The following is a 56,816-nucleotide window of genomic DNA, read 5'->3' as shown; positions in this document are numbered from 1 at the left end:
TGCACTCGGCCTGAGTGTCGACTGGACGCAGACCTACCGCACCATCGGCCAGGAGGCACTGTTCACCTCGCAGCTCGCCTTTCTCGGCAATGTCGAACGCGGCGAGGCGTACCAGGCCATGGCGCCGACCCTCTGGGACGTCACTTTTCGCACCGCTGTAGCCCAGGCTGAACTTGAAGACAAGGACATGCCCGCCGCTTACCACCGGGTCTCCTTCCTGAAGCCCGACGGCAGCACGATCGAGATCGAGACGACCCGCCCCGAACTTCTCCCGGCCTGCGTTGCCCTCGTCGCGCATCCCGATGACGAACGCTACAAGCATCTGTTTGGCACCACCGTGACGACCCCCGTGTTTGGTGTCGAGGTTCCGGTGCTCGCGCACCACCTCGCCCAGAAGGATAAGGGTTCAGGAATCGCCATGATCTGTACTTTCGGCGATCTGACCGACGTCGTCTGGTGGCGCGAACTCGACCTGCCCAACCGCGCCATCATGGGTTTCGATGGTCGCATCACTGCCGAAGCACCGGAGGCGATCACCTCCCTCGTCGGCCGCGACGCGTATGCGCAGCTCGCCGGCAAGACCGTGTTCGGGGCGAAGGCCGCCGTGGTTGAACTTTTGAAAGCCAGTGGCGACCTCATCGGTGAGCCGAAGCCGATCGTGCACGCCGTCAAGTTCTTCGAAAAGGGCGACAAGCCACTCGAAATCGTTTCCACTCGCCAGTGGTACATCCGCAACGGTGCCCGCGACGAAAAGCTCCGCGCGCGACTGCTCGAGCACGGCACCGAGCTGGCCTGGCACCCTGAATTCATGAAAGTGCGCTACGAGAATTGGGTGAATGGACTCACCGGCGACTGGCTCATCTCCCGCCAGCGTTTCTTCGGCGTGCCTCTGCCGGTTTGGTACCCCCTCGACACCGAGGCCAAGCCGGTATTCGACCAGCCGATTGTCGCCACCCGCGACCTGCTACCGGTTGACCCGTCCTCGGATCCCGCGCCCGGCTACACCGAGAGCCAGCGCGGCGAGGCCGGCGGCTTCGTCGGCGAAGTCGACGTGATGGACACCTGGGCCACCTCCTCGCTTACTCCACAACTTGCCGGTGGCTGGGAGCGAGACCCGGAACTGTTCCAGCTAGTCTTCCCTTATTCGCTGCGCCCGCAGGGCCAGGACATCATTCGCACCTGGTTGTTCTCCACGGTGCTGCGCGCCGAGCAGCAGCACGGTGTGGCACCGTGGCAGCATGCCGCGCTCAGCGGCTTCATCGTCGACCCCGACCGCAAGAAGATGTCGAAGTCCAAGGGCAACGTCGTCACCCCGGCCGACATGCTCGAAAAACATGGATCCGACGCGGTGCGCTACTGGGCGGCTTCCTCGCGCCTCGGCACCGACGCGGCCTTCGACCCCCAAAACCCGACGCAGATCAAGATCGGCCGTCGCCTCGCCATCAAGATCCTCAACGCGAGCAAGTTCGTCTCCATGTCGCAGGGCAGCAGTACAGCCCCGATCACCGAACCCGTCGACCAGAGCATGCTCGCCGGCCTCACCGCGGTCGTCGCCCAGGCCACGACTGCGTTCGAGAACTACGACCACGCCCGGGCGCTGGAGACCACGGAAAGTTTCTTCTGGACCTTCTGCGACGACTACCTCGAGCTGGTCAAGGAACGCGCTTACGGCGAGCCCGGACCCGGCCAGGCTTCCGCCGTTGCCGCGCTGCGCACCGCACTGGCCACGCTACTGCGCCTGTTCGCGCCGTTCGTTCCGTTCGCGACCGAAGAAGCCTGGTCCTGGTCCAACGACGGCTCGGTGCACACCGCGCCGTGGCCGGTCGCGGCCGACCTGCTCGGCAGCGACGAGGTCGCCATCGGCAATATTGCCCTGCTCGATTTGGCCAGCCGCGCTTTGACTGGCATCCGTCGTGCCAAAACGGATGCGAAAGCGTCGCAGAAGTCTGAGGTGGATTCCGCAGTAATATGCGGTGCACCCGCCGAAATTGCCCTGTTGACCCTGGCCGCTGCTGATCTCAAAGCGGTCGGTCGCATTCACAATCTGACCTTTGTCGACGGCAGTGAACTCGCTGTGACCGACATCGTGTTCGCCACCGTGTTGGAAAGTTAGGAGACCAGATGTCAGTGACCGTGCGCCCATTGGGCGACAAGGACTTTTTCGCCTGGCTGGGCCTGTTCGAGGGCTACAGCGCGTTCTACGAGAGCGAACTTACCGATCAGAAAGCCCTGCAGGTGTGGAGCTGGATTATCGACACGAACAACGCCCTCTTTGGTGCCGTGGCGGTCAACGACGATGGTGACTTCGTCGGCCTCGCACACTACCGCAGCGTTCCGCGCACCCTTAGCGGCGACCTCGCGCTGTTCCTAGACGATCTCTATGTGGCCGAGGACGCGCGCGGAAAGGGCGTCGGCACCTTATTGATGGAATTCACTAAGGACTATGCCCGTGTGCACCAGCTGGCCCAGATTCAGCTGATGACCGCCGCCGACAATGCAACCGCGCAGGTGCTCTACGACCAGCTCGGAACGCGTACCGACTGGGTCACCTACGAGATTGACGTCTAGATCATGCAGTTGGGCACCCGATGGACCCTGGGCGGCACGCTGCCGGCGGGGCTGCCGCACGTTGTTGAAATCGCCGTGCAAGCGGTCGAAGAAGATCTCACGGCGCTGGACGTCGACACCAGTACCTGGCGCTGGACCCTGACCTGGCTGGAATCGAAACCGGTGATCGAGCTCGACGATGGCACCATCATCCGGTTCAATCCGGTCGACGACAGTGCCACCATCACGCAGCCATCGACCAACGTCGATGACGATGACGAGGAATGGATTTAGGGCGCACGTGTAGCTGCGCGTTGGTACACGTGCTAGCGTTTTGTGTGTCACCTCAGTGACACACAAAAGGGGCACGCATGTTGTTTCTCATTTACTTTCTGCTCGTTTTTCTCGTGGTCGGGATTGTTCGCGTGGCCAGCCGAAATGGCCTGGCCGTCCTCGCCGTGACGGTTCCCGAGATTGGCACGGTGGCCGCGCGCAGGTTCTCCCGTTCAATCATGCTGCGCAACATCGGCGCTCTCCTGGCCGGCGGAATGGTGCTCTGGTCGCTCGACCGGCTCAACCAGGCGCAACCTGGTTGGTATGGTTTGCCGCTGTTGCTGGCCCCTGGCGTCGCTGCAGCGATCGGGCTGTTGGTCTTCGCGCTCTGCCCCACTCGCATCGTGACCGACCGGCCCGCGCGCCGCTCGGCCGATTTAGTGCCGCGCCGAGTGTGGACATACGGGCCGGCCTGGGGATTTCTGCTTCCACTGGGCGCTGCAGTCGCCACGGTTGTCTTCGCGATCATTGCCGGCCTGGCGTCGAGCGCGCAGCCTGACGGCGCTTTTCGTTCGATCACCATCGGCCAAAGCACAGCGAGCCCCTACCCGGGCTGGTACTACGGTGTGCCGCTGATCGGCCTAACCGTGCTGCTCGCGGCGGTGACACTGTTTGCACTCGGTCGAATCGCCTCGGCAGCGCGCTCAGAACAATTCGAAGCGCTCGATCGTGCGGTGCGAATTCTCGCCACGCGTGTAGTCATGCAGCTCAGCTCCGGAGCGCTGTTTCTTTACTCCGGTGGTGTGCTGCTGGTCGCCGGCTGGGCCACGAGAAACGCTGCAACCACCTTCCTGCCCGGAGGGACGGCTGCCTCCGCTATGCAGCCAGCCGCCACCATCGGTCTTACCGAGCTGGTTGCGGGGTTGATCGTCACGCTGCTCGGCGGCGTTCTGGTCATCCTCTCAATCCTGGATGCCACCAGGCAGCCACTCGACCGCGTCTCTTCGGCAGGCGCCCCCACAGTGGATGCAGCATCCACCCGGCCGTCATGACCCTCCGCACATGATCACCATCGACGAAGACCAGGCCACGCCGCCGTTCGAGCAGATTCGGGCCCAGCTGGCCGACCAGATCCGAGCCGGATCGCTCGCCGCCGACCAGCGCCTGCCCTCGATGCGCCAGCTCGCGACCGATCTGCGGGTAGCGACGGGCACCGTCGCGCGTGCCTACGCCGCATTGGAGGCAGCGGGGCTCATCTCAACCAGTCGGGCCAGCGGCACCAGGGTGCGCGCCGATCAGGGCATCGACGACGAGTCTCGAGCGAGTGCGCGACGCTTCGCGCAGGCCCTACATCGGCGGGGAGTCAGCCTCGACGATGCGCTCAGCGTCGTGCGCGCCGAGTGGTCGCGCATCAGCAACTTCTAGTCCGGGCGGGTGGGCCGCTCGATGTCCAGTATCGCCATCGCGACTCCTGCGCAGCCGGCCCCGCACGGCCGGGTCGCTAGTGTGGACGCATGGCTCTCACCGCGAACAACCCCTTTTTCACCCGGAGCACGCTTCCCTACCAACTGCCGCCCTTTGCTTCCATTACCGACGAACACTATCGACCGGCCTTTCTGCAGGGCATGACCGCGCAGCTCGCCGAGGTCAGCGCCATCACCGGCACAGCGGATGCCCCCAGTTTCGACAATACGCTCGTCGCGCTCGAGCGCAGCGGACAGACACTCGCCCGGGTCTCCGAGGTCTTCTTCAACAAGAGTTCCTCCGACTCCAGCGACTTCACCAACGACCTCGAAGAAGAACTCGCGCCGCTGCTGGCCGCCCACGCCGACGCGATCCGCCTCGATCCCGCGCTCTACTCGCGCCTCGCCGCCGTGCACGAGCAGCGCGCCAGCCTCGGACTCGACGCCGAGTCGCTCTACCTCGTCGAGCGCTATTTCACCGAGTTCACGCTGGCCGGGGCCGGCCTGAGCGACGACAACAAGCAGTCTCTGCGTGATTTCAACTCGCGGCTGTCGACCCTCACCACCCGCTTCGAAAAGAACCTGCTGGCCGACACCAACGAGCTCGCCCTCATCATTGACGACGTGGCCGAGCTCGACGGGCTCACGGAGGGTGAGATCTCGGCGGCCGCCGAGGCCGCCCGGGAACGCCAGCTCGACGGCAAATACCTGATCAGCCTGGTACTGCCCACCTCGCACCCCTATCTCGCGAGCCTCACCGACCGGGGGGTGCGCGAACGATTGCTCGCGGCAAGCCGAGCCCGCGGTATCCGCTCGGATGCGGCGGGAGCGGCCAACGATAACCGGCCGCTCGTGATTGAGATCACCCACCTGCGCGCCCAACGCGCTCGACTGCTGGGGTTTGACAGCCACGCCGCCTATGTGACCGCCGACGAAACCGCCAAGACCCCCGGTGCAGTTTGGGATTTGCTCGGACGTCTCGCACCAGCCGCTGCCCGCAATGCCCGTGTGGAACAGGTCGATCTGCAGGCCGTGGTCGACGCCGAGGGCGGTGGATTCGAACTGGCTGCCTGGGACTGGGCGTTCTACACCGAGAAAGTGCGGCGCGCCAAGTACGACGTGGACACCGCGGCCATGCGCCCCTACTTCGAGCTCGAAAGCGTACTGACCAACGGGGTCTTCTACGCGGCCAACCAGCTCTACGGGCTGACCTTCACGGCGAGGCCCGAGCTGGTCGGCTGGCACCCCGAATCGCGCGTCTTCGAGGTCACGACAGAAGACGGCACTGCACTCGGTCTCTACATCGGCGACTTCTACACCCGCGATTCCAAGCGCGGCGGGGCTTGGATGAATGCCCTGGTCTCGCAGTCGGGCCTGCTCGGCACCAATACGACCGTGGTCTGCAATAATCTCAACGTGTCGAAGCCCGCTGCCGGCCAGCCGACTCTGCTCACGTACGACCAGGTCACCACCCTGTTCCACGAATTCGGACATGCCCTGCACGGTCTCCTGGCCCGCGCAACCTATCCCAAATTCTCCGGCACCAATGTCTACCGGGACTTCGTGGAATTCCCCAGCCAGGTCAACGAGATGTGGATGCTCTGGCCAGAAGTGCTCGCCAACTACGCCCGCCATTACCAGACCGGTGAGGCAATGCCGCAGAAGTTGGTGGACCGAATCCAGGCGTCGTCGGCTTTCAACGAGGGCTTCCTGACCAGCGAGTACCTCGCCGCAGCACTCCTCGACCAGGCCTGGCACCGCATTGACGCCGACACGGTCGTCACCGACGTTGCCCGGTTCGAAGCGGAGGCCCTCGCCTCCGTTTCGCTCGACAATGCGGCTGTTCCCACCCGCTACGCGAGCACCTACTTCGCCCACACCTTCTCGGGAGGGTACGACGCCGGGTACTACTCCTACATCTGGAGCGAGGTGCTCGACGCCGATACTGTCGAATGGTTTAGGGAGAATGGCGGCCTCACGCGCGACAACGGCGATCGTTTTCGCGACCGCCTGCTCGGAGTCGGCGGCACCAAAGACCCCCTGGAGGCCTACCGCCACTGGCGCGGCCGCGACGCCGAGCTGCAGCCGCTGCTCGACCGCCGCGGCCTCAACGCGTGACTTCGCACTAGACGCTGGACCTGCGCCAGTGCCGGCGAGTTTCACTCCTGCAAAGCGGCGCACCTCCCACTCACCGTGAAGTGCCCGCTCGTCATCAGCGATGCCATCACCCTCAGTATTGAGGATGCGCGGCGCCATCGCCCGTCATAGGCTGCTTGGCCATGGACATCCAGAGAGTTCCAATTCAGGGCACTGCTCGGCGATGGTTTCTCTGGATCGTCGCCCTAATTTTCGCCGTCATGCTGTTGGGTGGGATCGTCACCCACTACCTGCGCGAGAACCTCGACATCACAACCCCTGGCTGGCGCGCTCTTAGCGCCGCAGCGAGCCTGCTCTACGCCGACGGCGAAGCGAACCTGTGGGCTTGGGCATCCGGGCTGCTTCTGGCCGGTATCGGGCTGTCCCTGGGTGCGGTCGGGTTAACCGCTCGGAATGAGGGGGGCGTCGGTGCGCCGTACTTTGTGCTCGCGGCCGTCGCCGTTGAACTGTCAGCAGACGAAATAGCCCAACTGCACGAGAAATTGGCTAAATTCGATCTCGATACCCGCTTCACATTTGCCTGGCTCTCCGTCGGTGTGCCGCTGGCCATTCTCGCCGGCCTGCTTGTGCTCTGGGTGGCCCGCACGATCGGCCGACAGCTTCGCCGCCGGCTCATCGTTGCGGGAGCCATCTTCCTGCTCGGTGCCGTTGGCTTTGAAGCCATGGGCGGCATCGTTGTCGGCGGACGCCTTGACGATCTCTCGCGGGGCAGCTTGCCCTACCATCTGCTCGTCGGTATCGAGGAGGGCCTCGAGGTCACCGGCGCCCTCCTCGCCCTCAGCGCGGCACTGTCGGCGCTGTCCATTGAGCGCACGCTAGAAGGCGTCCTGGTGCGGACCCGACTCAGTCGAACGGGTGACACCTCGAATAGCCGTTCGTCAGGAGCGCAGCCCGCCGGAGGCTGAGCCCAACCTAGGCCGTTTTCGCCTGGTGGGCCTTCTGCAGCACCATCTCAGCGGGTGCGTTGTTTAACACCGTGTCGCGCGTGATGATAACGCGTTCCACGTCGGTACTCGACGGGACCTCGAACATGACCGGGCCCAGTACCTCCTCGAGAATGGCTCGCAGGCCCCGGGCCCCGGTCTTGCGAAGAACGGCGAGGTCGGCGATGGCTTCGAGCGCCGGCTGCTCAAACTCGAGTTCTACACCGTCGAGCTCGAACATGCGCTGGTACTGCCGCACGAGCGCGTTCTTGGGCACGGTCAGAATCTGCATGAGTGCCACCTGATCGAGCTGCGTCACCGTCGTGACGACGGGGAGGCGACCGATGAACTCGGGAATCAGCCCGAACTTGTGCAGGTCTTCGGGCAAGACCTCACTGAACAGGTTGATGTCGTCGCCCTTGATATGCAGGGGCGCCCCGAAACCGATTCCCTTCTTGCCGGCACGAGACGAAATAATGTCTTCGAGCCCGGCGAAAGCGCCGGCCACGATGAACAGCACGTTCGTCGTATCGATCTGAATGAATTCCTGGTGCGGATGCTTGCGCCCACCCTGCGGGGGAACGGAAGCAATCGTGCCCTCAAGAATCTTCAACAGCGCCTGCTGCACGCCCTCGCCCGAAACATCGCGGGTGATCGATGGGTTTTCGGCCTTTCGGGCGATCTTGTCGATCTCGTCGATGTAGATAATGCCGGTCTCGGCACGTTTGACGTCGTAGTCCGCGGCCTGGATGAGCTTGAGCAGAATGTTCTCGACGTCTTCGCCGACGTAACCGGCCTCGGTGAGGGCCGTCGCGTCTGCTACGGCGAAGGGAACGTTGAGGCGCTTGGCGAGGGTCTGGGCGAGATAGGTTTTGCCGCAGCCGGTCGGGCCAATGAGCAGAATGTTTGACTTGGCGATCTCGACGTCGTCGTGGATAGCCTCGGCAGCGGTGAGCGTAGCCCGTGCCCGGACGCGCTTGTAGTGGTTGTAGACGGCAACGGCGAGAGCACGCTTAGCGGGCTCCTGGCCAATGACGTATTCCTCGAGGAAGCCGAAGATTTCTTTGGGCTTGGGGAGGTCGAATTCGCCAGCGCTGGCTTCGGAGCCGGCCTCAGCAAGGCGCTCTTCAATGATCTCGTTGCACAACTCGACGCATTCGTCACAGATGTACACGCCGGGGCCGGCAATGAGTTGTTGTACCTGCTTCTGGCTCTTTCCGCAGAAGGAACACTTGAGCAGGTCGGCACTTTCACCGATTCGGGCCATGTCAGCCTCCTCCATTGGTCTCGCTGCAATTGAGCCTAGTCTGTGCGTCCGACACTTGCGTGCAGCGCGCCAGAAACCGAAACGGCGCGGCGCCGAAAGGCGACGCGCCGCACACGTGTTTCGGGTTCAGACTACTTAACCAGCATCGGAAGGTTCTTGCGGCTGGTCAAAACCTGGTCGATGAGGCCGTACTCGAGAGCCTCGGCGGCGCTCATGATCTTGTCACGGTCGATGTCCTTATTGACCTGCTCCACACTCCGGTTGGAGTGGTGAGCGAGGGTTTCTTCGAGCCAGACGCGCATGCGCAGAATCTCAGCCGCCTGAATCTCGATATCCGAGGCCTGCCCACCACCCTGGCCGCCAACCGACGGCTGGTGAATGAGGATGCGCGCGTTCGGCAGGGCGAGACGCTTGCCCGCCGTTCCGCCGGCCAGCAGCACGGCCGCAGCGGATGCCGCCTGGCCGAGGCAGACCGTCATCACGTGCGGACGGATGTACTGCATGGTGTCGTAAATCGCTGTCATGGCGGTGAAGGAACCACCGGGCGAATTGATGTACATGGTGATGTCGCGGTCCGGGTCCTGGCTCTCGAGCACAAGGAGCTGGGCCATCACGTCATCGGCCGAGGCATCGTCAACCTGCACACCGAGAAAGATGATGCGGTCTTCGAACAGCTTTGCGTACGGGTCTTGGCGCTTGTACCCGTAGGCGGTGCGTTCTTCAAAGGTGGGCAGGATATAGCGCGATTCGGGCGCACCGTTGTTAGTCAACTGCTTGGTCGAGCCGCCCATCGAGCTGTAGGCCGTTCCACCGAATGTGGGGATAGTCATGTTTTCTTCCTGTTCAGTTTCGGCGGACTACTTGGTGGCGTCGGCGTCGGGATCGGTGCCGCCGCCGCCGATGACATCCGAAGCGGATGCGCGGAGGTGGTCGACAAAACCATATTCGAGGGCTTCCTCGGCACTGAACCAGTTGTCGCGGTCACCGTCAGCGTTGATCTGCTCCGGGGTCTTGCCGGTCTGCGCGGCCGTGATCTCCGACAGTCTCTGCTTCATGTCGAGGATGAGGCGGGCCTGGGTCTGGATGTCGGCGGCCGTGCCACCGAATCCACCCGACGGCTGGTGCAGGAGCACGCGAGCGTTCGGGGTGATGTAGCGCTTGCCCTTGGTGCCCGAGGTAAGCAGGAACTGGCCCATCGAGGCCGCCATGCCGATGCCGACGGTGACGATGTCGTTGGGTACGAACTGCATCGTGTCGTAGATCGCCATTCCCGCGGTGATCGAACCGCCAGGAGAGTTGATGTAGAGGTAGATGTCGCGCTTCGAGTCTTCCGCTGCCAGCAAGAGGATCTTCGCGCAGATCTCGTTCGCGTTTTCATCACGGACCTCTGAGCCGAGCCAGATGATGCGGTCCTTCAGCAGTCGGTCAAATACACCGTTGGTGGGTGTCGGGTCGGCCATGTCGTGCTCCGTTTCAGTTGTCGCTTCTCAATGAATCTATCGGAGTGCGCGGGGGGAAAAGGCTGTGTTCGCCCTCGGCAGATTACCGGGCCCGCGCCCCGGCGCTTGCAGCATGCAAAAGGCCGACTGGAGTGAATCCGGCCGGCCCATGCACGCGATTATGCAGTACTGCTTTACAAGCTACTTCTTGGCAGCGGCTTTCTTCTTCTTCGGCTTCTCGTCGACTTCAGCCTCGACCTCTGCGTCGGCGACGGGAGCAGCGTCAACGGCGGCGTCAGCGGCATCCACTTCACCCTCGTCGTCGACCGGGCCGGTGAACTCGCTCAGATCGACCGGCTTGCCGTTGGAGTCAACGACCTCCGCCTTGCCCAGGGCGATAGCGAGGGCCTTGTTGCGGGCAACCTCGGCGACCATCGACGGAATCTGACCGTTGGTGTTGAGCGTCTGCACGAACTCGCTCGGGTCCATGCCGTACTGGCTGGCACCCTGGATGAGGTACTGGGTGAGCTCGTCCTGGCTGACCTTGACCTGCTCAGCTTCGGCGATCGTGTCGAGCAGGATCTGCTGACGGAACGTCTTCTCGCTGGCTTCGGTGACCTCGGCGCGGTGGGTGTCATCTTCGAGGCGGCTTTCGCCCTCGAGGTGGCGGTTTACCTCGTCGAGGATGATCGCGGCGGGGATCGGAACTTCGACCGAGCCGAGGAGCGTCTCGATAAGACGCTCTCGGGCCTGGCTGCCCTGGCCGAAGGCCTTGGACTTCTCAACCTGCACCTTGAGGCTCTCGGTGAGCTGCGCGATCGTGTCGAACTCGCTCGAAATCTGAGCGAAGTCGTCATCGGCGGCGGGAAGCTCGCGCTCCTTCACTGCGATGACGGTGATGGTGATTTCGGCCGTTTCGCCCTCGTGGTCGCCGCCCATGAGGTCGGAGTTGAAGGTCGTGGTCTCGCCGGCGCTGAGCGAGTCGAGCGCTTCGTCGATACCGTCGATGAGGTCGCCGGAGCCAACCTCGTAGGAGATGCCGCTGGCGGTGTCGACCTCTTCGCCGTCGATCGCGGCGTTCAGGTCGATCTGGGCGAAGTCACCGGTCTTGGCGGGACGATCGACGGTGATGAGCGTACCGAACCGGCTGCGCAGCTTGTCGAGTTCTTCGGCAACTTCTTCGTCGGATACCGCGACGGCATCGACGGTGAGCTTGAGACCGTCATAGCTGGGCAGGTCGATCTCGGGGCGCACGTCGACCTCGATGGCGAGGAGCAGATCACCGGAGAAGTCGGTGTTGCTCGGCCATTCGACGATGTCGGCCTCTGGGCGGCCCAGGGGGCGCAGCTTGTTCTCTTCGACGGCCGCACGGTAGAAACCGTCGAGACCCTCGTTGACGGCGTGTTCCAGAACGGCGGCCTTGCCGACGCGCTGGTCGATGATGGCCGGCGGGACCTTTCCCTTACGAAAACCGGGGATGTTGATGTCCTCGGCGATGTGGCCGTAGGCGTGGGTGATGGCTGGCTTCAGCTCGTCGGGGCTCACCGTGATGGTGAGTTTGGCGCGCGTGGGGCTCAGTTTTTCGACCGTGGACTTCACTCGAGACTCTCCTGTGTATTGAAACGGTGTGCTGCGGATAATGTCGGGGCGACAGGAATTGAACCTGCGACTTCTCGCCCCCAAAACGAGCGCTCTACCAAGCTGAGCTACGCCCCGGATCTGCTTCGACCCATCGGTACTTCTTTGTTGGGGAATCAATCTGTTGGCGCAGCGTTAGCTCACGACAGGCGGATTGACCTCGACCAGTCTAATGCACGCCTTTCGAGCGGATGCGCCCCTACTGGCAAACGACCCCCGGTTTCCTGTACTACGATATTCGAGTGCCCAGTTGCCTGGGCCTGGGGTCGTAGCTCAATGGTAGAGCCTGAGTTTTCCAAACTTATGACGCGGGTTCGATTCCCGTCGACCCCTCTGTTTAGGGGAAATAAGAAAGCCGCCAGCCCAAGCTGGCGGCTTTCTTTGCATTAAACGGATGACATCAGCTAGTGACTGTGGGGCGGCGCGAGCACGCGCGGCCCACTACCGACGGCCAGATTCGACTGGCCCACGCTGGCATCGTGTGCGGTCGGTGGCGTGCCGGCCTGTTCGCCGGGCTTCACGACGACGAATTGGCCCATCATTCCGGCGTCCTCGTGGGCCAGCATGTGGCAGTGGAACATGTACGGAAAGTTTGGATCGGTGTAGTTCGAGAACTGCATGATGAGTTCATAACGCACACCCGGCTCGAGGTAGATCGTATCTTTCCAGCCGGAGAGTTCGGCTGGCGGCGATTTCGTCCCCACCCGCAGAACCTGAAACTGCACGGCGTGCACGTGAAAATTGTGCGGCAACGGCATGGCATTATCGACGGTCCAGACTTCGGTGGCGCCGGCCTCGACGGTCTCGTCGATGCGCGTCATATCCATGAGCCGGTTGTTGATCGTGTAGCCGTTGAGGGTAAACGAGCGATCGACGGAGGCATCCGCTTTCTCGAGTGGCTCGATGTTCGCCAAAGTCGTCGACAGTGCGCCGATGCTGCCGAGACTGTCAGCCGCGCGCAACTCCAGCACATCGAGCGTGTCGTCACCGGCGTTACGGGTCGCGGCTCCGGCCGAGGTACCGAGGTTCGGTGGCGTGGACTGCAATTTCACGGTCTCGCCCGGCTTGAGCGGCACGAGTATTTCGGCCCGCTCCCCCGGTGACAAGCGGATGTCGTCCATCGATGCCGCCTCAGTGAGCAGTCCCCCGTCGGTTCCGATCAGGTCAAAGGACCGCCCGTCGCTGAGCCCGAAGTCATAGACGCGTGCCGTCGATCCATTGACCAGGCGCAGTCGCACCACCTCGGTCGTCACATCGACGTACGGCGCGAGCGTGCCGTTGACCAAGAGCTGATCGCCGATCGGACCGATATAACCCCGCACGTCGCTGGTGAATTGGCCCTTCGCGTTGAAGCGGCGGTCCTGCACCACCACGGGAATGTCATCGACCCCGTAGCTACGGGGCAGGTTGAGCGCGGCCTCCTCGTCGTCCTGTATCAGGAAGAGGCCAGCCAGGCCCATTTCCACCTGGTGTTCGGTTGCGCCGTCTGGATGCGGGTGGTACCAGAGGGTCGCTGCGGGCTGGTCGATCGTGAAGTTCGGGCTCCACTTCGCGCCGGGCTCGACCATCTGGTGCGGGCCACCGTCCATTTTCGCGGGCAGACTCATGCCGTGCCAGTGCACGCTCGTAGCTTCCTGAAGGTTGTTGGCGACGTTGATGCGCACGTTTTCGCCGCGCTCAGCGACGAGGGTGGGGCCGAGGTAGCTGCCGTTATAGCCCCAAGTGTCGGTGGTGACACCCGGCACGAACTCGCTCGTTCCCCGCTGGGCGGTCAGGTCGAAGACTCGCTCACCTGCGGCATTCAGGGTCGATTCGGCCAGCGGCGGGATCGCGAGTGGATTTACGAAGTCAGTGGTGCCGACGGTGTCGATGACGCCGGCGCCGTTGTCGCTCGAACAGGCGGTCAGTCCGACGGTGAGTACGACCGCGCCGACGACGGCACCGCTGACGATGGTTGCAACACGACGGCGCGGCCGGGCAAATCGACGGTGGATCATGAACTTATTTTCGCAGCTTGCTCGACACCCCAACACCACAGGCACTCTCCGCACGCTATGCGGCGGGGGCGGTCATGCCTGACACTGCGGGCACCAGTACAGTTTTCGGGCTGCCATTTCTTCGAGCACGATGTGCGTACCGCAGACTCGGCAAGGCAGGCCTTCGCGTTTGTAGACCCAGTGGCGATCGGCCCGATTCCTCATGGCGCGCCGGTATCCCGCGCCCTCGAGCTTGTCCATGGTCATCATTTGGCCGGTCGCAACACCTATGTGCAAGAGGTGTGCCCAGTCCTGCCACAGCGCGCGCGCGGTGTCGTCACTGAGCAACTTGCCGGGGGTGTGCGGATTGAGACCGGCACGAAAGAGAATTTCGGCACGATAGACGTTGCCGATGCCGCTGACCACGCTCTGGTCCATCAGTAGCCGGCCGATCGGCGTGGGTTTTTTGCGCACGACAGTGACGAAGCGTTCCTCGGCTTCGGGGGTGTTGTCCTGTTCCGGGTCGGGTCCGAGCCTGGCGATCGCGACGTCAACCTGAGCCGGGTCGAGGACCTCACACGCGGTCGGTCCGCGCAGGTCGGCGCACACCGTGTCGGTCAGCAGCCGCACCCGCACCTGGCCGACCGGTTCGGGGGGGAAGCTGTCGGCGAGGTCGATCTCTTTTTCCTGCTCCGACATGCGCACGCGGGTGCGCCGCGGTGCCCCGATACTGAAGATCGAGTTTTCACCGTCCACGTCAAAGGTCGGGGCCTCGAGCCCCGGTGCGAGCACCGTACCGTGCTGGTTGGTCTGGCCCATCCGGCCGTTGGCCGAGGCCATCGTGGCATCCATGAGAATCTCACCGTTGAAATCCCAGGCACCGTACAGTCCTAGATGGATCCGCAGCCACAGGCCGTGGTCGAACTCCAGAAACATCTGCTTGCCGACGGCGCGGGCATCCGTCACCGCGTGTCCGCTGAGTTGGGCGGCACCGGCCACGAACCGGCCCTGCGGCGAGCTGACCGTGACGCGGCGTCCGATGAAGTTGCGCTGAAACTGGCGGGTGATGCGATGAACGGAGTGACCCTCTGGCATCTTAGTTCACCGGCCGTCGACGTCTTTCCCGGCGATGGTTTTGGTTCGCTCATACTCGCCGAGCTGACGGATGCGCCGCGTGTGCCGTTCCTCGTCACTGAACGGCTCGGCAATAAAGGCATCGATGAAGCTCGTGGCCTCCGCGATCGTGTGCTCTCTGGCCCCGATCGAAATGACATTGGCGTCGTTGTGTTCCCGGGCGAGCCGGGCCGTGCTGAGATTCCAGACCAGGGCGGCTCGGGCTCCGGAAACCTTGTTGGCGGCCATCTGCTCGCCGTTGCCCGAGCCGCCGAACACGACACCGAGCGCTTCGACGCCGGACTCCCGGTCGTCGACGGTCGCCTGCGCGGCGTTGATGCAGAACGCCGGGTAGTCGTCGAGGGCGGCGTAGGTCTGGGGGCCGTGGTCGATGACCTCGTGACCGGCCGCACGAAGGTGCGTGATCAGGTGGTGGCTGAGATCGAGACCGGCATGGTCCGTGGCGATATGGATGCGCATAGCACCAGTCTATTTATTGCTGCCCGCTTGGGTGAAAATTGGTTCACGGGTACGGCTGCGCTTGAGCTCGAAGAACCCGTCGTAACTCGCGAGCGCCACGACGCCGTCCCACAGGTGCAGGGCGGCGTCACCCATGGGCGCCGGGGAGATGACCGGGCCGAAGAACGCCACACCGTTGACCGCAATCACCGGGGTTCCGACGTCCTGGCCGACCCGATTGATGCCATCGAAGTGGCTGGCGCGCATTTGGAGGTCGTACTCGTCGCTGTCGGCGAAGGCCGCGAAGCTGGCGGGCAGGCCCACCTCGGCGAGCGCTGCGGCAATGACCTCGTCGGGATTGGTGTTGCCGCCCGGGTGAATCTGTGTGCCGAGCGCGTCGTACAGCGCCTTGACCATGGGCTGGCCGTGCAGTTCGGCCGCGGCGGCCACGAGCCGGGTGTACTTCAGCGCCCGCGGAAAGAACGCCGCGTAGTCCTCGCTCACGTTCTGGTCTTCGTTGAGTACGGCGAGGCTCATCACGTGCCAGGTCACGTCAAGATTGCGCAGGCGAGCGACCTCATCCACCCAGCGCGAAGTCATCCAGGCCCAGGGGCACGAGGGGTCAAACCAGAAATCTACGGCATTAGTCATGCCCCCAGCCTAGGCAGAACTCACTGAATCCTCCCCGAAACCGAGGCTGGCTATTTAGGGAATGCCCCCCATCAAGGGGTATCCTTGACGAATTGAAAAACTGTCACATGTAGTACAGCCCTAACTTCGCAGCACATTATCTCCACGGGAGAAATTTTATGCCCACTGACCGAAGTGCATCCAACCTGCATTTTGACGCCACAAACGCCTCGGCCGGGAGGAAGAAACATTCGAAAGCCTTGCGCCGTCGACGCATTGCCGTGTCCGATGTGAATGTCGTCGACAAACCCATCATGAAGCGTGCCCTCGGCGGCACCATCGTGGGAAACACCATGGAGTGGTACGACGTCGGTATCTTCGGTTACCTCATCACCACAATGGGTCCGGTCTTTCTGCCGGAGGCTGACGCATCCGTTCAAACCCTGTTCCTGCTCGGAACTTTCGCCGCTACCTTTTTCGCCCGCCCACTCGGCGGCGTGTTCTTCGGCTGGCTGGGTGACCGCATCGGCCGGCAGAAGGTGCTCGCCACCACGCTGATGCTGATGGCTGCCTCGACCTTTGCCGTCGGTATCCTTCCCGGTTACGCGCAGATCGGCGTGTGGGCAGCGGTTCTGCTGGTATTCGTCAAGCTCGTACAGGGGTTCTCGACCGGTGGCGAGTACGCGGGGGCGACAACCTTCGTTAGTGAGCACGCGCCCGACACCCAGCGCGGTTACTTCGCGAGTTTCCTCGATATGGGCAGTTACCTCGGTTTTGCCGTCGGTGCTTCACTCGTCTCGGTACTCCAGCTCACGCTCGGGCAGTCGGTCATGGAGGAGTGGGGCTGGCGGGTTCCGTTTCTCGTCGCCGGGCCGCTCGGGCTGGTCGCAATCTACTTCCGATTGAAAATCGACGAGTCGCCTGCTTTCCAGGCCACTCTCGACGCGCAGGAGGAAGCGCAGAAGAATCCCATCGGCGCCACGGCGGACACCCCCAAAAGCCCGATCGCCATTTTCAAGGCATACTGGCGCAACATCATCATCGCGATGATCCTCGTCGCCGCCGCGAATACGGTCGGCTATGCCCTCACCTCGTATATGCCCACTTATCTCACCGAGAACAAGGGCTACGACGAATTGCACGGCACTGCGCTGACAATTCCCATTCTCGTGATCATGGCCCTGTGCATCCCGCTGGCCGGCCGGCTGTCCGACCGCATCGGGCGCAGGCCGGTGCTGTGGATCGGAGCGATCAGCACGGTCGTACTGTCGTACCCGGCGTTCCTTTTGATCGATGTCGGCGAAGTCTGGTCAACGCTGCTCGGCCTGGCGCTCATCGCGTTCCCGGTCACGTTCTACGTCTCCAACCTTGCCTCCGCGCTGCCTGCCCTGTTCCCGACGGCGAGCCGGTACGGTGCCATGGGTATTTCGTACAACTTCGCCGTGGCCATATTCGGCGGGACCACACCATTCATCATCGCGGCGCTCATTGTGGGTACCGGCAATGACCTGATGCCGGCGTTTTACCTGATGGGTACCTCGCTCATCGGTGCGATCGCCATCTTCTTCCTGCGGGAATCGGCCAACCGCCACCTCCCTGGCTCCATGCCGAGCGTGAACAGCGAAGAGGAAGCGCATGAACTCGTCAAGACGCAGGATGACAATCCCCTGCTCGACACGGACCAGATGCCGTTTGACCACACCTTCGAGCCGCCGACCAGTGCCATTCCGACTCAGGAATCGACGAAGGTGTAGTGCTTCTCGGTATCTATTTGCCCAGCCCAGTCGATGATCAGGCGGAGGCCCTGCGTAAAAGCCGGCTCCTGCGGACGATTAAGGAAGGCGTGCAACGTTTCGGGCAGTACGTGGTAGTCCACTGCGGTCCCGGTCGCTGAAAGTTCCTCTGCGAACTGTGCGGCGGAGGAACGCATTGAGTCCCGGTCGGCGTCAACCATGAGCGTCGGCGGGAAGCCGCCAAGGGGGTGGCCACCGGGAAAAGCGTGAGCGTTCGACAGCGCGGTTCGCGTGCCTGCGTAGTGCAAATTCGTCAGATTGAGAAGCATCGGCGTGTGCACGAAGCGGCGCGGGCCGCGAAGTCGGCTGCGCAACTGGCGCGATCTCTTCGGTAGCGCGGCATGGAAAAATCCGTAGGCGAAGAAAACGCCTGCGAGACCATCAGCCCCCGCGTCGGCCAGGCGAAGCACGGCGCCGGCTGATAAACACGCGCCGGCGCTGGCACCGCCCAGAATCACTTTGCCAACTGCTTCGCGCTGAACCTCTCGCACGACGGCAACGACATCATCAACCGGTACCGGAAAATGCACGGCCGGGCTCCACACAGACCCACTCCCCGATCTGCGCGGCTTCGACAGCGTCGCCAGTCGGTAGGCTACGGTGACGACGCGGAATCCCGCTGCGGCCAGGGTACGTGCAACGTCATGCGATTCCGGCTGATCGAGGCCACCTTTGAAAAAGCCGCCCCCGTGAATCCAAACGATTGTTGCGCACCGGCGAGGAGATACGTTGTCGGGCGGCGCATACCAGCGCACGGGGATGGACCCGTGCGGACCTTGGATCGTACTGTCGACCGACTTGACCCGCAGCGAAAGACGATTCCCCATTCCTGCACCCTAGCGCGAGACCGTGCCAGGTCGGCGTTCATCCGAGCGTCCGGTCTGGACGCCGTTTTCGCTGAAACGGATGCTCCCAGTCGGTCCGCGTAAGATTCTCTAATGACTTCTGCGCCCACTCCCACCGCCGAGTTGGCAGCACCGGCCACCGAGTTCGCCGGAATCGATCCGCACGATCTCGCCGTCACCCTCCGCGTGCTCGCCTCCCTGGCCGACATCGACCCGGACAGCCCCGACTTCGTCACCGTGCGCCAGGCCACCGCAAAGATGTTCAAGTCGGTCAAGATGGTGCGCCGCATCGAGAAACGCGCGGTCATCGCCGACGCCGATCGCAGCGTCATCGCCGCCACCGCCACCGGCGCACCCACCCGCATCGACGACGAGACTCGCGGTGCCCAGCTCTCTCTCGGTACCAGCGCGGCGACCGCCGGTGAACTGCTCGTTCCGCGCGCCTGTTATATCTGTAAGCAGAAGTACACCGTGGTCGACGCGTTCTACCACCAGCTCTGCCCGAGCTGCGCCCTCTCCAGTCACGCCAAGCGTGACGCTCGCACCAACCTCACCGGCAAGCGCGCACTGCTCACCGGCGGCCGCGCCAAGATCGGGATGTACATCGCACTACGCTTGCTGCGCGACGGTGCCCACACCACCATCACGACTCGGTTTCCGCGCGATGCCGTTCGCCGCTTCGCCGCTATGGACGACTCGAAGGATTGGCTGCACCGCCTGCGCATCGTCGGCATCGACCTGCGCGACCCGGCCCAGGTGATCGCACTGGCTGACTCCGTCGCCGCCCAGGGTCCGCTCGACATTCTCATCAACAATGCAGCGCAGACCGTGCGGCGGTCGCGCGGCTCGTACTCCCCCCTCGTCGAGGCGGAGGACGCTCCGCTGCCCGACGGCCCCCTTCCCGAGATCGTGTCGTTCGGACACACCAATGATGCGCATCCGCTTGCCCTGGCTGCTTCGGTCTCCGGGCATCCGCTGCTCGCGGCCGCGTCCGGTGCCGGTGCCCTCACGGCGGATGACCTCACCCGGCTGGCACTCGCCGCCGGGTCGTCGTCGCTGGAGCGTCTCGCTGCCGGCACCGCCATTGACGCCGGCGGGCTTGTTCCCGACCTGCACGACGTGAACAGTTGGACGGCCAACGTCGAAGACGTGGATCCGCTCGAGATGCTCGAAGTTCAGCTGTGCAACACGACCGCACCATTTCTGCTGGTGAGCCGCCTGCGGGCCTCGCTGACCGCATCCACTGCCCGGCGTACCTACATCGTGAATGTGTCGGCGATGGAGGGCGTGTTCGGTCGGGGCTACAAGGGTCCCGGGCACCCGCATACCAATATGGCCAAGGCTGCTCTGAACATGCTCACCCGCACGAGCGCGAAGGAGATGCTGGAAGACGGCATTCTCATGACCAGCGTCGATACCGGCTGGATCACGGACGAACGCCCGCACCCCACCAAGGTGCGCCTGGCCGAAGAGGGCTTTCACGCGCCGCTCGACCTGGTCGATGGTGCCGCCCGAGTCTACGACCCGATCGTGCGCGGCGAGGATGGCGAAGACCTCTACGGCGTCTTTTTGAAGGACTACAAGCCCGGCGCCTGGTAGTACTGGGCCGTCGGCTACTGGAGTGTGCCCCAGGGGGCCACGTAGCTGAACCAATCCTTCCCTGACCGGATCGCGCACATGGCGAGTACTCGAAGATGTCGAGTAAACCACAGGTCATGCGGCAAAAATTGCTCCTGTTAGGCTGACCGCATGCTACGCCGCAGTCTGATCACGCCGACCGTTTTTCTCGCCATCGTCGCTCTCAGCGGATGCGCGGCCGAGCCCGTCGCAGGGCCGCCAACGCCAGCCAGCGCGGCGCCGACAGAGCCTGCCGCTGTCACAGGTGTTTACACCTGTGACGATGTTGCCACCCTCGATACCCTGGCCGGCGCGTTGGCCCCTGCCGACGGAAGTAGGCCGACCCCGGTAGCCGCGACGCAGCCGGGGATGGCCCTCACCGAGTATGCCGTGCCCGCCCTCGGCGGTCTGTCGTGCTCTTGGCGGGTCGGCACCGCGGCGGGCAGCCCGCTGGAGTACCCGGCCGATAGCGACTGGGCGTACCTCAGCGTCAAGATCGTACCGGGCGGCGCCGATTCCTGGGCGCCGTACGCCCTCGGCGACGGTCCGGCCGACACCCTCATCGATATCGGCGGCATCGAGTCCGCTTCGGGGTGCGGCGACCCTGGCTGCTTCATCTCTGCCCCGGTGGGCGACGCCTGGGTCGAAATCGAGATGACCACTATCTTCTTCGGCATCGGCGAAGGACATTTCGGCGGCATGACCAGCGACGCGATTTTGGCGCAAATGGAGCCACTCGCGGCATCCGTTTTCACCGCTCCGACGGATGCCGAACCCAGCCAGCTGGTCTGGCCGTCGGTAGACCTCGTCGAACGTGAACCCGCCTGCACCGGCGCGCTCAAGTCGCAGGGCATTGCCATGGCGCTCGGAGTCGACTCGATCGAGTACGAAGTTTTCGACTCATCGAGCACCGGCCCGATCTGGTTTGGCGGGTTCGTCGCAAAGCGCGCTGGGCTGTTCACCTGCTCCGCGGACGCCGGTGGCGGTGCGGGAGCGTCGATCATTGTCGGCTACGACCTGGCCGGGATCGTCGACACCATGGTGTCCGAGCCGGATACGTCGACTGCGCTCCAACAGATCGTGCTGGAGGGCGCCGTCGACGGCGAACGCGCCGTGCAGATCTGCACCGACACAGCCTCGTACTGCACCGTGATCTTCTCGCTCGGCCAGTCGGCGTACCAGGTCGACTCGCAAACCGACGCGGTGGCCGTCGCCGAGGCCATCATCGCGCAGGCTCGCTAGGTTTGACAAGGCTGCTACGAGAACAGGAGAACTACATGACCGAGGACACTTTCGACCGAGACGTCGTGCGCGCCTTCAAACACTTCATGGAACGGGTCGTATCTGCGGCGGATCACCGGGCCGGTTCGGGCCTGACACCACTTGGCGACCGCATCAGCGCCTTCCTCGGCACCAACGCGTCAAGGTTGCCGGTCGTGTCGGAGACCTTGGCCGATCATCGCCTCGTCGACGCGGACATCGCCCTCAGCACGTTGACCGGCTCGGATCCGGCCGCGCTTCTCGGCGTTTCGGGTGGGCAGCAGCGGTTTCACTCGACGCTGTCCGAGCTCCTGGCCAGCCCGTTTCAGGGCTTCGGCCCCGGACCGGTCGACTACTCGGCCCGGGCGACCGGACCGACGTCGACCCGCCAGGTCGTCTCGTTCGGCTTGCGGCTCATACGCTTTGACGGGCACCCGATCGCCGTGCTGCAACGCGCAGCGAACCCGCAATTCGGGCGCAACACGGCCGAACTCGAAATCATGGCCGAGTCGCCGCATACGGTCACCGGTTTTCTCGAGCACCTGCGCGCACTCATGATCGAGCACAGCGTGCTGCGCGGACAGGTGCTGTCGTTCGTGCACACCGAATACGGATCCGGAGCTGGAATCACCTTTCTGGAACGGCCCGTGGTACCGACGTCCGCCATCGTGCTGCCGGAGGGCATCCTCGGCACGATTACCGACCACGTCATCGGAATCGGCGAGCAGCGCCAGGTCTTGCTCGCCGCCGGGCAACATTTGAAGCGCGGCGTGCTGCTCTACGGTCCTCCCGGCACCGGCAAAACCCTCACGGTGCGTCACCTGCTCAGCGAAACACCGGGCATCACCGCCGTGCTGCTCACCGGTACCAGCATCGTGCACATTGCCGCGGCTGCCGAGATCGCGCGCACCTTTGCGCCGTCGATCGTCGTGCTGGAAGACATCGATCTGGTCGCGATGCAGCGCAACGCCACTCCGCAACCCTTGCTGTTCGAGGTGCTCGACGCCCTTGACGGACTCGACGGCGACGCCGATGTGGCCTTCGTCATGACCACCAATCGGGTCGAGGTGCTCGAGCGCGCCCTTGCCGAACGGCCAGGGCGGGTCGACCTCGCCGTCGAAGTGCCATTACCCGCCCTTGCCGAACGCGAGCGGCTGTTCCGGCGCTATGCGGGAGGGCTGCCGTTCAGCCCGGCCGCCCTCGACGCCGCTGCCCGCCGTGCAGAGGGCGTGACGGGATCCTTCGCAAAGGAACTAATTCGTCGGGCGGTGCTTCGCGCTGCCCTCCGCGCCGACACCGTCGACGACAACGACCTGCAGATCGCCGTCGACGATCTGTTGTCGGCGGGCGAATCCCTCACCCGACGGCTCCTGGGCACCCGCACTGGCGGCACCGAACGTTGGCAGCCCGAGGAGGAGCCAAGCGATGGGTCACACGCCGGCGGCTACGTTTCGATGCATGATGCGGCAACCGTGATGACGCGAGTTGCCTCCTTCGGCTGGAGCGGGCCGACTGGGCTTGTTGCACCAGCGGACGACGACCAGGCCGAAGCCGAGCACACCGACGAGCCCCAGTGAGGTCATCTTTCGCATTCAACCGTGAATCCACGGCTCCCACCCCCCTGCCGACGGCCTGAGGTAGTCACGTGTTCTAGGACGTAGTGGCATGGCATGTCGTCAGTTTGCGATACGGTTTCGAATGGAACTACTGAGATGGTTCTTAGCTTCGCCCCAGAATACTATTCGAGAGCAGACCCAATGACCGATTCCACGACCCCTTCTCTGGCTGGCGAAAGCGTTGCTCCGGAGCAGACACCCGTGCCTCAGTCCGTCCCTGCTCCGCCTTTCGCAGGGCAGCAGATACCGCAGCAGCAGTATGCGCCCGTGCAGCAGATTCCGGTATTCATACCCCCAGCTCAGAATGTCTTTATCGTGAAGCCGGCTCCCTCGAAGAAGGGTTTCGGCGTCACGTCCATGATCCTCGGGATCAGCGCGGTGATTTTCTCATGGACTGCAATCTTTGCGTTCATTCTGCTTGTCTGCGCGCTCGTGTTCGGAGCGATCTCCCTCAAGAAAGGCGAGACCCCGCGCGGGTTCGCGATTACCGGAATCGTCCTCGGGTCCATAGCTGTATTGCTCGTCTTGGTCATCATTGCGATCATTGCGATGTTTGTTGGAGCAGTTGCTACCGTGGGCACTGTCGGCTACTGACCTTTAAGTACCGGTAATAGGCGGGGCGGGCGCCTCCCCACAAGAGCCGCCCATCCTCACAGCGTCGCACGGCGGCCTTACCTCGAACAGGTGGTCGCCTGCGCGGTCGCCTCATCCTGGCGAGTGCGACGTGCACGCGGATCACGCAGCCATCAGTGATTGAGGCTGCGCGTGTCGCCGCGAGCCAGACCGTTCTCGACTACCGCCTCAACGCGCCCGCTTGAGTCACCCGAGCCAGTGCACCGAGCGGCCGTGCGGCTGGGTCAGGGCAATTGGTTCGCCGTCGAGTGCCAGAATAAAAGCGGATGCCTCCGCCGGCGCTTCCGCAAGTCGCTCCAATACCCCGGGCACCACGCTCTGCCCCTCGTTCGACAGCCAGCGCACCGGCAGCCGGATCATCTGCTCGGCGAACCGATTGCGGTCTTGCTCGCTCAGGTAAGCGAGCACCGCGGTGTGGAACACGACAACGGTGGCCCCGGCCGGAGCCCGCGACACGAGCGCCTCGATCTGGTCGACCAGGTCACCCGACACGATCTCCACCGGCTCCTGGCGGGCTACGGCTACCGCGGCGCGCAGCCGGGATCGACGGTCGTCATGTTCCGGCCAGATCAGCGCGTCGAGCCAGGCCACATCCGCGTCGCTGTGCACGTCGAGAGGGTGGAGGTCGATGCCGGCGCGCCAGACTATGTCAGGCATCCGCTCCGGCAGCGGCACCGGGCCGGTGACGGCGCAGTCCAGAACGACCGGGCTCGGACCGTCTGCCGGGTGCACCATCCGCTCGTCACCGGCGCTCTCTGAATCGCCCGCTAACCGATACCGGTAGCTGTACCGGTCGGGGTGCAGGCAGAGACCGGCGGATGCCCCCACCTCGATGATCGCGAGCGGCCCGGCGTGCGCCGCCAGGACCGGCAACAACACGGCGCACCGACCGGGCTCGTTCGTCTGGGTGGCGTGGGTCAGGCAGGTCGCGACCACGAGCGACCAGTGCTCGCGCAGCCAGGCCGCGAACTCCGGGTACTCCCTTACCGCTGCCCCGTTCAGCCGGGCCGCGCTGAACACCAGGTTCGGTTGGCGTTTGACCGCGGGCAACTGGTCGATCAAGGCAACGGTAGCGGGATCGGCCGCAACCCCAGCGGCCCAGCGTTCGTAAGAGGCGCTCATTCCGCGGGCTTCGACCCGGGCGAAGGCCCGGTAGCGTTCAGCGGTCGGGACGCTCGGATCGGTGCTTGCTCTCATGCCCACATCGTAATCATGGTTAGGCTTGCGGGGTGCGATGGCGCCACGAGTGCCATAGCTTCACCGTCCCGATTGGAATCCGTCGCGAATCGAATCGTGAATCGAATTGGAGAACTAAGTTGCCCGGAGAAAATCTCACCCGCATTGAAGCGACGGAGCGCGCTGCGCTCGTCACGGTAGCGAGCTACAACGTTGTGCTCGACCTCACCACCGGCCCCACCACGTTCGGCAGCACCACTACGGTGCGCTTTGCCGCCACCCCCGGCGCCGCGACATTCATCGACGCCATCACGGCGCAGGTGCATGCGGTGACCCTCAACGGCGTCGCGCTCGACCCCGCCGTCGTCAGTGACGGCATCCGAATTCAGCTTGACGGCCTGCAGGCCGAGAACGAGCTCGTCGTCATCGCTGACGCGGTCTATACCAACACCGGTGAGGGCCTGCATCGCTTCGTCGACCCGGTCGACAACGAGGTGTACCTGTACAGTCAGTTCGAGGTCCCCGACTCCCGCCGTGTCTTCGCGGTGTTCGAGCAGCCCAACCTGAAGGCTAAATTCTCTTTCACCGTCACCGCACCGAGCCAGTGGCAGGTCGTCTCCAACTCCACCACGCCCGAACCGACCGATGCCGGCAACGGCAACAGCACGTGGGCATTTGCGCCCACCCACACCATCTCGAGCTACATCACCGCGCTCATCGCTGGACCCTACGCCGTCGTGCGCAGCGAGCTCACGTCGAGTGACGGGCGCACCATCCCGCTCGGTGTGTTCAGCCGCAAGAGCCTCAGCGAGTACCTCGACGCCGATTATATCCTCGAGAAGACCCGCCAGGGCTTCGCTTACTACGAGGAGAAGTTCGGCTACGCCTACCCCTTCGACAAGTACGACCAGCTGTTCGTACCGGAGTTCAACGCCGGTGCCATGGAGAACGCCGGCGCGGTCACCTTCACCGAGACATACATTTTTCGCTCCAAGGTGACCGACGCCGTCAAGGAACGCCGCGTCGTCACCATTTTGCATGAACTCGCCCACATGTGGTTCGGCGACCTCGTCACGATGACCTGGTGGAATGACCTCTGGCTTAACGAGAGCTACGCCGAGTGGGCATCGACCATCGCCACCGCCGAAGCGACCGAGTGGCACGAAGCCTGGACCACCTTCGCCGTGATGGAGAAGAGCTGGGCGTACAAGCAAGATCAACTGCCGTCGACCCACCCGGTCGTCGCCACCATCCGCGACCTTGACGATGTGCTCGTCAACTTCGACGGCATCACCTACGCCAAAGGCGGCTCCGTGCTCAAGCAGCTCGCCGCCTGGGTGGGAATCGACGCGTTCTTCACCGGCGTCGGCTCCTACTTTCAAAAACACCAGTGGGGCAACACCGAGCTTTCCGACCTACTCGTCGAGCTCGAGGCCGCCAGTGGGCGCGACCTCAGCCAGTGGGCCGCCCTGTGGCTCGAGACCGCGGGCGTCAACACCTTGCGTCCCGAGATCGCCACAGACGAAACGGGCGTCATTACCGGTTTCACCGTGCTGCAGAGCGCCGCAGCAGACTACCCCACCATTCGACCGCACCGCCTCGCGATCGGCTTCTACACCTTCAGCGATGCCCACAAGCTCGTGCGCACGCACCGGGTCGAGCTTGATGTCGACGGTTCCACAACGGACGTCCCTGCTCTCGTCGGCCAGAAACGTCCCGACCTGATCCTGCTCAACGACGACGACCTCACGTATGCCAAGGTGCGCCTCGACCCGGCCTCTGAGGTCTGTGCCCTCGAGCACCTCGCCGCTATCGAGAGCCCGCTCGCCCGCGCCCTGGTCTGGGGCTCGATCTGGGACGCCACCCGCGATGCCGAAACCACGGCGCGCGACTTCGTGCGACTGGTGCTGAACAACGTGGCCACCGAAACCGAGTCGACGACGCTGCGCACGGTGCTCGGACAGGTCGTACTCACCGCGAACTACTACGTGGCCGAGCCGCACCGCACCATTGTCACCACCGAGGTCGCCGACGCACTGTGGAGCCTCGCCCAGGGCGCTGCGGCCGGCAGCGATGCCCAGTTCCAGTTCGTGAAGTTCTTCGCCGCTGTTGCGGCCACCCCCGCCCAACTCGAGAACGTGGCCGCCCTTCGTTCGGGCGACACCGTGCTGGACGGTCTCACCGTCGACACCGACTTGGCCTGGGAGCTGGTCACCGCTCTCGTCGCCGGGGGCCGCGCAGACGCCACCGAGATCGACGCGGCACTCGCGCGCGACAATACGGCCACTGGAGCCCAGTCCGCGGCTTTGGCCCGGGCCGCGCTCCCCACGGCCGAGGGCAAGCTCGCTGCCTGGTCGTCGCTCATCGACGTCGACACGGCCGCGACAACCATCGTGCGCACGACGGCCGCCGGGTTCCTGCGAGTGAACGACGAGGCGCTCCTCGAACCGTTCGTCGCAACCTACTTCGACATGCTGCAGTCCGTGTGGGAGTCGCGCAGCTTCTCGATCGGCGAGAAGCTCGTGATCGGTCTCTACCCGGCGCCGCTGAACAACCGGGCCCTCGCCGACGCGACGCAGGCCTGGCTCGACGCGAACCCGGAGCCGGCCGCGCTGCGTCGCCTCGTGGTCGAGAACCTGGCCGGAGTCGAACGGTCGCTCAGGGTACAGGCGCGCGACGCCGAGTAGCCAGCGATAGACAGCACCGCGAGCCCGCGGCCAGCCGACGGCAGGTCGCTGGCTTCTCGCGTACCGTCAGGTTCACAGCAAACTCCACGATTACCGAGAGGATGCCGCTGCCTGCGCTGCAGAGACCGGCCGGCTTCGGCTGCGTGTTGCTGGCGCCAATACAGCGACCGTGGTCTCTTCCCGGGTTCCGCGGACGGGCCCTCGGTAGACTGGCTTGGATATGAACTGGGAAATTTTTTGGGCCGACCTCGGTACCTACTTCGAGAAAATTACGTGGACCGTCTACCTGGAGAATACCTTCGCCGTCGCAATGATCATCGTGGTCGCTTTCGCCCTACGCTGGGTGCTGCAATTCGTCATTCGGCGCGTGGTGCAGCAGATCGTCTCCGGAGTCAAGAAGAATCAGAAGGTCGATGACACCCAGGCGCTGAATGTGTCACCGCTCGCCGCGGTGCGGGTCGTTCAGCGCTCGCGCACCCTCGGCGCGGTGCTGGCGAACGTCGTAAACGTGTTCATCCTGATTACCGCACTGCTGCTCATCGTCACGACCCTGAACAAGGACATTCTCGGCTCATTCGCGCTACTCACCGCCGCGCTCGGTGCCGGCCTCGGTTTCGGCGCACAGAACATCGTCAAGGACATTCTCAACGGACTGTTCATGGTCGTGGAAGACCAGATCGGTGTTGGCGACATCGTCGACGTGGGATTCGCATCCGGTGTCGTTGAAACGGTCGGAATTCGTATCACGCAGGTGCGCGATATCGACGGCACCCTCTGGTTCGTGCGCAATGGTGAGATTCTGCGGGTCGGCAACATGTCGCAGGGCTGGGCACGCGTCATCATCGACCTTGCCATTCCCTACAGTTCCGACGTTGAGGCTGTGCAAGACGAGTTGCTGCGCGTGGCTAGCGCCCTGGCCTCAAGCCGCAAGTGGCGCGCGTTCATCCTCGAAAAGCCGGAGATCTGGGGCCTTGAGTCGATCAGTGCCGAGGCCCTCGTCACCCGTCTCGTGGTCAAGACCCGGGTCTCGGCCAAGTGGGACTTTGCCCGCGACCTGCGCCTGCATATGAAGAAGGCCCTCGACGGCATGGGAGTGCCGCTGACGCCGCTCAACAGCGTGGTCATGACTACGGGCGATGGCACCATTGACGGCTCAGCCCTTGAACCGGCCGAGGGCGACGCGGCCGAAGACGCCGCCGCCGCCGTGCCCGACGTCGTCGACGGCGTGCGCACCGGCCCGGTCCCGGTGCGAAAGCCCCGCGGGCCGCGTAAGGCCAAGAGCGTCCCGGCCCCCTTGCACACACCCGACCCCGAAGTTCGTGGGGACGGCATTGACTGACAGCGAACTAACCCAACAAAAGAAAGCCGCCCCACGTGACCACTGAACGACACCCCACCGATCAGCCTGCAGCGCTCGCCGCCGTGTACCTGCGCGAGGGTGAGAACGGTCCCGCCGCAGGGCCCACATTCTTCGAGGAGGTCGGCGGAACCCCGTTCTTCGAAAAACTCGTACACGACTTCTACGTGGGAGTAGCTACCGATCCGGTGCTGAAGCCGATGTATCCCGAAGACGATCTCGGTCCAGCCGAACACCGCCTGGTCATGTTCCTTGAGCAGTTCTGGGGCGGTCCAGGTACCTACAGCGAGCAGCGCGGTCACCCCCGTCTGCGACAGCGGCACATTCCCTTCAAGGTCAACCCGGATGCCCGCGACCGGTGGCTGGGCCACATGAAAGTCGCCGTGGACGCGGCCAATCTGCCGCCGTTGCAGCGGGGAATCCTCTGGGACTATATGGAACGCGCCGCCTTCGCGATGGTGAACAGCTTCGAGGAGTAGGCGTTCCGGACTCGCACCAGGCAGCGTTTCCGAGCCGGAGATTCCGGCCCGCTTTTCGACCCGCGGTTCTGCCGACCTCCGAGCTGCTGATCACGTTGGGCTCCAGGCCGGCTAGGTGCGCCAGGGTGGATCAGTGCTGGGGGTGTTGGCACGATGGGTGCGGGCGGGCCGCCAGGTTTGGGTGGGGTCCCAGAGCAGTGGCCCCCGTACCTGGGGTCGGCCGTTGACCATGCGGATTTTCCATCCGGCGGTGTCGATGGTGTGGTGGTGGTACCAGCACAAAAGTGTTCCGTTGTCGATGTTGGTGGGCCCGTTCTGCTGCCACGGGATGACATGGTGTACCTCGCACCAGCGGGCGGGGATGGTGCAGCCGGGGATGATGCAGCCCTCGTCGCGAGCGGCGATCGCGGCGCGTTGCTTCGGGTTGAAGCAGCGGAGTGTGTTGCCGAGGTAGAGCACGTCACCGTTCTCGCCAAGCAGTACCTGCTGGTAGCCGCCGGCGCAGATGAGTTCCTGCACGCGGCGAAAGCTGATGGGGGCTTCGACGCCGTCGATCCAGCCGACGCCGCGGCCCTGGTCGAGGTCGACCGCATTGATGTGGACCGTGACGGTCGGGGCGGCGCCGCCCAAACTCGGTGTCTGTGGGTCGCGGGCAGCAGATTCGAAGATGGAGCGGAGGATGTCGGCGCGTTTCTCCCCGCCGGTGCGGCGGTCGCCGTCGAAGCGGGTGTCACCGCTGAATGGTTCGTCACTGAACGACTCGATGTCGGTGCCAGTGCCGGCCCTGCCGTCCAGCAGTTCGGTCGGCACGAACCTGGGCGTCGTCGACCGGGCCGACAAGTACGTGTCGAAGAGAGTGTCCATGATGCCGCGGAGCTCAGGTGTGACGTCGGCGCGTAGCGGGTAGAGCCCGTTGCGGAGCAGCCCGAACGTGAGGGTGCTTTTGCCTTCAATAACATCGTCGTTGGGGGCGGTGCCGTCGGGGTCGAGCCGGCCCTGCCATTCCAGTGCCTGCGCCCGCAGCAGATCGGGCGCGAAGCGAATGCCTGCGCCGGGCAGCCCGGCAGTCTCCGGGGTGATCGCTCCGGTCGCGGTGGCGACGAGGGCACGTTCGACATGGTCGAGGTCGTCCTGCAGGACTTTCCCGTGCAGCGCTGTGAGGGTGGCCGCTATAATTTCGGCCGACTCCAGGCCAAGGTCGCCACTGCGGAGTCCTTCGGCGATGATCGAGTAGCGGGCCGACACAGGCAGTCCGAGGGGGGTGCGTTCCACGGCGGTCTCGCCGAGCTTCAGCCGGCGTTTGGCTTCGCGGGCGGAGATGCCAGCGAGTTGGGTGATGAAATCGACGCGGTTGCGGCATCCGTTCTTGTAAGCCAGCGACCCACTGCCGAGGTCGGTTTCGGCGCGGGCACCGATGTCGGTGGTGGCTCGTAGTCTTGCGCCATCAACCTTGCGACCGAGACCCTCAAGGGCCGCCAGCACCGCGACGGCTTCGGTGTCGTCAAGCTGACCAAACCGAACCCCGTCCAACGCCGCAGCCAGAATTGCACCGGCCTGGGCAATCGCCGCCACCCGGAAACTGTCGGGTTCCGGCAGAGAGTCGGATGCGGCGGGCGGGGCGGTGAGGGTCATGGCGGCGGCGCCTCCTTCACCAACAATTCTACCCAGAATCGCCCTCAAAAGCGAGGAAAACTCATAATTAAACCGAGGTTCTATAGGAAATGTCTGCGATCCGTGAGAATCGACAAACGAGGCGTGAACCGCGACGGACAGCGCTGGAACGTGCGCTGGATCCTCCTCCATCTCATCGAGGAGACGACCAGGTACAACGGCCATGCCGACCTGCTCCGAGAGGCCATCGACGATACGGTCGGCGAAAAGCGGTAGACCGTAAAACCATCAACACGACACGGTGGAAGCTTTCCTGGCGCTACGGGAATGCCCTGTCGGTAGGGGCGAAGGCGTCCCAGGTCTGTCACCGGCGTGGTGATCGACCGTGCGCTTCGGAGCCTGGTGTTGACCAGTATTGTTTTGTTCTGCGGGGCCGGAGGAATCTTCCTTCCCATCGCGCTCGCGCTCTGGGGCATCGCCTTCGGCGGCGCGGCGACGCAACTCCAAACCGCCATGGGTGAGGCGAGCGGGGCGAATGGCGACGTCGCGAACGCCCTATTGACCGTGTCGTTTAATCTCGCCATTTTTGCCGGAGGCGTGATCGGTGCCGTATTGATCGACAGCCACGACGGTTTAGTCTTGCCTGGCGTCATGATTGCCCTCGCGCTTGCAGCCTTGGTCATCGTGCTCACCTCGCGGCGTTCCGCATTTCCGGTCGGACGATAAAACGAGCTCCCGAACGCCGCCCAAACATCCCGCACACAATGGAGAACACCATGGAAATCGGCGCTTACAGCTTCGGCGACACCCAACTCAACCTCGACGGCAGCTCGCGCTCGACCGCGGAAGCGGTCAAGAACCTGTTTGATGCCATCGTGCTCGCCGACCAAGTGGGTCTCGACTATTTCGGCGTGGGTGAACACCACACCGCGTCGATGCCGGCGTCCTCGCCCGGTGCCCTGATCGCCGCCGCCGCGGCCGCCACGACTCAGATCACGCTCGGAAGCGCGGCCAGCATCATTGGAACGGATGACCCGGTGCGGGTCTTCCAGCAGTTCGCCACCGCCGACGCGATCTCTGGCGGCGGTCGTATCGAGATCACAGCCGGTCGGGGCTCGTCGGTCGAGACGTTTCCGCTGTTCGGGTTCGATCTGAACGACTACGACGAGTTGTACGCCCAGAAGCTTGACCTGTTGTTGACGCTCAACAACAGTCGGACCGAAAACGTGACCTGGTCTGGCACCGTGCGGCCGCCGATCCCGAACCTGGCCGTGGTGCCGCGGCCTGTCAGCGGTTCACTTCCCATCTGGATTGCCACCGGCGGCAGTGCGCCATCATCGGCTCGCGCCGGACGCCTCGGCCTCCCCATCTCCTACGGAATTATCGGCGGCCAGCCACACCGTTTTGCGCCGCTGGCCAACCTGTACCGGCAGTCAGCTCAGCAGGCCGGCCACACCGGCAACAACATCAAGGTCTCGGTCGCGACCTTTGGCCTGGTAGCGCCCACCAAGCAGGAAGCGATCGACCGGCTTTACCCCGGATGGGTCAACCTCAACCTCGAGATGGGCAAGCTGCGCGGCTGGCCGGCCCCGCAGCGTCGCGACTTTCTGGCCCAGGTCGACGCCCCGAACGCCTATTTCGTCGGCGACCCGGACGACGTCGCCGAGCGCATTGTCGAACTCCACCGCCACCTCGGTCACATGCGGCATTTTCTCCAGGGCGACCACGGCGGGCTCCCCCAGGAGCACCTGCTCGAGTCCATCAGCCTGCTCGCCACCGAGGTCAAGCCTCGTGTTGCGCGCCTGCTCGCCGCCAAGTAAGCGCGCCTGCAGGGCGGATTTCACGCCCCATTTCGTGTCGTAAAACGTTCGTCACAGGACGGCGTGCGATTTACTGGGGTGATGACCACAACGGATGCCGCAGCGCGCGCCAGAGACACCGGCGCGCAGCGCCCGCCACGACCAAGCCTCGAAAGCCAGGTCCGATGAGCGCGGTCGAAATCGCCCTGACGATTGCGGCAGCGCTCGGAGCTGGCCTGGCCGCAGGCGTCTACCTCGCTTTCTCCTTTTTGGTCCTGCCCGCCTTCCGCACGCTTCCCGCTGCGGCCGCAGTGTCCGCCATGCAACGCATCAATGTGAGCGCGGTTCGGGCACCGTTCATGACGGTCTTTTTTGGCGGCGCCGCAGCATCCGTCGCTGTGATCGTGCTGCATCTCACGTCAGACGCGCCTGCCGGACCCACGCGTATTCTTGGAGCGGTTCTCGCGCTGGCCGCCGTCGTGATCACCGTGGTGCGTAATGTTCCGTTGAACAACGCCCTCGTGCGTATCGATGCCAATGCACCCGGCCTGATGGCTACGTGGCAGTCCTTCGACCGGAGCTGGTCTCGGGCCAACTATGCACGTGCGACCGTGTCCGTCGCGGCCCTGATCGCTCTGATCTTCTCGCTCACCTGACCGGCCAGTTCAGATTACGAACGGCCTATCAACCAGGACCGACTGCCCGGGTGCCGTGGCGTACGTGCGGTCATCGGTGGGCAGGGGGCTGGCACGATAGCGTGGAGTTAGGTGAAGCGGTTTTGTTCACCTCGACCGTTCTGGGGGCTCGTATCCGTAAAACATTCGCTGTGATCGCTCTGATCGTTCTGGCCGGCGCTTTGTCGGCCTGCACGGCCACACCGCCGGCCACTCCCCCGACCGTCGACCCGGTCCCGTCCGAAACGGCGACGGCAGCAGCAGAGCCCGACCGCATCCTCATTGGCGCCGAGTCGACCGATGTCGTTGACGCGAACGGGAACGTATTGCTCTCGCTCCGCTACTCCGAGAACGGCGACGAAGCCGTCGTTGCCGCCGTCAAAATTCTCGGCGAGCCTCAAGGAACGCATCATCAGGACGGCTCGAATCACTACCCGGAGATGGATGGGACGTCGTGGGGCGGTTTCGACATCGTCGTGAACCGCTATTCGAGCGAGGCAATGCCGACCGGGGAAGAACGCTGGTACAAGCCGGCATTTAGTGTCCAGGCCACGGCGGCAAGCACAAACGGCGGTATCGCCATCGCCTCGGTGGACGAAATCCGCGTTGGAGACACATTTGACGTTGCTGCTGAAGGCCAGGACACGAACCGCGTGCACGTCGACGATGCGTTCGGCGTGCGCTCGGTAGCGCTCGACCTGCCAACGTCATTCCCGGGCATCATCGCCGATGCCGGGCTGGAATTGCCCTACGGCGCCATTGCCCAATCCGATCAAGGGTCGATTGACATCACCCGAATCGTCGCGCCGAGTTATCTCTTCTCGCTCGCCTAGGTCGTTCACACACATCAGGAGCGGATGTGTGTTCCGCCGCCATTCCGCTGCTGCGGCACCGTCCACCGGTGTAGCACCATCTCCCACTAAGAGAGCGTGCGCTGCAGACGCTCCTCAAATTCGGCCGGGCGCGTGAGGAGCCAGCTGCCGACCGCGATGATCACAGGTAGCCCAAGAACGAGCAGCGCAACCTGCGGCCACGGCGGTGCGAAGGGCAGCAGGCCGACCAGCCCGAGCATGGTGGGCCCCAGCAGGCCGAGGATTCCGCCCAGCACCGCGCCGGTGCCGGCCAGCAGCACGGCCTGCCAGAAAGCGACGGTGCGGCGCAGCCCTGGATGCGCGCCGACCGCGCTCAGCGTCACGTCGTCGCGGCGTCCATCAGCCCCAACGCGACCGCAGCCGCGCCGAAGGCGACGAGTGCTGCCACCGCAACCAGGGCTCAGCCGGAAGTTTCGATCGTGCTGCCCGGCCCTGCCTCGTAGCGGGCCAGGAGGTCTGTGCCACCCGTGAGAGAGCGGAGGGATCCCCACAGCTGGTCGTAATCGGCGTCATCTAACGGTGCGGGCAAGGAGGCGAGCACTCGAAGGGTGACTGGCGCCAGGCCGTGCGATCTGGCGGTCGATTCCAGCATGAAGACACCGAAATGAATCGGATGCGCCGGCTGCTGCACCACAGCATCAATCGTCTTGGTCGATAGGGGCGCCACCTTCTGGTTCTGGTCGTCGCCAACCATAGTGGATGCCGGCATCCAGTCGATCTGGATAGTCCCGTCATCCTGCACATACTGGGGGTACAGGGAGACCGCTCCCCCAGCGCGCAGTGCACGCTGGGCGTCTCTGGAGACTTCCTCGTCGAGAATCAGGGCGAGGTCGTCGATTGTTCCTGTCCAGATTTGGGGTGCAGATCCGTTCGAGAACAACCAGAACGGCGCGTCGCACGCACCGGCCGGGTTCGAACCGCTCACGAGCTCACACCGAACCTCGGGGCGCAATACGACCAGGGGCTTGGGCGAGTTATCCGTAGCTTCGGGTGACGCCGGCTGCACACCGGACAGCACGCTGACTTTATCCGCCCCGAACTGCTCACGAAGCATCGTCGACACTTCGGGTGCAATCGGATAGATGATCTGCGAAGTGCCATCGGTCCAGCCGTTCAGGTCCACCATCATCTGGCCCTCGGCGTTCCACCGTTCGTAGGATTCCCGGCTGGCCTGGTCTGATCCGCCGAAGAACGCCAGCAGCATAGTGCCGACAAACACCGTCGTCATGATCGCCGCAAGCACGGGAAGCGAGCGGGACCGGTTGCGCACAACATCGCGAGCGGCCAGCCGCGCGCCAGTGCCGAGCCGGGTAACGAGGGCAGCCAGAGCAGACAGGATGACCGGTGCAACGAGCAAAGCTCCGACCTGCGCCAGCACCGGTCCAGCGAGCACGAGCATGATGGACAGCTGGTAGAGCGAGCTGTTATCGATGACGCCGGGGGTGGAGAAACTCGCGGTCCCCGCAAGCGCGCCGCCGGCCGTCATGGCGACCCCGGCCACGATGATCGAGATTCCAATCCAGCGGCGGCCGGTGCGGTGCACGACCTGGGGGCTCCGTGCACCGCGCAGGGCGGCCAGTACGTCGAGGCGAGACGCCGTCCACGCCGGGAGGAGGGCGGCGATCCAGCCGATGAGCATGGCGAACAGGGCGATACCAATGAGAATGGGTATCGACAGGTGGTAGCCCCAGTACTGCACGGCGCTGCCGTCACCCGTGATCGCCATGAACAGCGAGCCAGAGAGAACGCCGATCGCGACACCGACAATGCCGCCGGCAAGTCCCAGCACCAGACCGCTCGCGGTCACGATCTGAAACAGGGTGCGCCGGTGCCCGCCGACGCTCGCGACGGTCGCCAGTGTGCGCTGCTGGTGCCTCACACCGACGGTGAACGCTGCGCCGGCCAGAAGGGCGACCTCCAGAACGGCGAAGGCAACCCCCGCTGCCGTCAGCGTCACGACCGTCGTCGCCGCGCCCTGCAGCTCAGCGGATGCCTGCAGCTGGTAGCTGCCAACGGGTGGCGGATCCAGCAGCACCGACTTCGAAAGAACGACGGCCCCCGACTCGTTCAGCTGCTGCACGGCCGTCCAGTTGAGGGCGTGGTCGAACAGGTAGAAATCGTCCTGATCGACGCTGGGCTGGGTGTCGCCGGTGAACGCACCGAGGCGCCCGAACACGGCGATCTTGGAGTCGGGATATTCCGCGACATCCAGCACTCCGACCACGGTGACCGAACGCTCGGGGTCGAGCAGAGTTGCCCTGTCACCGAGCCCCACGCCCAGCCGGTCAAGTCCGGCTGCGGTGACCAGGATTTCATCGTTGGTCTGGGGAGCGCGCCCGTCTACCAGCGCGTATTTGGGATCGAACTCGGCGTTCCAGGTCTCGCCCTCGACCGCGGGTATCCCGGCGATGCCGGTGGCGGTTTCAATGGTCACGTCCGTCGAACGCAGGGCGAGGAGAGTCGAATCGGCGGGAACGAGGGTGGCCGGATCAACCAGGTGGGCATCCGCTTGGGTGTTGACGGGAACACCAGCGGAATCCATCTCGACCTGATGCCACCCGGGCCGAGCGGGGCGCTGAATCAACGACGGATCGGGGCTGCTGATCATATTGATGCGGGCTTCGGCCTGGCCCAGCTCGACGGCGATCGTCTCGTCGACGGTGGGCACCATGCTCAGCCCGACCAGGGCAACGCCACTGAGCCCGGCCACCGGGATGGCGACCATGGCCTGCCCGGTCCATCAGGCCGACCGACGCGAGGGCGTCAAGGCCGGCGCGGCGCGAGTCGCGGCTGCGCCAACTGTCAAGTTCCAGGGGCAGCGTGACGTTTTCAAGGGCGGTCAGGGCGGGAATCAAATTGAAATCCTGGAACACGAAGCCGAGGGTGCGGCGGCGAAGAACCGCAAGCTGTTTGGCGGTCATCGAACTGATCCATTGGCCATCGATGACGACCTCGCCCGAGGTCGGCGTGGTCAGGCCGCCCGCAATGGTGAGCAGGGTCGACTTGCCTGAGCCCGATGCGCCCATCACCGCGACCATCTCGCCCGCCATGATCGTCAAATCGATTCCGGCCAGGGCAGTACGAGCAGTTTCGCCGTGTCCGTACTGACGCGAGACACCGTCGAGACGCAGCAACTCGGCGCTCATCGAACAACCGTCCCATCAGTCGAAGGCGTGTCGGTTCGCGCTGGTCGACCGCGTCGGCGCGGCTCGGCCAGCGGTTCGCTCGCGGCCAATCCCCGGGCTTTCGCTCGAGCCAGCCGAGAGCTGGAATGATCCAGCCAGCGAATTTCGGCCTCAGCTTGAAAGATCAACGAGTCGATCACGAGCAGCCAGGCGAGCTCATCGGTGGATTCGGGGTCATCCCCGGTGTTCTTCGCCCGGGTGAGCTGCTGCAGCGTCGTCATGGTCGACATCCGCTGCACCCGCACAATTTCCGCAATATCAACACCGGGCAGTGTCACGGCAACAGCCAGCTTGATGGCCAGTTCGTCTCGCGTCGTCTCCGGTCGCTGCACCGGGGAACGCAACCATGTGGTCACCTCGACGTGACCCGCAGCGGTAATCGAGTAGAACACGTGGCCGTCGGTGTCGGTGTCACCCTTCACGATCAAACCGTCGCGTTCCAACCGCTCCAGCGTGTTGTAGATCTGACCGACGTTGATTGGCCAGGTCGAGCCGGTGCGTCGCTCAAACTCAGCGCGCAGCCGATACCCGTAACTGGACCCCTGATCGAGAATGGCAAGAATGCTCTGGCGTACCGACACGACGACTCCCCAAGGATTTCATACACGATGCTTACATGCCGAGTATATACACACTCGACATGCATCCATCGACTTGCATCAGGTTCTATGGACGCAATTGATATATATGCCGGCCGGGAAGGTGTCCTTTCACGTCCGGCGCGAGCATCCGTTGCACTAGACAATCACGCCAGCTCTCAGCCATGATCAAACACATGGGGACTGTGTCAGGAACTACGAGAGGAACCGCGTCACAGCGGGCGACCAGGTCGGGTCGGCCCGGGCGAGAGCGGTTCTGGCCGACGGGTTACGCAACAAAACGGCGACGCGGGCATCAGGGAGCGAGCCTGGCGGCAGTGCTACTACTCACGCTAACGGCCTGTGCGCAGGCCCCACGTGGCCAGGTTGGTCCGACTTCGGATCCACCGCTCCCGGCCAGCCCTCCTGCCGGCGCGGAATCTGTCGCGATCGGATTGGTCAATATCTGGCGCGTCTCGGGCGCAGCAGACGAGAAACCCGATACCTGGTTGCGGTTGGAGGCGCCGGCGTTCCAACTCTGGCGAGACTGCGGAATGATCGACGGTTCGTGGCGGGCGACCGAAAGCCTTTTTCTTGCTTCGACGTACGGCGCTAGCGGTGATTGCGCTACGGGAGCGACCCTGCCGCGAGTGTCCTGGCTCGAATCCGTCACCGGTTATCGGGCTGCAGCCGCGGGTTGGGAACTCACCGATGCGAGCGGCGCGGTGGTCGCCACCCTCACCATCGACGGCAATCCCGACGCGATCCCGACTGCAGCCGAGTTCTACACCCAACCGCCCGTCATCACCGCGGCGATGCGCGAGACGTTGCGACAACCAGCCTCCGTGCCACCAGAATTCACCCCGGCAACGTCCGACGTCCTGGTTGGACGTTGGGTCCCGGTTTTTCCCAGCGGCACATCCGATCCGCACGTATTTTTCGCGGCGGACGGTTCTTGGGCGGGCTCCGATGGCTGCAATGGAGGCCAGGGCCGCTGGGCCGCCGACGGCCACGGAGCGCTCTTGGCCACGGCCGGCGCCTCGACCTTGATAGCGTGCGAAGGCGCCCCGGTGCCGTCTTGGGTGGCGCAGGCCAGATTGACCAGCGTCGATGATGGAGTGCTGCGGCTGCTTGATGCGGCCGGAGCAGAGCTGGGGCAGCTCAAACGTGGCTAACCCTCGTGCACGTTTCGATCACGATTGAAACAAACCGCGAACGGGCGTCTATCGACTGGTGCGAGGCCCCGTTTCGAGTTGAGACTGCACTGACCGATCACCAACGCCGTCGTCGTCACTCGCTATCTGCCGCGCGATTTCATCCAAAAGACGGTTTTCTTCTTTGCGAGTGAGGCCTGATCGGCGCTCGCGGTCGAGTCCGCGTTTTCGTTCGTCAGCAAGAACGTCCTCGAGGACTTCCTTCAGGTTCCGCTCGGTTCCGCCGGCGGCGACGAATCGGCTGCGGCTACGCCTCGCAAATGCGTAGTCACTACGGGGAAGCCATAAGGGCAGCGAGCGGGGTCCGGCCCAATAGTTGACGTTGTGTTCGATCAGCCAGTCATCGTCAACCGGGATGAGGTTGCCAGTATGACTGGCCACCTGTGCTGCGGCCCGCACAACCGTGGAGAGATTGTGTTCACTTCCGACAGCGTTGTACGTGCCGGTGAGGCGTCGATGCCCGGCACTGATTATCCACGCGGCCAGGTCCCGAACATCGATGTACTGTACGGAACGATCACGAACGTTCGGCAGGAGAACGGATTCGTGCGCAGCCAGGGCTAGCCGCGCGACCCAATAACCAAATCGGTCGCTCGGATCACCTGGCCCGGCAATAAGACCCGGTCTCGCGATGAGCAGGCGGTCGCCAACCGCCTCGGTTGTGACTCTCTCAGCGGCGACTTTAGCCTGTGCGTAGTCATCAAGGTCGAATGTCTCGACGAGGGAGGCGTCTTCTTCGGCTCCTGGTTCAGCGTTACTGGCATACACGGAGACCGAGGAGACCAGGGTCCAGTGCTGCGCGCTGCCGGCCAGAGCCACGAGTGCCCCAGTGACCAGGTCGGGCTCGTAGGCGAGCTCGATGATTTCATCCCAGGCGACGCCTGCGACCAGGTCGTAGGCTCCCGGTGTTTTCCGGTCAGATCTAATAAACGCCACACCGCCGGGGGCCGATCCAGACTCGCCTCGAGCAAGGCACGTTACGTCCTCGCCCAGAGAAACCAACTGCTCAGCTATCTCGCGACCGAGCCAGCCCGTCCCGCCAAGAATGAGTGTGCGCGTCATAGCACCCAGTCAATCGCACCAGCCGCTGAACTCGCGCTGGTTTCGCCCTAGGCGCAGTGACCTTCACCAAGATCATGCCGTCACGCTGTTCCCGAGTCTCAGACCCCTTGATGCGGCCGGAACCGAGTTGGGATTGCTGGCCGCTGATTGGCGGCACGTCCGCACGTGTTGGTACGTTGCCAGCATGGGGAAAATAAGCGTCGTTCCGATTATCGTCTCGGGTGTTGCCATAATTCTGGCGCTGGCGGGGTGTTCGAGCCCGGCTGCGCCGGCTTCGTCCGGCCCGTCGGCATCACCAGCGGCTGAGTTGTCGTCAGCGCCGGCTTCGCGGTTCGATGTAACCTGCGCCGACTTGGTGTTGAACGCCGAACTCGACGCTCTGTTCGGTGCGAACAGCTACGAGCCGCGATCGGACTGGGCGCCATCCGTGTCCCCGGTCACGTATGCCGTGCAAAACACCGGCGGATTAAGTTGCACCTGGGGCAATGACGACGCGCCCGTCGGTGGCATTCCCAATCCGGCATATGACGAATTGACCGTACAGGTACTGCCCGATGCCACGGCCGCGCAGATCGAATTGCATGTCGGCGATCATCCGCTCGATGACGCCCAGCCGTTCGGAGACTCGTCCGGCACGACCTGTTTCGCGAACGCCCGCCTGTGCACATCGAACATCGTCGTCGGCGAGGCCTGGATCGACGTGTTTCTGCAGGGGGTGAACGTTGCCGACCCGGCATCCGACGCCGACGTTCTGGCGCTCACTTCGCCGCTATTGAGCGCGGTTGCCGCACGGATCTCCGCCGCCGCGGCCTCGAACACCACGCCAGCCGTTGCCCCCGTCGCTGCGCGCACCGACTGCCAAACAATCTTGCCCGCTGCGACCGTGCAGTCCGTCTTCCAAACGGCCGAGCTGCCCGTGCACTCCACCTATCACAGCGGTGGTTGGGGCGTCATGACCGGAGCGGCAACACTCGCTGGCGTGACGCGCTGCATCGTAGGGCCGGCCGGTTCGGACGCCGCCCTCGCTAACCTGGAGTTGCTGCCGCACGGTGCGTGGGCCTTCGAACCTGCCCAGGTGCAGAGCGCCGTATGGAAGAACCATGAGACCGTGAGCGTCGCGGGAGTCACCGAACCGGCCTACCTTCTATGCCCGATTGGCACGGTCTCAGCCTGCGCGGTCGACTTCGTCGTCGGCGATGACTGGGTGCGACTGGGCACGTTCATCAACGGCCAACGGCCGGTTGCCGACGCCGATCGCGGCCAGGTACTGGAGCTGGCCGGTCTCGTCGCATCCGCTCTGGAGTGAGGTCGCGGTCGAGGACCGCCAGCGGAACACCCCTCAGCGCACATGCACTCGACGCGGCGCCGGTCAGCCTAATCGGCGAGCGGCCTCGGCAGCGGACTCGTGGGCGGCCGCCAGCTCGTGGTGTTGCTTGGCGACCTCGTCGGCGGGCGCGCCGAACCGTTCGCAGAGCGTGCGGGTGGCCACGATTGTTTCGAGCATCATTCCGAGGGCGCTCGCCAAAATCAGGCGGAGAGCGGGAATCGCGTGGTCGTCAAACTCGGTGGAAGTTCCCGTGTCATAGACCCCACCGCGGGTCGACACGAGCACGGCCGGGCGCCCGGCCAGCGGCTGCTGGGTGGTGGGATCGTCCAACGGAGCCGTCACCGACGGGAGGTGGATGTAGTCGATCCACGCCTTCAAGGTCGACGGCATCGAGTAGTTGTACAGCGGAACGCCGATCAATAGCACGTCCGCCGCGACCAGTTCCGCGATGAGTTGTAGCTGCAGCGCCTCCTGCTCCGGGCTCGGGCTGGCACCCTTCGGGCGCAGCCGGGGCGGAAAGTGCAGCGCGGCGTCCGTCAGGTGGGGCAGCGGCTCACGGTGCAGGTCACGGTGAACGACGATGTGATCGGCGCCAAGACTACGCCAGGTATCAGCGAAGGTCGCGGTAATCGCGCGTGAACGTGATGTGCTGAGATCTGCGGACGAGTCGAGATGCAAAAGTGTGGGCATGGCCCAAAGCCTAGAGGCAACGATCCCATCGGCGCCAAACCGTGGGCGGAGCGCACACGAGGCTGCGGCATCCGCTCTCGGCAAGCGGATGCCGCAGCACGGCTACTCCTCGTGCTCGCCGTAGCGCGGCGCGGCCAGGCTGAGCGTCTCGCCGCGGAAGAATGCGGGGCGCACCCGGGCCTGCACGATCATGATGACGACGCCGATCAGGAGAATCGCCATGCCGAGCACGAAGACCAAGCCGAGTCCGAAGATCTCGGAGCCGCTGCCGTAATTCGGGTCCATGCTATCGACCAGGGTCGTGCAGAACAGCACCGCCAGAATAATGCCGCCGATCAGCGGAAACACGAAGGTGAAGAAGGCGTTCCTCACAGTGGCAAACCACTGCCGGCGAAAGTACCAGACGCAGGCGAACGCGGTGAGGCTGTAGTAGAAGCAGATCATCATGCCGAGCGTCGTGATGGTGTCCCCGAGCACGTCTTCGCTGACGAAACGCATGATCGTGTAGAAACCGGCGGCCACGACAGCGGAGGCGATGGTGGCATACCCGGGGGTGAAGAATCGCGGGCTCACCCTGGCGTAGGCCGGCGGCAGGGCACCGTAGTGGCCCATCGCGAGCAGGGTGCGTGCTGGCGATACGAAGGTGGACTGCAACGAAGCGGCCGAGCTCGAAAGCACAGCGATGGACATGAGTATGGCGAACGGTCCGAGTGCCGGTCCGGCGAGGGCGAAGAACACGTTGCCCTGAATCTCCGGGTTGCCAAGCCCAACGCCGTCGCCGCCGACGCCGGCGAAGGAGAGGGCGGCTATGGCGACGAACAGGTAGAGCACCATGACGATGATCACGGTCAGGGTCGCGGCCCGGCCGGGCGTCGAGCGGGAGCCCTTGGTCTCTTCTGACATGGTCAGAGTGACGTCCCAGCCCCAGAAGATGAAGATCGACAGGCTCAGACCGGCAGCGAAGGCCGAGAATGAAGTAACGGCAAAGGGGTTGAACCACGAGAGCGAGACCGGTGTCGGGTCGAACGCTGATCCGTTGGCAATGTGCACGACGGCCATGAGGCCAAAGCCGACCAGCACGATCAGCTGAAAGCCGACCAGCCAGTACTGCACCTTCTGCGTGGTCTGCATGTCCCGGTAGCTGATCCAGGTGGCGATCAGAATGAACAACAGACAGGTGCCGACGTTGATGAAGGGATTACCGGCCAGGCCCGCGATCTCGGCGCTGTTGCCGAAGATCTGCGAGAGCATCAGGTAGAAGAAGTCGACCGCGATACCGGCAAGGTTGCTGAGCACCACGACGGTCGCGGCTATGAGGCCCCACCCTGCCATCCAGCCAATCCACGGCCCGAAGGCCCCGGTCGCCCAGGTGAAGCTCGTGCCGCTGTCGGGAATTGCCTTGTTTAACTCGCGGTAGCCGAGGGCAACGAGCAACATTGGGATGAACCCGGCTACGAAGATCGCCGGCAGCTGCAAACCGACCTCGGCCACCGTGGGGCCGAGCGCGCCGGTCAGGGTGTAAGCGGGGGCGATGCAGGAAATGCCGATGATGACGGCCCCGACGAGACCGACAGAGCCGGCACTGAGGCCCTTCTTGGAGATGCCTCCGGATGTCTGGTCAACGGCTGCGCTGGCGTTGAGCTCTTGAGTCATGGTCGCTTATTCCTCCACTGTCTCGGTGAAATCTGTCTCGGTGAAATCCGGCAACACATTGAAATCTCGCGGCACCACAATGAGTGGCACCGGCAATTCGCGCAGCATCTTCGCCGCGATCGAACCCAGAAAAAGGCGATGGGGCTGGGCGAGCCGGCTGGAGCCGACCAGGCAGACCTCGGCGGGGTCCCAATACAGGCCGCGCACGGCGTGCTCGATCGTGGTACCGGAGGCGACACTGGCCGTCACCTTGACTCCGTCCACTAGGTGGTCAGTGGCATAGTCGAGCACGCCCTTGGCATGGTCGGTGGCCAGCTGAATGGTCTGCGCGTCGGTGCCGGGGCGGTCGATCGCGACGAGGGAGACCAGCCGAAGCGGGGCATCCACTGTGCGCGCCAAGCGGATGCCGGCCGCCAGTAGTCCGTCGGCCCCCGGTTTAGTGCCGACCGCGCAGGTCACCCGGCCGATCGGTTCGTCGGTACCCATGACCCTGGACCCTTCCGGAGCGAGCGCCACTGGCACGTGCGCAGAATGCAGGAGCCCGCCGGCAACACTGCCGATCGCGAAGCGCCCGAGCAGTCCGTGAGTGGCCGCGCCCACCACGATCAGGTTCGCCTGCAGTCGGGCGGCAGCGGCGAGCAGCCCCCGGGTGAAGGAATCGGCGTGTTCGAGGTGGGTGTGCACCGAGATGCCGGCGGGCACAAGGGTGAGCGCTTCGGCCAGCCAGGCCTCGGCCGTCTCCAGCAACAGCCGGTCGTAGCCGGGATCGGCGGGGGTGAGTGTGGCCCGGTCCCCCGCGTTGAGCACGAGCACAACGTCGAGCTCGGCGCCCGGCGCGCGGGCGAGGCGCACACCGAGGGCGAGGGCATCCGCTCCCGCCGGGGTGGGGGTTAGCCGACCAAAAACCTCACGCTCTCACCCTGAGAGCGATGATCGCCGCTGCAGTGTCTTGCCCGACCCGGATGGCGCCGTCCACGTGCTGGTAGCCCTTTCCGGCCATGTCGCTGCACGAGAAGGAGATCGGGCCGACGGGGCTGCGGAGTTCGGAACCGTACCTGGCGAGCCCACCCATGTCGAAGCTCGCCGCGTAGGCGCCGCGGGTCCACTCTTCGGAGCCCCAGTCGCTTTCGTAGTAGACGACCGGGTGCAGCGCTTGCTCGCCGTAGTAGTGCGAGAGCGACTCGAGGATGCGGGCCTTGCGCTCGTCGGCGCTCAGCGCGAAGACGGCATCCGCTTCTTCATCGGAGACGAACCCGACGAGGGTGCCGCGTGGGTCCGCAAAGTTGGTGTTGTCGTACGCCTCGTGCACAAGCTCGTACGGGCTGAACGCCGTGCCGGAGAGGTCGTCGGCGCGCCAGAACGGCGTCTCGTAGACCGCATGCACCTTGATCACAAAGCCCATGGAGAGGTGCTGGTGCAGTTGCTGTTGGCGACGCGGCAGGGGCGGCACGAAGCTGATCCGGCTGATCAGGGGCGGCGGAACCGCCACGATGGCGTGCCGGGCAGTCACCGTCATACCGTCGGCGACGATGGTGACACCCGCATCGTTCCAGGTCACGCTGCGCACCGGCTGCCCGAGGTAGACGTCGCCGCCGAGCTTCTCGGCCAAAAGCAGCGGCACCTGCTGCAGCCCGCCGATGACGCGCTCGTCGAGAATGAAATCGGAGTCGACGAGGTTGCTGAACGACCCGGCGCTCGCTGCCATGAGCAAGGCCTGCAACGCGGAGAACGCGTGCGCCGGCTTGGTGAGCATCGCCCCGGCGATGAACATACCGATGTTGTCGCGGGCTTCCTGGTCGTCGGTCTGCGTCTCCAGCCAGTGGCTGAACGACACCTCGTCGAGTTCCTTGGCGAGCGGATGCTCCCACGGGCTGTCGGGGTCGATCTCGGCCACAAGGGCGTCGAGTTTCTCGATCAGACCCACGATTTGCGCCTCGGTACCTTCCGGAACCGGAAAGATCTCGCCGTCAAACCGACTGACCACGCCGGCACCGTTGATGTAGACGTTTTGGCCGGAACGATAGCGCGGGTAGGTGGCAAGGCCCAGCTCGGCCAGCGTGTCCTTGAGGGCGTGCTGGTCGGGCGAGACCCACTGGCCGCCGATCTCGAGCATGGCGCCCTCGATCTCGTCGGTCCACAGGCGCCCGCCGACGCGGTCGCGCGCTTCAAGTACGGCCACAGTGAGGCCGGCTTTGTGCAATGCTGTGGCGGCGGTGAGACCGGATGCCCCGGCACCGATGATAACGACGTCACGATCAATCGTGGTCATGGTTGCTCCTGTATTGCTGGTCGGACTACGACGAGGGAATGAGGGTGTATTTGGTCGAGAGGTCGTGGATGCCTTCGGGGCCACCCTCCCGACCGAGGCCGGACCGTTTGACACCGCCGAAAGGCGCTGCTGCGTTGGAAACAAGGCCGGTATTCAGCCCCATCTTTCCGGTGTCGATCCTGTCGATCATACGGTGCGCACGTGCGATATCGGTGGTGAAAACATATCCCGTCAGACCATATTCGGTGTTATTTGCTAATTTGATAGCCTCTTCGTCTGTTTCGAAGGTTCTAATGCCGACGACCGGGCCAAAGATCTCTTCCCGCACGAGGCGACTGTCGACCCCGTGAAGCTCAGCTTGCGCAGCCGAAGGTCGGCGTGATCCGGTAGCGAGGGCCCACCGGTCGGTGGGTGACGACCATCGTGCCTGTACCCTCCGGATTGGCACCGTAGCGACCGCTGATGCGCACGGCCTCTTCGCTGAACCAGCGCAGAAGCTCGCCGCCGTGGCTGACGTCGCCGTTGGCTTCGGCGATCGACTTGCCCATCTCAAGCAGGATCCGCTCTCCGGTTCCGGCTACCCACTGTCCGTTGATGTAGAGCTGGTCGGGTACGCGGGCCAAAAGTGCCGCGCTTCGCTCGGCGGTGGACGGGGGCAGTACACCCTCGATCACGGTGCTCATACTGCCGCCGAATCGGCGGCCAGCGCCTCGGCGAGAACCTGCAGGCCCTCGAGCAGCAAAGCGTCGGGAATGCTGAGCGGCGGCAGAAAGCGGATGACGTTGCCATACGTTCCGCAGCCGAGCAGGATGACGCCCGCTGCGTGGGCGGCGGCGATGACGCGGCCGGTGAGCGCGGCATCCGGCTCCCCCGTCGTCGGATCGACGAGCTCGATGGCCATCATGGCGCCGCGGCCGCGCACTTCCCCGATGCGCGGGTCGGCCGCAGCGAGAGAGCCGAGGCGCTCGCCCATGATCGTTCCGATTTCTGCGGCGCGCTCGACCAGGTGGTCGCTCTCGTAGGTATCGATCGTGGCGAGCGCGGCGGCGCAGGCGAGCGGGTTGCCGCCGTAGGTACCACCGAGGCCGCCGGCCTGGGGAGAATCCATGATGTCGGCCCGGCCGGTGACGGCCGATAGCGGCAGTCCCCCGGCGATGCCCTTGGCGGTGCAGATCAGGTCGGGCACGATGCCCTCGTGCTCGCAGGCGAACATGTGGCCGGTGCGGGCAAAGCCGGTCTGAATTTCATCGGCGATAAACACGACCTGGTTGGCACGGCACCAGGCCAGCAGAGTGCCGAGGAAGCCCGGCGCTGGGACGATGAAGCCGCCCTCGCCCTGAATGGGTTCGATAATGACCGCTGCGAGGTTGCTCGCGCCGATCTGCTTCTCGATCTGCGAGATGGCGCGGTTCGCCGCTGCCACACCGTCGAGTCCTCCGTCGCGCAGGGGATACGACATCGGCGCCCGGTACACCTCAGGAGCGAAGGGACCGAACCCGTTTTTGTACGGCTGGTTCTTGGCGGTCAGCCCCATGGTGAGGTTGGTGCGGCCGTGGTAGGCGTGGTCGAAGGCTACGACGGCCTGCTTGCCGGTGAAATGCCGGGCAATCTTGACGGCGTTCTCCACCGCTTCGGCGCCGGAGTTGAACAGTACGCTGCGTTTCTCGTGATCCCCGGGAGTGAGGCGGTTCAGGGCTTCGGCTACTGCGATGTAGGAGTCATAGGGCGCCACGGTGAAGCAGGTGTGGGTGAACTGGGCCAGCTGGGCGGCCACGGCTGCAACCACCCGCGGGGCACTGTTGCCGACACCGGTCACGGCGATGCCCGACCCGAGGTCGATCAGGGAGTTGCCGTCGACGTCGACGAGCACGCCTCCGCCGGCGGCGACCACGTAGACGGGCAGCGAGATTCCGACGCCGGCCGACACCGCTTGGGCCTTGCGTTCGCTCAGGCGTCGTGATTTCGGCCCGGGGATGCTCGTGACCAGCTTGCGTTCCTGGGCCAGCGTGGGGCCGCCGAGCGGGGTGTTGGTGCGGCGCGCAGTGTCTACGACTGTCATGAGAGTTTCCGATCCGAAGCGACGGGCTGCACCGCGGCCACGGTACCAATGCGGTAATGCTAGGCAGAACCCGGGCGCCACACTCTATTCAGACTGTATAATTCGTCATAATTAACTCGCCCACCTGTATAAGGCACTCATGCTCCCCAATTTGCGCCTGCTGCTCGCCGATACGAACCTCGGGCTCACCCTCTTCAACGATTCTGGCGAGACCGCGCCCGCACGACCGGCAATACTCGACCGCACCGTCGAGTGGGTGCACAGCTCCGACCTGGCCGATCCGACACCGTTTCTTTCCGCTAACCAGGTACTACTGACGACCGGTACCCAGTTCGGCAGCGATCCGGCAGCGGATGCCGACTACATCCTTTACGTGCAACGCCTGAGTGAATGCGGTATCACTGCCCTCGGTTTCGGCACCGAAGTGGTTCGGGACGGCACGCCGGACGGGCTGATCGCCGCCTGCGGCGCGTTCGGGCTGCCACTGTTCGAGGTTCCGTATCGCACCCCGTTCATTGCAGTGGCGCGGGCGGCCGGCGACCTCGTGGCGGAGGATCGGTATGCGCGGGCCACCTGGGCCCTCAAGGCACAGCGTGCCATCGCGCTCGCCGCGCTACGCCCCGACGGCTTGAGCGCGACGCTCGCTGAACTCTCAAGGCAGCTCGGTCACTGGGTGGCCCTGTTCGATGCGAGCGGAGCCCTCGACCGGGTCTTTCCGCACGCCACCTTCGCAGCAGCACCCGACGCACTCGCCACCGTGCAGTTCGAGGCTCGGCGCCTGCTGACCCGCGGAGCGCGTTCCAGCAGCACCGTTGAAGCCGGTGGTGAGACCCTGACTCTGCAGACCCTCGGCGGCCATGACCACCTGCGCGGCGTGCTCGCCCTCGGCGGCCCCCTCGCCCTCGACCAGGCCAGCACTGAAGTCGTCACGAGCGTCATCGCCCTGGCCGGCCTCGCCCTCGAGCAGAACAACGCTCTTGGTCGTGCTCAGGGATTGTTGCGCTCCGGGCTGTTGAACACCCTGCTCGTCGGCGATCACACTCTGGTCGACCAGATCTCTCGACAGATGTGGGGTGCCCTGCCCGCGGCCCCGGTGCTCGTCGCCGTCGTCGATGCGCCCGCTCCGCGCCGTGACGCCATCACCGACTACCTGGAACTGCGCGTCGAGGACTCCCCCGGGCAGCTGTTCTTCGCCCGCCAGGACGACACCATCGTGGCGTGTGTCGACCGTGCAGCCCACGGCATCCTCTCTGATCTGTGCGCACTCTTCGAGCTGCACGCCGGCCTGTCTGAACCGAGCAGCTACCGCCAACTTCCCCGCGCCCTCGATCAAGCCCAGCAGGCGCTCGCCCGGGCTCGGGAGCGCGCGCCGGGCCTGACCGAGTTCAGTCTCGTCGCCCGGCAGGGTGTGCTGGCGCTGCTGGCCAGAACGGATGCCCGTGAGGTTGGCCTGGCCACCCTCGCACCCGTGATGGCGCACGATCGGGCGCACTCCACCGAGTTGCTGGGCACCCTTCGCATCTGGCTGCTCTGCAACGGGCACTTCAGCGAGGCCGCCGCCCAACTCGGCGTGCACCGGCACACGGTGCGCACGCGCATTCAGCAGGCGGAGCGGCTGCTCGCCCGCGACTTGGGCTCCTTCCCGGCGCGCGCCGACGTCTGGGCGGCCCTACTCGCGACCGACAGCGCTACCGCGTAGCGAGTCAGTTCTTGAGGGTCCACGGCTTGCGTCGCACGAGAACGTGGCCGCGACTCGTGCTGAGGCGGGTCCACAGTCCCGACTCGAACAGGTGCACCGGTTCGTCGTCGGCGAGAAAGCCGAGGCTGAAGGCTGCGAAACCAGCCCCGGTCGGTACGAATTCGAGCCCCTCGACCGGACGGCCCCAGACCTCGGAGCGCACGCGTTCGACGATCAACTCTCTGGTGCCCTCCGGCACGGCGGCGGCAACCTCGTCGATGCCCTCGCGGGCAGCCGCTTCGAGGTGCGACGCCGGCGTCTGGCCGTGTGGTTCCCAGCCGCCTTTTGGCGGGGAGATGCCGGTCCAGGTCACGGTATTCACCTCCAGCGGAACGGTCACGATGACCGACACGGTGAGGTCCTGCGCGGTGGATTCGAGGCGTTTGAGGCGTTCCAGCAGCGACCGCACCGGTACAACCGTGTCGAGGTCGACCGGCTCCGTCAAGGCGAAGGTGCGCAGCCCCAGCACGGTCGGGCTCGCGTCGAGCAGACCGCGAGGATAGAAAATGGCGGTGTACACGGCGAGAACGCCCTCGGACGCCATGAGGCGCACGGAACCATCGAGGACGCGGCCGGAGCGTGAAAGAAACACGATCAAATCGCTGAGGGACTGGGAATCGGTAAGAGTGAATGACTGGCTCATCATCTCCTAAACTACCAAGATACGAAACATCCGCGTGCCGCGGTCGCGAACTTGCCCGAGGAGACAGCATGCACAAGCCGATGGAAGGCCTTCTGGCCGTCCTCGATCTCACCGACACCGGTGCCCGCACCAATGAAGACATCTTCACCGGTCCGTCCCAGTGGATGCCGCTGGGCCGCGTGTTCGGCGGGCAAGTGCTGGCCCAGTCCCTCGTCGCCGCGATGCGCACCGTACCCGACGAACGCCACGTGCACTCCATGCACGGATATTTTCTGCGTCCCGGCGATGTGAACCAACCAATCACCTTCTCGGTCGAACGCATTCACGACGGCCGCTCGTTCTCCACCCGCCGCACCCAGTGCTACCAGGACGGCGTGCCGATCCTGTCAATGATCGCCTCGTTCCAGGACGCCGATGAGGGTCTGGAACACCACATCGAGATGCCGAAGGATGTCCCCGATCCGGAGAGCCTGCCAACGGCATCCGATTCGCTTAAACACATCGATCATTCGGTGGCCCGTTACTGGGCGAGCGAGCGCCCTTTCGATATGCGGCACGTTCCTTCACCGATCTACCTCAAGGTGAACGGAGAACACACCTCCCGGCAAGCCGTATGGATGAAAACTTTTTCGCCTTTGCCCGACGACCCCGATCTGCACCGCGCCGCCCTGGCCTACGCCAGCGATTACTCGATCATGGAGCCGATCCTGCGTCGGCACGGCATCGCCTGGTCTTCCCCCGGCCTCAAGGTCGCGAGCCTCGACCACGCCATGTGGTGGCACCGTTTCGGTCGGGTCGACGAATGGCTGCTCTACGTGCAGGATTCACCGAGCGCCCAGGGCGGTCGCGGCCTCGCCACGGGCAGCATCTTCAGCCGCGACGGCGTGCTGCTGGCCACCGTGGCGCAGGAGGGCATGCTGCGCGTACCCATCGTTCTCGAGTGATTCGAACACCTACCAGGTCGGTTTGGATTCCAGGAGCACCCGCTCGTCGGGCATCCATCGGATGTCAACGCTCGCGATGTCGTTCTCAGCGACGCTCGTCGTTGCGGCAGCAGCAACCGTGGTGCCCGGGCCGGCAATCCAACTCGCCACCAGGCTTTCGTCGCCGGCGGTGTCGGTCACGAACAGGGCATAGGGCTGCGGTCCGAAGTCGTTTCCGCTCTTTGCATAGCTGCAGCTCGCGTCGATGCGGGTCCCCCAGTCTTCACCGGTCAGGCGAAACGTCGCGGTGAGCGGGCTTGGAACCACCGCGGTCATGGCTACGGCCGGTTGCCTGGCACTGGTGACTCGTTGGTCCAGCCAGCCAGGCACGACCAGGGCAGCGGATGCTGCAATCGCGGCGGCTGCCAGCGCGGCTCCCACACCGACCCAGCGGGTGCGCCGGGAGCGCGCCCTGGCAGCCTGCAACAAGCGCGGTAACAGTTCGGCGGAAGGTGACGCGCCGGCATCCGTTGCCGCCTGCGTCGCCGGGCCAAGGTGCAGGGCCTGGTCCAGCGGAACCAGGGCGAGCAGCCCTGGCAACCCGGCAAGGTGAGCGACAGCCTGGCTGCAGGCGGCACAGTCATTGAGATGCCGTTCGTAGTCCCGGCGGTCGCCCGGCGACAGGGAGCCCAGCACGTAGGCACCGTCCCAGTCGCTGTATAGATCTGCTGGAGTGGTCATCGCTCCGTCACACCTCGTTCTTGCAGTGCCAGTCGCAGTGCTCGCAGGCCGTAGTGCAGCCTGGATTTCACTGTTCCTTCCGGCACGACCAGTTCCCGCGCGGTTTCCGCCACCGACTGCCCCCGGTAGTAGGCGCAGACGATGACGGCGCGGTGATCCGGTGACAGGTCGTTCAAGGCATCGGCAACCAGCCAGGCGTCCAGCAGGGCGTCAGTCTGGTCGTCGGTTGGCACTTCGGGCAGTTGATCGGTCGGCACCTCGTGCCGTGCTCTGGCCGAGCGTCGGTCGTCGATCACGAGGTTGCGGGCCACGGTGAACAGCCAGGCCCTGGCCGAGACCTCGGTCTGGTCCAGCAGCCGCGGGCGACGCCAGGCGCGCAGCAACGTCTCCTGCACGACGTCGTCGGCGAGGGCTGTGTCGTGGGTTAGCCGCACGACGTAGCGCCACAGGAGAGGCCCGTGTTCGTCGTGGAGGGCCCGCAAGAGTTCGGCGCGCTCATCGGCCATGACTTACCTCCGCTGCTTAACACGAATATTCGGAGAACGTGGTTCAATTGCAGCCGTGAATCAGTGCACCGAATCGGATACCGCTTCGTTGATAATTACAGCAACGCAAACCTACCCGCGAACACGTCCTTCAAGGAGAGTCATGACACCGGAACTCGACCTGTCCCGTCGCAACATGCTCCTGGCCGGAGGGAGCGCTGCGGCGGCGGTGACTCTGGCCGCCTGCAGCAGCACCCCGGCCACCAGCACCCCTGACACCACCACAAAGCCCGCCAGCCCAGCTACGACGGATCCGAGTGGCTCGGCCACTGATACCGGCCAAGCGGCAATCGAGGTCGCAAAACTCGCTGATATTCCGATCGGGGGCGGCATCGCGGCCACACTGGATGGTCAACCGATTCTGCTGGCCCAGCCCACGGCCGGTGTGGTCGTCGGTTTCAGTGCTATTTGCACTCACAAAGGATGCAAGGTGGAGCCGGCGGAAACCGAATTCGACTGCCCGTGTCACCAATCGCGGTTTGACCTCGCCACCGGGGAAGTATTGGGCGGCCCGGCCGCGCGGGCACTCGACAAGGTGACTGTCACGGTCGACGGCGACACGGTCATGGCTGGTTAGCGACCAGCCATCCGGTTCGGCTCAGCGCCGGGCAAACTCGATCGGTGCGTCGAGGTATGGCGACCATGCCGCACGTTCAGTGTCGTTGATGCGGCGCGGCCGCTCGGTTGCCGCGTCGACGAGCACGATGGTCGTGTTCGCCCGGGCGTACAACAACTCGGGCGAGACACCGTCCGGGCTGTAGACCTCGTAGCAGACGTCCAGGCTGGCCCCGCCGAGTTTGCCGAGCCATAGTCGCACGTCAAGCGGCTGGCGCAAATAGGGTACCGGCGCGAGATATTCAATTTCCTGCCGCGCGATAAGCGTCAGGGTCGCCGCTCCCGGGCGACCGTCGAGCACGGCCGTGCTCGCGCCGATCGCCCCGTCGTCTTCGGTCACCCAGAATGCCAGGATGCGCGCCTCTTCGAGCAGGCGCAGCATCTCGGCATTGTTGACGTGACCGTAGGCGTCGAGGTCGGACCAGCGCAGGCGAATCGGTACGTGCAGCTTCACAAGTTCTCCGTGGTTCGTCTCAGTCCCGGGTGAGCTTGCGGTAGGCCGAGCGGTGCGGCTTGGCCGCGTCGGGTCCGAGACGCTCGATCTTGCTCTGCTCGTACGACTCGAAGTTGCCCTCGAACCAATACCAGTTGGCCGGATTGTCGTCGGTTCCCTCATAGGAGAGGATGTGCGTGGCCACTCGGTCGAGGAACCACCGGTCGTGAGTAATCACCACGGCGCAACCGGGAAATTCGAGCAGCGCATTCTCGAGCGAACCGAGAGTTTCAACGTCCAGGTCGTTAGTGGGCTCGTCGAGCAGCAGGAGGTTGCCGCCCTGCTTCAGGGTGAGGGCCAGGTTCAGCCGGTTGCGCTCACCACCGGAGAGCACACCGGCTTTCTTCTGCTGGTCTGGACCCTTGAAGCCGAAGGTCGACACGTAAGCACGCGACGGAATCTCGGTCTTGCCGACCTGGATATAGTCCTGCCCATCGGAGACAACTTCCCACAGCGTCTTGTTCGGGTCGATGCCTCCGCGGTCCTGGTCGACGTAGGAAATGTCGACCGTTTCGCCAATCTTCAGATCGCCGCCGTCGAGGGGCTCCTGGCCGACAATGGTCTTGAACAGCGTGGTCTTTCCCACACCGTTCGGGCCGATGATTCCCACGATGCCGTTACGCGGCAGGGTGAAACTGAGGTTGTCGATGAGTACGCGCCCATCGAACCCCTTCTCCAGCTTAGTTGCGTCGATAACCTGGGCACCGAGGCGCGGGCCGACCGGAATTACGATCTCCTCAAAATCGAGTTTCCGCGTGCTTTCGGCGGCGGTGACCATCTCTTCGTAGCGAGCCAGTCGCGCCTTGGACTTCACCTGGCGGCCCTTGGCGTTGGAGCGCACCCACTCAAGTTCGTCGGCGAGACGGCGCGACAGCTTCGCATCCTTCTTGCCCTGCACGAGCAGACGTTCCTGCTTCTTCTCGAGGTAGGTGGAGTAGTTGCCCTCATACGGATACAGGTGTCCGCGGTCGATCTCGGCGATCCACTCGGCCACGTGGTCGAGGAAGTACCGGTCGTGAGTGACGGCCAGTACAGCGCCCGGGTATTTAGCCAGATGCTGTTCGAGCCAGAGCACGCTCTCAGCGTCGAGGTGGTTGGTGGGCTCGTCGAGAAGCAGCAGATCAGGCTTCTGCAGCAGCAGTTTGGTCAGCGCCACGCGGCGTTTCTCACCACCGGACAAGTTGGCCACCTCGGAGTCACCCGGCGGGGTGCGGAGGGCGTCCATGGCTTGCTCGAGCTGGGAATCAAGGTCCCAGGCATCCGCTGCATCGATGGCTTCCTGTAGTACGCCCATTTCGGCGAGAAGCGTGTCAAAATCTGCGTCGGGCTCGCCAAGGGCGAGGCTGATCTCGTTGAAGCGGTCGACCTTGGCCTTGATCGGCCCGACGCCCTCCTGCACGTTCTCCAGTACGGTCTTGCTCTCGTCGAGCTGCGGCTCCTGCATGAGGATGCCGACGGTGTAGCCCGGGGAGAGTCTCGCCTCGCCATTGCTGGGGGTGTCCAGGCCCGCCATGATCTTCAAAATGGTGGACTTTCCGGCACCGTTCGGGCCGACCACACCAATCTTGGCGCCGGGAAAAAAGGACATGGTGACGTCGTCAAGAATCAGCTTTTCGCCGATCGCCTTGCGAGCGCGGACCATTGAGTAAATAAATTCGGCCATAGTGCTTATCAGTCTATTTGCCGGGTGGACCCAACAAGACACAAACCGGTCGACAAAATGGGCGCAACTACGCTGTGGAAGCCGTCGCTGGCCGGTCCGATCTGCCCGATCAGGCACTCATCGGCGATGCTTACCGAGAACTGGATGGAGTCGGCGGCTAGATCCGCCTGGGTACGATCAAAAGTCACCTCCATTGCGGCTCGGTCAAACCCGCCGGCCACGAGCGCGTCGATGTAAGCGCGTCCGTCGGCTGCGGGATTGGCCTTGGTGACAGCGGCAGCGAGAAAGTTGAAGTACATCAGATTCTCGGCAGCGGTTCCGTCCGGCAAGAGCGTCGGATCAGACGCCGGCGTGGCCGAGGGCTCAGGCGCGGCGGAGTCGGACGGCACCGTGTCGTTAGCCGGGGATTCTGTTGGGACACCGCTGCACGAAGTCAGGCTGAGCCCGAGGAGCAGCCCAGCGCTCACCATACCCATCACGAACTGGGGCCGGCGTGCACGCCGTTGCGCTGCTCTCGCGCTCACACTCTGCCATGCTGGTTTCGCCGTGCTCACGAACTGCCTCCCCCTGTCCACCCATGTAGACGATGCTACGAGTCTAAACGGGCATATGCATCTCGATCAGCGTCGGTGTCGGTCGGAACAAAGCCGTCTTCGGAACGGTCGATATGCCCGCTTTCCGCTTCATACGCGATGGCCGATTCGGCGGACTCTGCAGACTCTGCAGAGTCCGCCGGTTCTGGCCCGGTCTGATCGGCAGGGGTGCGTGAGGAAGCACCGCTGCGCACCGGCATCGTGGTGTACCAGGTGAGGTCGTGGCCGAGAGCGTCGGCAAGGATTTCAACGGCAATTCCGGATCGTTCGGCGTTGGTCCACCTGCGAATGACCAACCGGCCACTCACGATGACGTGTTGGCCTTTTGCGAGCGACGACGCCGCGTTTGTGGCTAGCTGGCGGAACGTCGAGACGGAGTACCAGCTGCTCTCGTCCTCAACCCACTCATCTTTCGTGCGGTCACGATGACTCTGGCGGGAGGCCAGTCGAAAGGACGTGATGGGGGCGCCGTTCTTGGCCACACTGCGGCGCGGGACGGTGCCGATGATTCCGGATACGGT

Annotated in this window: 52 protein-coding genes, 2 tRNA genes and 3 pseudogenes (2 of these 57 cut by a window edge); 26 read left to right on the top strand and 31 right to left on the bottom strand. The window is 64.3% G+C overall.

All coding sequences use genetic code 11. The features are described from left to right. From valS to E3T51_RS06610, 7 genes are all read left to right on the top strand, one after another. Positions 1-2,113: the 3' portion of a valine--tRNA ligase gene (gene valS, locus E3T51_RS06640; protein ID WP_134528964.1), read on the top strand. 482 nt of this gene lie to the left of the window's left edge; the window shows 2,113 of its 2,595 coding nt (coding positions 483-2,595); the start codon falls outside the window, past its left edge; its stop codon occupies positions 2,111-2,113. Positions 2,114-2,121: 8 nt separating this feature from the next. Beyond that, complete coding sequence (locus E3T51_RS06635; protein WP_134528962.1) at positions 2,122-2,568, top strand: GNAT family N-acetyltransferase; 447 nt, start codon at positions 2,122-2,124, stop codon at positions 2,566-2,568. 3 nt (positions 2,569-2,571) lie between these two features. After that, positions 2,572-2,841: a hypothetical protein gene (locus tag E3T51_RS06630; protein ID WP_134528960.1), complete on the top strand. Its 270-nt coding sequence runs from the start codon at positions 2,572-2,574 to the stop codon at positions 2,839-2,841. Between the two features lie 77 nt (positions 2,842-2,918). Continuing rightward, the gene (locus E3T51_RS06625; protein ID WP_134528958.1) at positions 2,919-3,872 is read left to right on the top strand and encodes a hypothetical protein; all 954 of its coding nucleotides are present in this window, start codon (positions 2,919-2,921) and stop codon (positions 3,870-3,872) included. Positions 3,873-3,882: 10 nt separating this feature from the next. Beyond that, the gene (locus E3T51_RS06620; RefSeq protein WP_134528957.1) at positions 3,883-4,245 is read left to right on the top strand and encodes a GntR family transcriptional regulator; all 363 of its coding nucleotides are present in this window, start codon (positions 3,883-3,885) and stop codon (positions 4,243-4,245) included. 89 nt (positions 4,246-4,334) lie between these two features. Then, a complete protein-coding gene (locus E3T51_RS06615) occupies positions 4,335-6,401 on the top strand; it encodes a M3 family metallopeptidase (protein WP_134528956.1) in 2,067 nt (688 codons plus the stop codon). A gap of 161 nt (positions 6,402-6,562) precedes the next feature. Continuing rightward, complete coding sequence (locus tag E3T51_RS06610) at positions 6,563-7,345, top strand: hypothetical protein (RefSeq protein ID WP_134528955.1); 783 nt, start codon at positions 6,563-6,565, stop codon at positions 7,343-7,345. 7 nt (positions 7,346-7,352) lie between these two features. Here E3T51_RS06610 and clpX read toward each other — a convergent pair whose 3' ends face one another. The 5 genes from clpX to E3T51_RS06585 form a co-directional block, all read right to left on the bottom strand. After that, positions 7,353-8,630 carry an ATP-dependent Clp protease ATP-binding subunit ClpX gene (clpX, locus tag E3T51_RS06605; protein WP_104191061.1) on the bottom strand — a complete coding sequence of 426 codons (1,278 nt, stop codon included), beginning with the start codon at positions 8,628-8,630 and terminating at the stop codon, positions 7,353-7,355. Between the two features lie 131 nt (positions 8,631-8,761). After that, positions 8,762-9,421: an ATP-dependent Clp protease proteolytic subunit gene (locus E3T51_RS06600; RefSeq protein ID WP_233205724.1), complete on the bottom strand. Its 660-nt coding sequence runs from the start codon at positions 9,419-9,421 to the stop codon at positions 8,762-8,764. Between the two features lie 66 nt (positions 9,422-9,487). After that, complete coding sequence (locus E3T51_RS06595; RefSeq protein WP_104191059.1) at positions 9,488-10,090, bottom strand: ATP-dependent Clp protease proteolytic subunit; 603 nt, start codon at positions 10,088-10,090, stop codon at positions 9,488-9,490. A gap of 180 nt (positions 10,091-10,270) precedes the next feature. Continuing rightward, positions 10,271-11,668 carry a trigger factor gene (gene tig, locus E3T51_RS06590; RefSeq protein ID WP_166806406.1) on the bottom strand — a complete coding sequence of 466 codons (1,398 nt, stop codon included), beginning with the start codon at positions 11,666-11,668 and terminating at the stop codon, positions 10,271-10,273. A 43-nt stretch (positions 11,669-11,711) separates the two neighbouring features. Further along, positions 11,712-11,785: transfer RNA gene (locus E3T51_RS06585), tRNA-Pro, on the bottom strand. A 184-nt stretch (positions 11,786-11,969) separates the two neighbouring features. Here E3T51_RS06585 and E3T51_RS06580 point away from each other — a divergent pair. Further along, positions 11,970-12,040: transfer RNA gene (locus E3T51_RS06580), tRNA-Gly, on the top strand. 71 nt (positions 12,041-12,111) lie between these two features. On the opposite strand, the gene E3T51_RS06575 is transcribed toward E3T51_RS06580, so the two are convergent. The 4 genes from E3T51_RS06575 to E3T51_RS06560 form a co-directional block, all read right to left on the bottom strand. Continuing rightward, on the bottom strand, positions 12,112-13,704 hold the full coding sequence (locus E3T51_RS06575; protein ID WP_134528954.1) for a multicopper oxidase family protein: 1,593 nt from the start codon (positions 13,702-13,704) through the stop codon (positions 12,112-12,114). A 72-nt stretch (positions 13,705-13,776) separates the two neighbouring features. Continuing rightward, positions 13,777-14,778, bottom strand: coding sequence for an Fpg/Nei family DNA glycosylase (locus E3T51_RS06570; RefSeq protein WP_134528953.1), 1,002 nt, complete (start codon positions 14,776-14,778; stop codon positions 13,777-13,779). 6 nt (positions 14,779-14,784) lie between these two features. After that, positions 14,785-15,276, bottom strand: coding sequence for a ribose-5-phosphate isomerase (locus E3T51_RS06565; protein ID WP_134528952.1), 492 nt, complete (start codon positions 15,274-15,276; stop codon positions 14,785-14,787). Between the two features lie 9 nt (positions 15,277-15,285). Next, positions 15,286-15,906, bottom strand: a complete 621-nt coding sequence (locus tag E3T51_RS06560; RefSeq protein WP_134528951.1) for a mycothiol-dependent nitroreductase Rv2466c family protein — start codon at positions 15,904-15,906, stop codon at positions 15,286-15,288. 158 nt (positions 15,907-16,064) lie between these two features. On the opposite strand from E3T51_RS06560, the gene E3T51_RS06555 reads away from it, so the two are divergent. Further along, on the top strand, positions 16,065-17,639 hold the full coding sequence (locus tag E3T51_RS06555) for an MFS transporter (protein WP_134528950.1): 1,575 nt from the start codon (positions 16,065-16,067) through the stop codon (positions 17,637-17,639). On the opposite strand, the gene E3T51_RS06550 is transcribed toward E3T51_RS06555, so the two are convergent. After that, positions 17,618-18,505, bottom strand: coding sequence for an alpha/beta hydrolase (locus E3T51_RS06550; protein ID WP_134528949.1), 888 nt, complete (start codon positions 18,503-18,505; stop codon positions 17,618-17,620). The two genes, E3T51_RS06555 and E3T51_RS06550, sit on opposite strands and share 22 nt — an antisense overlap. A 111-nt stretch (positions 18,506-18,616) precedes the next feature. Between E3T51_RS06550 and E3T51_RS06545 the strand changes: the two genes are divergently transcribed. The 4 genes from E3T51_RS06545 to E3T51_RS06530 all read left to right on the top strand — a co-directional run bounded on the left by E3T51_RS06545 (position 18,617) and on the right by E3T51_RS06530 (position 23,610). Beyond that, positions 18,617-20,122, top strand: coding sequence for an SDR family oxidoreductase (locus E3T51_RS06545; RefSeq protein WP_134528947.1), 1,506 nt, complete (start codon positions 18,617-18,619; stop codon positions 20,120-20,122). A gap of 150 nt (positions 20,123-20,272) precedes the next feature. Next, complete coding sequence (locus E3T51_RS06540; RefSeq protein WP_134528945.1) at positions 20,273-21,382, top strand: hypothetical protein; 1,110 nt, start codon at positions 20,273-20,275, stop codon at positions 21,380-21,382. Positions 21,383-21,417: 35 nt separating this feature from the next. Further along, on the top strand, positions 21,418-22,977 hold the full coding sequence (locus E3T51_RS06535) for an AAA family ATPase (protein WP_134528943.1): 1,560 nt from the start codon (positions 21,418-21,420) through the stop codon (positions 22,975-22,977). A 180-nt stretch (positions 22,978-23,157) separates the two neighbouring features. Further along, complete coding sequence (locus E3T51_RS06530) at positions 23,158-23,610, top strand: DUF4190 domain-containing protein (RefSeq protein WP_134528941.1); 453 nt, start codon at positions 23,158-23,160, stop codon at positions 23,608-23,610. A gap of 225 nt (positions 23,611-23,835) precedes the next feature. Here E3T51_RS06530 and E3T51_RS06525 read toward each other — a convergent pair whose 3' ends face one another. Next, complete coding sequence (locus tag E3T51_RS06525) at positions 23,836-24,846, bottom strand: DUF2332 domain-containing protein (protein ID WP_134528939.1); 1,011 nt, start codon at positions 24,844-24,846, stop codon at positions 23,836-23,838. A 119-nt stretch (positions 24,847-24,965) separates the two neighbouring features. Here E3T51_RS06525 and pepN point away from each other — a divergent pair, with 119 nt between their 5' ends. The 3 genes from pepN to E3T51_RS06510 all read left to right on the top strand — a co-directional run bounded on the left by pepN (position 24,966) and on the right by E3T51_RS06510 (position 29,348). Further along, positions 24,966-27,512, top strand: a complete 2,547-nt coding sequence (pepN, locus tag E3T51_RS06520) for an aminopeptidase N (RefSeq protein WP_134528937.1) — start codon at positions 24,966-24,968, stop codon at positions 27,510-27,512. A gap of 220 nt (positions 27,513-27,732) precedes the next feature. Beyond that, entirely contained in the window at positions 27,733-28,851 is a 1,119-nt protein-coding gene (locus E3T51_RS06515) for a mechanosensitive ion channel family protein (RefSeq protein WP_104191046.1), read from the top strand. Positions 28,852-28,940: 89 nt separating this feature from the next. Then, positions 28,941-29,348 carry a globin gene (locus E3T51_RS06510; protein WP_134529412.1) on the top strand — a complete coding sequence of 136 codons (408 nt, stop codon included), beginning with the start codon at positions 28,941-28,943 and terminating at the stop codon, positions 29,346-29,348. A 111-nt stretch (positions 29,349-29,459) separates the two neighbouring features. Here E3T51_RS06510 and E3T51_RS06505 read toward each other — a convergent pair whose 3' ends face one another. Continuing rightward, positions 29,460-30,980, bottom strand: a complete 1,521-nt coding sequence (locus E3T51_RS06505) for an HNH endonuclease signature motif containing protein (RefSeq protein ID WP_166806405.1) — start codon at positions 30,978-30,980, stop codon at positions 29,460-29,462. Positions 30,981-31,082: 102 nt separating this feature from the next. Here E3T51_RS06505 and E3T51_RS16720 point away from each other — a divergent pair, with 102 nt between their 5' ends. From E3T51_RS16720 to E3T51_RS06485, 5 genes are all read left to right on the top strand, one after another. After that, entirely contained in the window at positions 31,083-31,235 is a 153-nt protein-coding gene (locus tag E3T51_RS16720; protein ID WP_420898416.1) for a mycothiol transferase, read from the top strand. A gap of 126 nt (positions 31,236-31,361) precedes the next feature. Then, positions 31,362-31,685 (top strand): MFS transporter, encoded by a 324-nt coding sequence (locus tag E3T51_RS06500; RefSeq protein WP_166806403.1) that lies wholly within the window; start codon positions 31,362-31,364, stop codon positions 31,683-31,685. Between the two features lie 50 nt (positions 31,686-31,735). After that, complete coding sequence (locus tag E3T51_RS06495; RefSeq protein WP_134528931.1) at positions 31,736-32,779, top strand: LLM class flavin-dependent oxidoreductase; 1,044 nt, start codon at positions 31,736-31,738, stop codon at positions 32,777-32,779. Positions 32,780-32,943: 164 nt separating this feature from the next. After that, positions 32,944-33,414 (top strand): anthrone oxygenase family protein, encoded by a 471-nt coding sequence (locus tag E3T51_RS06490; RefSeq protein ID WP_134528929.1) that lies wholly within the window; start codon positions 32,944-32,946, stop codon positions 33,412-33,414. A 170-nt stretch (positions 33,415-33,584) separates the two neighbouring features. Continuing rightward, complete coding sequence (locus E3T51_RS06485; protein ID WP_134528927.1) at positions 33,585-34,265, top strand: hypothetical protein; 681 nt, start codon at positions 33,585-33,587, stop codon at positions 34,263-34,265. An 86-nt stretch (positions 34,266-34,351) separates the two neighbouring features. On the opposite strand, the gene E3T51_RS06480 is transcribed toward E3T51_RS06485, so the two are convergent. The 4 genes and pseudogenes from E3T51_RS06480 to E3T51_RS06465 all read right to left on the bottom strand — a co-directional run bounded on the left by E3T51_RS06480 (position 34,352) and on the right by E3T51_RS06465 (position 38,070). Next, positions 34,352-34,627 (bottom strand): hypothetical protein, encoded by a 276-nt coding sequence (locus E3T51_RS06480; protein WP_134528925.1) that lies wholly within the window; start codon positions 34,625-34,627, stop codon positions 34,352-34,354. A gap of 77 nt (positions 34,628-34,704) precedes the next feature. Continuing rightward, positions 34,705-37,029, bottom strand: coding sequence for an ABC transporter permease (locus E3T51_RS06475; RefSeq protein ID WP_134528923.1), 2,325 nt, complete (start codon positions 37,027-37,029; stop codon positions 34,705-34,707). 76 nt (positions 37,030-37,105) lie between these two features. After that, positions 37,106-37,330, bottom strand: a pseudogene (locus E3T51_RS17105) (ATP-binding cassette domain-containing protein); the annotation flags it as partial. A gap of 116 nt (positions 37,331-37,446) precedes the next feature. Next, positions 37,447-38,070 carry a PadR family transcriptional regulator gene (locus E3T51_RS06465; RefSeq protein ID WP_134528919.1) on the bottom strand — a complete coding sequence of 208 codons (624 nt, stop codon included), beginning with the start codon at positions 38,068-38,070 and terminating at the stop codon, positions 37,447-37,449. 647 nt (positions 38,071-38,717) lie between these two features. Here E3T51_RS06465 and E3T51_RS06460 point away from each other — a divergent pair. Further along, positions 38,718-39,242, top strand: coding sequence for an META domain-containing protein (locus E3T51_RS06460; RefSeq protein WP_166806401.1), 525 nt, complete (start codon positions 38,718-38,720; stop codon positions 39,240-39,242). Between the two features lie 48 nt (positions 39,243-39,290). Here the strand turns inward: E3T51_RS06460 and E3T51_RS06455 are convergent, their stop codons facing one another. Further along, complete coding sequence (locus E3T51_RS06455) at positions 39,291-40,343, bottom strand: NAD-dependent epimerase/dehydratase family protein (RefSeq protein ID WP_134528915.1); 1,053 nt, start codon at positions 40,341-40,343, stop codon at positions 39,291-39,293. A 184-nt stretch (positions 40,344-40,527) separates the two neighbouring features. Between E3T51_RS06455 and E3T51_RS06450 the strand changes: the two genes are divergently transcribed. After that, complete coding sequence (locus E3T51_RS06450) at positions 40,528-41,649, top strand: hypothetical protein (protein ID WP_134528913.1); 1,122 nt, start codon at positions 40,528-40,530, stop codon at positions 41,647-41,649. 63 nt (positions 41,650-41,712) lie between these two features. On the opposite strand, the gene E3T51_RS06445 is transcribed toward E3T51_RS06450, so the two are convergent. From E3T51_RS06445 to gabT, 7 genes and pseudogenes are all read right to left on the bottom strand, one after another. Then, the gene (locus E3T51_RS06445) at positions 41,713-42,360 is read right to left on the bottom strand and encodes an FMN-dependent NADH-azoreductase (protein WP_134528911.1); all 648 of its coding nucleotides are present in this window, start codon (positions 42,358-42,360) and stop codon (positions 41,713-41,715) included. 102 nt (positions 42,361-42,462) lie between these two features. Then, the gene (locus E3T51_RS06440; protein ID WP_134528909.1) at positions 42,463-44,013 is read right to left on the bottom strand and encodes an APC family permease; all 1,551 of its coding nucleotides are present in this window, start codon (positions 44,011-44,013) and stop codon (positions 42,463-42,465) included. A 6-nt stretch (positions 44,014-44,019) separates the two neighbouring features. Beyond that, positions 44,020-44,883, bottom strand: a pseudogene (locus E3T51_RS17415) (universal stress protein); the annotation flags it as partial. A gap of 37 nt (positions 44,884-44,920) precedes the next feature. After that, positions 44,921-46,366, bottom strand: coding sequence for a flavin monoamine oxidase family protein (locus E3T51_RS06430; protein WP_338145148.1), 1,446 nt, complete (start codon positions 46,364-46,366; stop codon positions 44,921-44,923). Next, a pseudogene (locus E3T51_RS17510) lies at positions 46,308-46,619 on the bottom strand (aldehyde dehydrogenase family protein); the annotation flags it as partial. The gene E3T51_RS06430 and the pseudogene E3T51_RS17510, both read right to left, overlap by 59 nt. Positions 46,620-46,635: 16 nt before the next feature. Further along, entirely contained in the window at positions 46,636-46,965 is a 330-nt protein-coding gene (locus tag E3T51_RS17505) for an aldehyde dehydrogenase family protein (RefSeq protein WP_420898415.1), read from the bottom strand. Then, the gene (gabT, locus tag E3T51_RS06420) at positions 46,962-48,341 is read right to left on the bottom strand and encodes a 4-aminobutyrate--2-oxoglutarate transaminase (RefSeq protein WP_134528903.1); all 1,380 of its coding nucleotides are present in this window, start codon (positions 48,339-48,341) and stop codon (positions 46,962-46,964) included. The genes E3T51_RS17505 and gabT overlap by 4 nt, the downstream gene beginning before the upstream one ends. Positions 48,342-48,480: 139 nt before the next feature. On the opposite strand from gabT, the gene E3T51_RS06415 reads away from it, so the two are divergent. Next, on the top strand, positions 48,481-50,040 hold the full coding sequence (locus tag E3T51_RS06415) for a PucR family transcriptional regulator (RefSeq protein WP_134528901.1): 1,560 nt from the start codon (positions 48,481-48,483) through the stop codon (positions 50,038-50,040). A gap of 4 nt (positions 50,041-50,044) precedes the next feature. On the opposite strand, the gene E3T51_RS06410 is transcribed toward E3T51_RS06415, so the two are convergent. After that, positions 50,045-50,722, bottom strand: a complete 678-nt coding sequence (locus tag E3T51_RS06410) for a DUF8185 domain-containing protein (protein WP_134528899.1) — start codon at positions 50,720-50,722, stop codon at positions 50,045-50,047. Positions 50,723-50,790: 68 nt separating this feature from the next. Here E3T51_RS06410 and E3T51_RS06405 point away from each other — a divergent pair, with 68 nt between their 5' ends. After that, on the top strand, positions 50,791-51,666 hold the full coding sequence (locus tag E3T51_RS06405) for an acyl-CoA thioesterase (protein WP_241989205.1): 876 nt from the start codon (positions 50,791-50,793) through the stop codon (positions 51,664-51,666). 9 nt (positions 51,667-51,675) lie between these two features. Here E3T51_RS06405 and E3T51_RS06400 read toward each other — a convergent pair whose 3' ends face one another. Both E3T51_RS06400 and E3T51_RS06395 read right to left on the bottom strand, forming a co-directional pair. Next, positions 51,676-52,386 (bottom strand): zf-HC2 domain-containing protein, encoded by a 711-nt coding sequence (locus E3T51_RS06400; RefSeq protein WP_134528897.1) that lies wholly within the window; start codon positions 52,384-52,386, stop codon positions 51,676-51,678. Next, the gene (locus E3T51_RS06395) at positions 52,383-52,892 is read right to left on the bottom strand and encodes a sigma-70 family RNA polymerase sigma factor (RefSeq protein ID WP_134528895.1); all 510 of its coding nucleotides are present in this window, start codon (positions 52,890-52,892) and stop codon (positions 52,383-52,385) included. The genes E3T51_RS06400 and E3T51_RS06395 overlap by 4 nt, the downstream gene beginning before the upstream one ends. Positions 52,893-53,034: 142 nt before the next feature. Between E3T51_RS06395 and E3T51_RS06390 the strand changes: the two genes are divergently transcribed. Further along, positions 53,035-53,508 carry a QcrA and Rieske domain-containing protein gene (locus E3T51_RS06390; RefSeq protein ID WP_134528893.1) on the top strand — a complete coding sequence of 158 codons (474 nt, stop codon included), beginning with the start codon at positions 53,035-53,037 and terminating at the stop codon, positions 53,506-53,508. 21 nt (positions 53,509-53,529) lie between these two features. Here E3T51_RS06390 and E3T51_RS06385 read toward each other — a convergent pair whose 3' ends face one another. From E3T51_RS06385 to E3T51_RS06370, 4 genes are all read right to left on the bottom strand, one after another. Then, the gene (locus E3T51_RS06385; RefSeq protein ID WP_134528892.1) at positions 53,530-54,000 is read right to left on the bottom strand and encodes an acyl-CoA thioesterase; all 471 of its coding nucleotides are present in this window, start codon (positions 53,998-54,000) and stop codon (positions 53,530-53,532) included. A 19-nt stretch (positions 54,001-54,019) separates the two neighbouring features. Continuing rightward, positions 54,020-55,702: an energy-dependent translational throttle protein EttA gene (gene ettA, locus E3T51_RS06380; protein WP_134528890.1), complete on the bottom strand. Its 1,683-nt coding sequence runs from the start codon at positions 55,700-55,702 to the stop codon at positions 54,020-54,022. 8 nt (positions 55,703-55,710) lie between these two features. Then, positions 55,711-56,226, bottom strand: coding sequence for a DUF6993 domain-containing protein (locus tag E3T51_RS06375; RefSeq protein WP_166806400.1), 516 nt, complete (start codon positions 56,224-56,226; stop codon positions 55,711-55,713). A 65-nt stretch (positions 56,227-56,291) separates the two neighbouring features. Next, positions 56,292-56,816, bottom strand: the 3' portion of a protein-coding gene (locus tag E3T51_RS06370) for a single-stranded DNA-binding protein (protein WP_134528886.1). 15 nt of this gene lie beyond the right edge of the window; the window shows 525 of its 540 coding nt (coding positions 16-540); its start codon lies off the right edge, out of view; it ends in the stop codon at positions 56,292-56,294.

This window comes from Cryobacterium serini, assembly GCF_004404025.1.
Lineage (GTDB): Bacteria > Actinomycetota > Actinomycetes > Actinomycetales > Microbacteriaceae > Cryobacterium > Cryobacterium serini.
The sequence above is the reverse complement of the archived record's forward strand: the minus strand, read 5'-3'. Positions and strand labels throughout refer to the sequence as shown.

Coding starts and splice junctions, on each gene's coding strand:
- E3T51_RS06545 (WP_134528947.1), top strand. CDS start 18,617: ATGACTTCTGCGCCCACTCCCACCGCCGAGTTGGCAGCACCGGCCACC.
- E3T51_RS06550 (WP_134528949.1), bottom strand. CDS start 18,505: ATGGGGAATCGTCTTTCGCTGCGGGTCAAGTCGGTCGACAGTACGATC.
- E3T51_RS06565 (WP_134528952.1), bottom strand. CDS start 15,276: ATGCGCATCCATATCGCCACGGACCATGCCGGTCTCGATCTCAGCCAC.
- E3T51_RS06440 (WP_134528909.1), bottom strand. CDS start 44,013: ATGACTCAAGAGCTCAACGCCAGCGCAGCCGTTGACCAGACATCCGGA.
- E3T51_RS06450 (WP_134528913.1), top strand. CDS start 40,528: ATGGGGAAAATAAGCGTCGTTCCGATTATCGTCTCGGGTGTTGCCATA.
- E3T51_RS17505 (WP_420898415.1), bottom strand. CDS start 46,965: ATGAGCACCGTGATCGAGGGTGTACTGCCCCCGTCCACCGCCGAGCGA.
- E3T51_RS06635 (WP_134528962.1), top strand. CDS start 2,122: ATGTCAGTGACCGTGCGCCCATTGGGCGACAAGGACTTTTTCGCCTGG.
- E3T51_RS06515 (WP_104191046.1), top strand. CDS start 27,733: ATGAACTGGGAAATTTTTTGGGCCGACCTCGGTACCTACTTCGAGAAA.
- E3T51_RS06595 (WP_104191059.1), bottom strand. CDS start 10,090: ATGGCCGACCCGACACCCACCAACGGTGTATTTGACCGACTGCTGAAG.
- E3T51_RS06405 (WP_241989205.1), top strand. CDS start 50,791: ATGCACAAGCCGATGGAAGGCCTTCTGGCCGTCCTCGATCTCACCGAC.
- E3T51_RS06570 (WP_134528953.1), bottom strand. CDS start 14,778: ATGCCAGAGGGTCACTCCGTTCATCGCATCACCCGCCAGTTTCAGCGC.
- gabT (WP_134528903.1), bottom strand. CDS start 48,341: ATGACAGTCGTAGACACTGCGCGCCGCACCAACACCCCGCTCGGCGGC.
- E3T51_RS06410 (WP_134528899.1), bottom strand. CDS start 50,722: ATGAGCCAGTCATTCACTCTTACCGATTCCCAGTCCCTCAGCGATTTG.
- clpX (WP_104191061.1), bottom strand. CDS start 8,630: ATGGCCCGAATCGGTGAAAGTGCCGACCTGCTCAAGTGTTCCTTCTGC.
- E3T51_RS06625 (WP_134528958.1), top strand. CDS start 2,919: ATGTTGTTTCTCATTTACTTTCTGCTCGTTTTTCTCGTGGTCGGGATT.
- E3T51_RS06455 (WP_134528915.1), bottom strand. CDS start 40,343: ATGACGCGCACACTCATTCTTGGCGGGACGGGCTGGCTCGGTCGCGAG.
- E3T51_RS06540 (WP_134528945.1), top strand. CDS start 20,273: ATGCTACGCCGCAGTCTGATCACGCCGACCGTTTTTCTCGCCATCGTC.
- E3T51_RS06560 (WP_134528951.1), bottom strand. CDS start 15,906: ATGACTAATGCCGTAGATTTCTGGTTTGACCCCTCGTGCCCCTGGGCC.
- E3T51_RS06415 (WP_134528901.1), top strand. CDS start 48,481: ATGCTCCCCAATTTGCGCCTGCTGCTCGCCGATACGAACCTCGGGCTC.
- E3T51_RS06615 (WP_134528956.1), top strand. CDS start 4,335: ATGGCTCTCACCGCGAACAACCCCTTTTTCACCCGGAGCACGCTTCCC.
- ettA (WP_134528890.1), bottom strand. CDS start 55,702: ATGGCCGAATTTATTTACTCAATGGTCCGCGCTCGCAAGGCGATCGGC.
- E3T51_RS06490 (WP_134528929.1), top strand. CDS start 32,944: ATGAGCGCGGTCGAAATCGCCCTGACGATTGCGGCAGCGCTCGGAGCT.
- E3T51_RS06395 (WP_134528895.1), bottom strand. CDS start 52,892: ATGGCCGATGAGCGCGCCGAACTCTTGCGGGCCCTCCACGACGAACAC.
- E3T51_RS06390 (WP_134528893.1), top strand. CDS start 53,035: ATGACACCGGAACTCGACCTGTCCCGTCGCAACATGCTCCTGGCCGGA.
- E3T51_RS06610 (WP_134528955.1), top strand. CDS start 6,563: ATGGACATCCAGAGAGTTCCAATTCAGGGCACTGCTCGGCGATGGTTT.
- E3T51_RS06495 (WP_134528931.1), top strand. CDS start 31,736: ATGGAAATCGGCGCTTACAGCTTCGGCGACACCCAACTCAACCTCGAC.
- E3T51_RS06505 (WP_166806405.1), bottom strand. CDS start 30,980: ATGACCCTCACCGCCCCGCCCGCCGCATCCGACTCTCTGCCGGAACCC.
- E3T51_RS06555 (WP_134528950.1), top strand. CDS start 16,065: ATGCCCACTGACCGAAGTGCATCCAACCTGCATTTTGACGCCACAAAC.
- E3T51_RS06530 (WP_134528941.1), top strand. CDS start 23,158: ATGACCGATTCCACGACCCCTTCTCTGGCTGGCGAAAGCGTTGCTCCG.
- E3T51_RS06525 (WP_134528939.1), bottom strand. CDS start 24,846: ATGAGAGCAAGCACCGATCCGAGCGTCCCGACCGCTGAACGCTACCGG.
- E3T51_RS06400 (WP_134528897.1), bottom strand. CDS start 52,386: ATGACCACTCCAGCAGATCTATACAGCGACTGGGACGGTGCCTACGTG.
- E3T51_RS06535 (WP_134528943.1), top strand. CDS start 21,418: ATGACCGAGGACACTTTCGACCGAGACGTCGTGCGCGCCTTCAAACAC.
- E3T51_RS06575 (WP_134528954.1), bottom strand. CDS start 13,704: ATGATCCACCGTCGATTTGCCCGGCCGCGCCGTCGTGTTGCAACCATC.
- E3T51_RS06445 (WP_134528911.1), bottom strand. CDS start 42,360: ATGCCCACACTTTTGCATCTCGACTCGTCCGCAGATCTCAGCACATCA.
- E3T51_RS06600 (WP_233205724.1), bottom strand. CDS start 9,421: ATGGGCGGCTCGACCAAGCAGTTGACTAACAACGGTGCGCCCGAATCG.
- E3T51_RS06620 (WP_134528957.1), top strand. CDS start 3,883: ATGATCACCATCGACGAAGACCAGGCCACGCCGCCGTTCGAGCAGATT.
- E3T51_RS06630 (WP_134528960.1), top strand. CDS start 2,572: ATGCAGTTGGGCACCCGATGGACCCTGGGCGGCACGCTGCCGGCGGGG.
- E3T51_RS06475 (WP_134528923.1), bottom strand. CDS start 37,029: ATGGTCGCCATCCCGGTGGCCGGGCTCAGTGGCGTTGCCCTGGTCGGG.